This is a genomic window from Paraburkholderia sp. RAU2J (assembly GCF_003634845.1).
Taxonomy (GTDB): Bacteria; Pseudomonadota; Gammaproteobacteria; order Burkholderiales; family Burkholderiaceae; genus Paraburkholderia; species Paraburkholderia fynbosensis.
In genome coordinates this window covers 283,090-338,461 of sequence record NZ_RBXG01000004.1, presented here as the reverse complement: position 1 = coordinate 338,461, position 55,372 = coordinate 283,090, and the positions used below count along the sequence as shown (strand labels likewise).

Here is a 55,372-nt window from a genome sequence, read left to right as displayed (position 1 = left end):
TGCTCACTGCAGTGCGCTGGTTTGCTGTTCGGGACCGAAACACGAACCATCGACTTCGTCTGACTGCTGTTCACTGAAGCAACACTTTCCCTTTCCCGTCAGGGCGACCTCCCTGACGGGACGGTTGCCCCTCATTTCGTTGAGGCAATCAAATGTTCAAGATCATCGTCAGTCTCGTTCTCGCTTCCATGCTGTCGGCTTGTGCAGGCGTCGATTTCGGTTCGCCGAACACGTACCAGCGCTATGACGTACAGCGCGCGGGCACGGTCGAAGAGGGCACGGTTATCCGCACTCGTGCGATCACGATTGAAGCCAGTTCGGATGACTCCGGTCTCACTTCGCTGATCAGCGCGGGCGTGGGCGCATTCCTCGGTAGCCGCACGATCGGTAACGGCTCTGGCCGTTATATCGCTGGTGCATTGACGGGCGCTGCGTCGGGCTTCGTCACACAGAAAGTCTCGCAGGCTCTGTCGCGCCGCTCGGGTCTCGAAATCATCGTGCGCAAGAGTTCGGGCGGCAACGTGGTTATCGCCCAACCCGATGACCAGCAGTTCGCACCCGGTGAACACGTTCTTCTTGTCTCCACCAATTCGGGTCTGCGCGTCACGCACTGACTTCGTCTTCCAATGCCGGCTTTGCCGGCCCACTCCTTCATCGCGAGGTGTCCCGAAAGGGCACCTCGCTTTTTTTATTTTCAGAGGCTTCAATGGTCAAGGTTCCAAAGGTGTTCTATGCCGATCGTCGCAGTGCGGGCGCGGCATCGGACGCAACCATCACTCATCTGGCGACGCAGATCCTGCGTCGTGTCGCCCGCGATCTGCGGCTTCGCTCCGGTGAGCACGAGATCGTCGCCGAGCCGTCGCGTCGCGGCCGTGGCTGCCGCATTACCCTACGCACCCCGGCCGTCATGCTGGAGGTCGCTGATACACCCGCGCGGCAGAAGGTCGCCGTGTCGTTCCGCACCCGCCGCGGCCGCTCCGACATGTCGGGCGGCGCTGACAACGCGGTAGCACTTGAGCAGCTGTCCTCCCGCGAGGGATATGACGCGTTGCTCACGGACTTGCGGCTTGCCGCAGGTCTGGACGGTGAACGCCGGTAGGTGATGTCGATGGAAATTGTCGAAATCACTGTCGAATACCCATCGGGCATGATTGTCACCGATAAGGCGACCTTTTCGCGCGAGCTTGGCCAAGTAATCCCATCTGAGCGCCTCGCTTGTCTCTTACGCGAATTTAGCTCAACCGAGGCACCGCCTGTAGTAATTGCTCTGATCGACGGTCTGGATGTGCCTCTCGATCATCGCGTGGACGGTAGCTTTTCGGTCAGCGACACGGTCGTCTCGAACGTTGACCGAAAACGGTCACTCATCCGGCTTGGAAAGGCGTGGAGCAAGGATCAGAGGCAGCAGTTCGGTCGCTTCTGTCACGCCCTCACGGTCGCTTCACTGGCAGGCTTCGTTGGGTATTGGCACTCGACCAGCAGCTGGACGGGCGCCGCCATCCTGAACGAGGCCGCGCTCGGGGCGATCATTGTGCTAACCTTCATTGAGGGCATGGATTCCATGAACGGAGAATGACTATGGGCTTCGGTGTAGTTGCGCTAATCCTGACGGTTGCAATTTGTGCGTATGGCAAGCACATGAGCAACCTCGGCCGCAAGGCGGAACGCGAACGTCGGCATCTGCGCGTATCCCGCTAATCAATGAGGCGGGCCGGGGTTTGACCGGTCCGTATTTTCTTAAAGGCTGCACCTTCGGGTGTGGCCTTTTGCTTTTTATGGCCCCTCTATGTCCGAAACCCTTGATTTGCCGGTCGCCTTGGCGGCCGCCCCGTTTGATACGGTCGGCGCGACCGTTGGCAGCGTTGTTGAACAAATTTCGCGTGCGTTGCGCCGCACGGAGATCGAACCTGAGTGGGTGACCCACGCTAACTTCATCGACCAGGATTGTTCGGACCGGTTTGGCGTCGGGCCGTCGGCCCCGTGGCCTGTCGAGGAGTCAATGCGCCGCGTGAGTCTGGCGGTCGGGCGCGGCAATTCCGAAGGCTGGATTATCCGCGTCGACGTGGTAGAGCTCGTCACAGATAGTGAGTCGCAATTGTGGAAGAGCGTCCCGCTCATCCGCATCAAGTCGCTGTCTCGCTCGCAGGCGTGGTCCATAGCGGCAGTGGTGTCGCGCCTGCTCGATATCGACTGAAGAGCGTTTATTTCCTGAACCCTGATAGGCCGACATCCCCATCGGGGACGTTGGCCCTTTTCATTTTGCGGAGCCAACATCAATGTACACACTGTCCATTCCCAACGAGACATTTACCGTCGCGACGCTTGCGGGCGTCATCGCGTTGTTCGCCAACGAGCGCGTGAAGGCAACGGAGACATCGTCGATTTCACTGCTCAGTGACGGTCTCCCGGCAAGCGTGACGCGCTACAACGGTACGCTGGCGATTCGATGTGCGGGTTCGGCCGCCGAGATCGTCGCCCGGCTGTTTGACGAGGTTCGGGCCTTCTGGCTGGCGCAATACGCTGCCAACGCGAAACCGTGGCAGATCCGTCCCGCGCACTGGGACGAACTGTTCGGCCTCTTCGAACTGGCGCGTGCGCCGCAGAGCTTCCTGTCGACCGATCAGATTGACGCGGAGAAAGTCGCCGCGCGAGATGCGCGGCAGTTTTTCAACCTGTCGTCGTTGTTCCACGACTCCGCAACGGCACGCTTTGGCTTCGGCTCAGGCGGTCCGGCAGTGGCCGGAGGTCAGGTGAACGGTCGTCACGAGGTTCATGTCGCTTACGCTCTGCTTCGCAATGAGGACGTCCCGGCAGTGGTCATGGATGACTATCGCGCGATGGAGCGCCCATTCCGCTATGACCTCGAGTGGGCGGAGTCACTGCTCAACGTGCCCGAAGTTCGCGGCCGGCTCTCCGCGAGCAGAATGCAGCGCGTGAGCTCGGTCATGCGTCACGCGAAGCAATCGATTACGGCAGAAAACATCGATGCCATCGTAGCTGCGACTGCCGGCATGCCCGAAACGGCGGGCTATATCGATGTGGAGGACGCCCTGTTCGATGCGCAGATCGTGAGCGCGGAGCGGTTGCCGGCAATGTTCGATAAGCCTGTTGCTATCGGGCAGCCGCTTAACGACTTTGCGGCGCGACTGCGCCAGTTGCTGGCGGACTCGCGGCGCGACAAGGCGTTGGACCGCGCCGACATGGAACGTGCACAAGGCCGAATGAGCGCACGTCGGCACAAGCTGGAGTGCGAAATGGCAGTGCTGTCCCATGGGCGCGAGACGTATGAGTGGCCCAATCGCGTGGCTGCCGCAATTCAGCAGCGCGACGTTGCCATGCTTCTGAATCTGCTGGATACCCCTGACGATCAGAACGGCGCGAGCAAGCAGGTCGTGGAGGAATTGCACGGCGTGAAGCTGCGCGGTATGAAGGCGAAAGCCCGGCGTCGCGCTGTATTCGCATTGTGTGGCTTCGACGAGCCGGCGCAGGCGCAATGGGAAAACGCCGATGCCGGTCGCAAGCTCGAGGAGCGCCGGGAGGATAAAGCCAGGCGCGCAAGGGAAGCGGCGCTTACGGCCCGCTACAAGCGCAACGACGGTGTGGTGATCGATGGCGTCGAACACGTCGACGACGCGATCGCGTCGGGCTTCAGCGAGATCCGCAACTGGCGCGCCGGTGCGATTCTTCAGTACGCACTTGTGAACCCGGCGCTTAACGAGGGACGGCGCCTGCGGGCGAAGGATGGCACGCTCGCCTATGCGCGGACGGTCCTCGAACGCCGTGCTGCGTAAGGGGAGAGCGTATGCGATTTGACCGTCAGGCTCGGCCGGAAGGTTTCTCCTGGACGTCCCGCCGACAGGCGCTCTTCCTCAGTCGCGAGCAGCGTCAGAAGGAAAAGCTCGCGCAGGCGTATCCGCTGTTCAGCGAGCAGCTTGAGCTGCCGCCCTCACGCACGCTCGAAGAAGAGCAGGCACGCCGCGAGAGGCTGTTCCTGCAGGCTGAGCAGCGTATGCGGGATCTGTATGCGCAGCAGTGGCGCCGCACGCGTCGGGAATACTTTGCGTGCACACCCGAGCAGCGCACGCGGATCATGGAGGAATGGGTGCGTTGGCCAGGCCCTGCGAGACCGGGCGCGTTCTCCTATGTCATCGAGAGGCACAACGGAGTGGGAGAAGAGAAGTCGCGTGCCTTTCGTGAACGCGAGCGAGCGATGATGGCGCGTATTGATGCAATGCTTGCCGCACAGTCCTCGTTGTCCCTCTTGTGAGGCAGCATTTTTGTTTCATAAACCGGCGCTATGCGCCTAATGCCGTTCAGTTAAGCGACTGAACGGCATTTTATTTTTGGTGTGGGAAGTGGTTGTAAACGTTGCGCTGAGCTGTTAACTTGTCGGCGCGATGCTTGCCAACCACCTCACATACGTGATCGAAGCACAGGAACCGGCCGATCTGCGACGGTTGGCCGAGCATCTGCCCTACGAATGGATCAAACGTGCGGTCGAGGCAACCGGCACGGCGAGCATCCGGCGCCGTCGCCTGCCGGCTGAACAGGTGGTGTGGTTAGTAATCGCGCTGGCGATGTACCGGCACTGGTCAATCAGCGAAGTACTCGACAGTCTCGATCTGGCTTTGCCCAACGAGGCCGCGCCGTTTGTCAGCAAGAGCGCAGTGGCGCAGGCGCGCCAGCGCGTGGGCGAGGCGCCGATGGCCTGGCTGTTCGAGCAGACAGCGCGGGCGTGGACGACTCAGGACGCGGCTCATCATGCGTTCAAGGGATTAAGAGGCTGTTGCGAAATTAGTTAAACACCGGTTTGAGACGCGTCCAGCAAATCAAGGCACAAGCGAGAGACAGGAAGGCCTCGTGAACATGAGCATGGCGTTCGTAGCGAATCTTCAGGCGTCGAAACGAGTGAAGCCATGCAATCGAACGCTCGACTGGCCAACGCGTTTTGCCCAGACCACTGCCGTGAGGCGAACCGATTTTTGCGAGCACCGGCGTGATGCCGCGTTCCCGCAAGCGCTGCCGATGAGGCTCGGAACTGTAGCCTCGGTCGCCCTGAACGATTTGTGGTTTATGCAGGGGACGCCCCCGCTTGCCCCGAATGTGCGGAATGGCCTCGACCAACGAATCAAGCTGGGTAATGTCGTGGCGGTTTGCGCCGGTCAGGATGACCGCGAGCGGGATGCCTTGCGCGTCGACGATGAGGTGGTGTTTGCTCCCGAGCTTGCGCCGGTCCGTGGGATTCGGGCCGGTTTTTTTCCCGCCAGCACGGCACGAATCGATGAGCTGTCCACGAGCGCTCGGGACAAATCGATTTCGCCACGACGACGCAATTCGGCCAGCAGCGTTTCGTGGATGCGTTGCCAGACGCCTGCTTCCTGCCATGCGACGAGCCGTCGCCAGCAGGCAGTGCCTGAGCCGCACCCCATCTCCTGCGGCAGCAGATTCCACGCGATGCCTGAGCGTAGTACGAACACGATGCCCGTCAGCACAGCGCGGTCGGGTGTCGGCTTGCGCCCCGCATATTGTCGATTGCGAGGTGCTCGCGCAGGCAGAAGTGGTTCGATAAGTGACCACAGTTCGTCGTCTATGAGTTCTTTAGGCATCGCTTCCTGTCAGGCAAAACAAGACAGAAAGTTAACACCAAGTCAGAAAAGTTAACAGACCAGAAAATTAATTTCGCAACAGCCTCTAAGTCTTTGGGCGATGGATGGCACCACGCTGCGCGTACCCGACAGTCCGGCAAACCGTGAACACTTTGGCGCGCAAGGTTATGCCAGTGGCAAGGTGGCCAGTTATCCGCAGGTGCGCGCCGTGACGCTCACGGCGATTCCAACGCATCTGGTGGCCGATATCAATTTCGGTCGCTACGACACCAACGAAATGGTGTACGCCAAAAGCCTGCTGCCGCAGATCCCGCAAGACTCGCTGACGGTGTTCGACAAGGGTTTTCTGGCCGCAGAAATCCTGTGTGGTCTGACGATGAACGCGCCCAATCGTCACTTCCTGATTCCGGCCAAAGCAAATACCTGCTGGGAAGTGATCTCCGGTACCGCTGACGATGCGACGGTGCGCATGCGCGTCTCGCCGGAGGCGCGCAAAAAGTGTCCGGCTTTGCCCGAATACTGGAATGCGCGGGCGATCCGAACCATCGACGCGCGTGGACGCGAACGCGTGCTGTTGACTTCGCTCGGGGATCGCCGACGCTTCAAACCTGCCGATATCGTTGCCTGCTACGAGCGTCGCTGGCAGATCGAAACCAGCTACGGCGAGCTCAAGCAATCGATGCTGGGTTCGGAGTTGACCCTGCGCAGCCGCACCGTCGAAGGGGTGTATCAGGAGATATGGGGTGCGTTGATCGCCTACAACCTGATTCGCCGTGAGATCGCCAGCGCCGCATGGGAGGCGAAACTCGCACCGACCGACATCAGCTTCGTGCGCGCCCTCCATACGATCCAGCACGAACTCATGTGGGCCGCCCTCACGCCGGCCTATGCAAAGTTGCCCGCATGCCTTCGGCGCCTGCGCGAACGGCTCAAGTCTCTTCCGAATGAAAAACGACCCGGGCGCGCATGCGACCGGGTCGTCAAATCCCGCCCTTCACGTTACTCCGTCCGGTATCTTAGAAAAGACCTTAACTGAACGGCATTAGCGCTATGCGCCGGTTTTTTTTCGCCCCGGCGTTTGCTGAACAGTTCTAAGCAGGGGCTTTTTGCGCATGATTTGGTGCGACCAAGCCGGAGCACCAGCATAGACTAGCGATATCAACCGCGTCCCTGACGCATCGAACCGCCGGATTCCGGCAACAAGTCTGCCCTGGGGGACGTCCTCCTTTCACGGGCGACACCGGGGTGCCACGCAATGAGGACCCCATGATTCAACAGGCCACTTCTCAAGCTGTTCACGTCTCGATCGCGCAGATCGAAGACGCGATCAACGTCTGGCGCAATCGCAATCCGTCGATGTTTGAAACGGACGTGCTGGTGCTTTGCGCCGAAGCACGCTGTCTTGCCGATCTTTACGGCGAGATGATATTCACGCGCGAAGCATCGATTTCGCGCGATACGCTGACGCAGGCACAACTGGCGGCACTGGTCGGCGCGCTGGCGTAACCCACTACCGCTTTTTCAGCGTCAATCGACGCAACGAACGGCCGCGCGAGCGGCGTACTCAACTTGCCCCATCGGGACCACGTCCCCTGGGGCGTTGGTTCGTGGGGCTTTTCCTTTTCAGGTACCCCATGAAAGTTACTCCGTCGCAACTGGTTCAACTTCTTTGCGCCTTTGTCCCGAAGCGTCTGCCGGTGCTGATTACTGGCCGGCCGGGCATCGGCAAGAGCGATATCGTCGATCAGGCTGCCAAGGCAACGGCTCACAACCTGCTCATCAGCCATCCGGTTGTCGAAGATCCGACGGACTCCAAGGGCCTGCCGTTTCCGTCGCCCGACGGGAGCGTCGCTCGGTTCCTGCCGTTCGGCGATCTGGAGCGGGCGTTGAACGCGACCTCTCCGCTGCTGTGGTTTCTCGACGACTTCGGACAGGCGTCGCCGGCGGTGCAGGCCGCGAAGATGCAATTGCTGCTTGCGCGGCGCATCGGTGAGCATGTGCTACCGGATTGCGTCACGTTTGTTGCGGCCACCAACAGGCGCAACGACAACGCGGGCGTAACGGGCATCCTCGATCCGGTCATCTCGCGTTTCGCGACGGTGGTTGAGCTCGAGCCGACGATCGTTGACTGGACGGACTGGGCGGTGGCCAACAACGTGCCGCCGGCACTGGTTGCGTTTCTTCGCTTCCGGCCTGACCTGCTGTCCGTGCAGAAGACATCGCGCGACATCGAGAACTCACCGAGTCCCCGTTCGTGGGGATTCGTCGCCCAGACGATGGGTGTGGTGCCGAAAGAGCTTGAACTGATCTCGTACGCAGGGGCGGTGGGCGAAGCGGCGGCCGGTGAACTGATGAGCTTTCTCGGTATCTACCGCGAACTGCCATCGCCCGACGCAATCCTGCTCTCGCCCGATACCGCGTCGATTCCCGAAACGCCCGCGGCGCTTTACGCCGTCAGCACGGCGCTAGCAGCGCACTCGACTGAAGGCAACTTCGATCGCGTGCTGACCTATAACGACCGGCTGATCGACGCAGGCCATCGAGAGTTTGCGGCAGTGCTCGCGCGCGATGCGGTGCGCCGCACCCCAGAGCTGCAAAACACCCATGCGTTCATCCGCGCGCAGGGTGGTCCGCTCGGCCAGATCATTCGCGGCCAGTAAGCGAACGGATCAGGCGCTGAGGTCTTTACCTGCTGTTCCTCGGTCTCTCTGCTGTTCCCTGTTGCCACGGCCCGCCTCGCGCGGCCCGTGGCTTTTTTATTTCCGCTGCATCCAATCCCTATCTTTTCTGGAGTTATCCATGAACATCACTGAACTGAAATCGAAGGTCATGCTGTCCGCTGTCACCGTCTCCTGCTGGCAGGCACGGCGCTTCGATCTGAAGGCGACCGAAGCGGTGGAGACGGCGCACCAGACCAAAGGCATCGGCCGCTTTAACAAGCGTCTGCTGCCCGAACACGCGCCGAGTTATCACGAGGTGACGTCTATCGGCAACCGCATCCGCGCGTACTACTACAACCACACGTTGCAGTACGACCAGCTGGGCGTGCGTCTGCTGCCGACCATGATCTACATGGACGTCGCGGACCAGTTGCGCAAGATGAAAGATGAGTTTGATCTGGCGGTCTCAGTCTTCCTGACGGACTATCTTGACCTGAAGGAAAAGGCGCGAGACGAGCAGAAAGACCTGTACAACGAGGCCGACTATCCGACGCTTGCCCAGATGCACGGCAAGTTCGGCGTCAGGCTGTCGGTCCTGCCGTTTCCCGACGCTAGCCAGTTTGGCGTCGAGTTGCCGCCTGACGTTCTGACAGATCTGCGCTCTGAAATCGACCAGCAAGTACTCGCCTCGATCTCGACTGCGAATAACGACCTGGTCGGGCGGCTGTACGAGGCAGTCTCGAAACTGGCGGACCGCCTCTATGGTGCGACCGACGTCCGTCTTGGCGTCACGAATCAGGTGCGCGAACTGTGCGATCTGTTGCCGAAGCTGAATTTCTCCAACGATCCGAAGTTGAATCACATTCTCGAACAGGCGAAAAAGCATCTTGCCGTGCACTCGGGGGCGGATCTGAAAGAGTCACGCGTGCTGCGTTCACAGGTTGCCGCCAAGGCCTCGGAAATCGAGGGGCTGATGGCGGCGTTCAAGGGCGGTGCACCGGATCAGATGGCTGAGCAGGCAACACCGTTCGCATCCTTCGAGCCGGTCAAGCCGCTCGCAATGCCGGAGCCGACGCCGCTTCTGCGACTCGTCGCGTGAGGTGGTCATGGACCCGCGAATCTCGAAGCAACGCACCGCACTGGTCCTCGATCAGCCGTTTTTCGGAGCGCTCGCGCTCCGGCTGAAGGTAGTCGAAGATCCGTCGTGCAAGACGTTCTGGACGAACGGTGAGGCGCTGGGCTACAACCCGGCCTACCTCGCCAGCCTGAACGATCTGGAGACTCGGGGCGTGCTCGCGCATGAAGTCCTGCACGTGGCCAACGGCCATTGCTGGCGCATGGGCGACCGCGATCCCGATCTCTGGAACGATGCCTGCGACCACGCGATCAATCCGATCGTGCTGGACGCCGGCATGCTGCTGCCGAAAGGCGTTCTGGTCGACGCCCGGTTCAAGGGCAAGTCGGCCGAGGAGATCTATGGCATCCTCGCGCAGGAAAAGCGGCAACGGGAGAAGCAGAGGCAGGCTGAAGGGAAGCAGGGCGGGGGCAACGGCAGCAACACGAGCAATAGCCCGCCACAGTCCTCATCCGGTGCGAACGGCGCGAACACACCGTCCACACCTCCCGCAGCCGGCCCGTCGCCCGACGTCGCACCCTCCTGTGGTGAGGTCCGTCAGTACACCGCGGACGACAAGGCACAGCAGGAAGCTGACTGGAAAGTAGCCGTGCTGCAGGCGGCGAAGGCCGCAAAGATGCGCGGCGCACTGCCTGGATCGCTGGCTGGCATGGTGGTCGATGCTGTTGAGCCTGCTGTGGACTGGCGTCCGCTCCTGCATCGCTTTGCGCAGGAATCGTCGCCGACTGACTACAGCTTCGCGATGCCGCACCGGCGGTATCTGCATATGGGCCTGTATCTCCCGTCGTTGAATGAACCGGCGGTGGGGGATGCAGTGTTCGTGCGTGACTCCAGCGGTTCGCTGTGGGACGAAACGCAAGCCCAGTTTGCGGCGGAAATCATCGCTGTGAACGAAGGCGTGCGGCCGCGGCGGCTGATCGTGATGGATTGCGATACGCGCGTGACACAGATGCAGATCTTCGAGCGCGGTGACGCGGTCGACTTCGATCTGCAGCCTGTTCGCGGCGGTGGCGGCACTTCGTTTGTCGAGCCGTTCAGGCGGCTGGCAACGGAGGGTATTCACCCGGCGTTTCTCGTATATCTCACCGACATGGATGGCCGCTTTCCCGATGAGGTGCCGTCGTATCCCGTGCTGTGGGCATCGACAACGCCGCTTAAGCGGGCCAGGAAGGCGCCGTTCGGTGACATGGTTGAAGTGATCTGCTAGTGGGCTCTGTAGTCGCCCATCCCCTTGACCCACCCGGCTACTGCAGCCGGGTTTTTTTTGACGATCGATTTCACAAATTTCACGGCCGGATTCCATCGGCTCAGACACCGACGCTACGCACATTTTCTAATCGAATCAGCGATTTGAAGTATGGCTTGGCTGATATTGCGGTTTGAAATCTGTAGAAAGCAACCTGATCCGGCTCAGGTTCCTATTGCAAAAATCGCAAGGAAGGCGCCGTTTTCGATCGGGCCGGGCGCGATATTTGCAGAATGAGGGTCAATTTGCCGACCCATGTACTTGCAGTCTTAACAAAGTCTCGTTGCGAAGGCGATGCATTGCCGCAAGGATTTTTGTTGATGTTTTACAGAAAAGCTCGCATTTCACAATCGGTCGAATAGGTCGAGCTGCCGAGGGTCTCTCCTGGTGCCATCAACGCGCACATTCGCCGACTCACGCGCAGGAGGCTGTTCGACCCGAAAGAACTCTGGATCGACGCCCGCGTTCTGAGCCGCGCGCAGCCAATGCGGGTGGTCGCCAAGTCCGTTCCATTCATTGCCCCTCGCATCGCGATAGAGCGGCGGGTGGTCGAGGTCATGCTGAATAGAGTCAGCGAGCGCTTGAATAGTGATGCCAAATTCTTCCATCCGGCGGCGGATCCAGATGATCAACCGGTCGCGGGCTTCGCCGTCAACAATTCTTCCCTTCATGAACCAGCAGTTTTCTCGTAGATGTGGTGTTGTGAGATATAGCGGCAGGGTGGCTCCGAACTTCGTCGCCGTTGCCGACGCCCCGGGGCGTTAGGTTCGACGGTTATGCGCGCTTGCGCGCTGCCTCGCCGAACGATTCTCCCGCGCGAAAGCGGTCAAGCCGGTCACTCGCATCAGCGACGGCAGCGAGTGGAGCGCGGCGCAACTGGTAGTCGTAGGTCGAGACAATGGCCGCAAACTGCTCGAACCCGTCTTCGTGCAGCGACCACACGCCATGGTCCCGGCCGCGATCAAACGCGTCCGTGATCACGTTCTCCGCATCGCGCATCTGCTCGAATGTCGCTTCGCCGTATCCAGCCTCGGCAAGCAGACCCGTCAGTATCATTGCCTGACAGAGCGTTTGGGCGGCGTTCACGTTGCCCATCGTGAGGCGCATTGCGTCAAGCGCGATATGGACCTGCAGGGCAAGCCGATCGGCTTCGTGCCGGGGCATGGGCAACAGCAGGGTCTTCTTTTGCCGTGCGCGCGCCGCATTGGCGCCGCGGGCGAACGGAATCGGTCTGGTCATCGGGGTGTATGCATCGTGTAAAGCGTCGCGGCAGAATCCCACACCACAGCAGGTAGGGTGCCGGTTCCCGGAAAGCTAACGTTTTTTCTGTAGCTTTCCGCGTTATCAGCCTGATCCGGATCACGCGACCCGATAGGGCGTAGCAAGGTTGCTTTACATATTCAGACAGTCCCGCCTATCAGGTACCGGCGAAAGCTCCTCGATTTGATCGTTCTTTCGGTCTGCTACAGGACGGCCCAGACTTAAAAATAGCAGCATGTCTGAAGCTACCGAAAATCCCCTGCTCAAGGTGCGCCCGCTCGAAGAGAGTGCGGTGCAGATGTTCTTTGCGTCCGTCGCTCCGCTGCGTGAATTCTTCGAAGCCAACGACGTTGCCGAAATCATGGTGAACAATTTCGACAACATCTGGGTCGAGCGGCGCGGGGAAATGCATCGCCTTGATCTGACGCTGAACCAGGCGACGCTGAACGGCGCAATTCTTTCGCTTGCCGCATCTGTCGAAAAATCAGCGAAGGCGGGCACCGCACAGGGCATCATCAATGCTGGTCACAAGGGGCTGCGTATCGCGGCCGTGATGCGTCCCACCGCGATTGACGGGCACGCAATGTCGATCCGCAAGCACAGCGACAAGCAACTGAGTCTGCCCGATTACGTCGCCATGGGCGCCTTCGCCCGCGTGAACGCACGACACGAGCACAACGACGAGAAGCTGTTTTACCCAGGCATCGAAAACGAAGGTCTGATGGCCGCGGTCAGCGAACTGATTGTCCGGCGCAAAAACGTGCTGGTCGCAGGCGGCACATCAACGGGTAAGACGACATTCCTGAACGCGCTCGCCGCGCAGGTGCCACAGGATCAGCGCGTCATCACGATCGAAGACACGATGGAGCTGAAGCTGCGCGTGCCCAATCTCGTGCGCTTCCTGTCGAACCCGGACAAGGGTGTCACAACACAGGCGCTCGTCGCGTTGTGTCTGCGCTTCCGGCCCGACCGGATCATCGTAGGTGAAGTGCGTAGCGGCGAGGCGTTCGACTTCATCCAGGCACTGAGTACCGGCCACGACGGGGGTCTGGGCTCGATTCACTCCAACGACGCGCGTGGCGGTCTGAGCCGTCTTGAAAGCCTCGCGATGCTGGGCATTCCTCCCGGCAGCCGATGGGACCTTGCCGACATGCGCAAGGCCATCGCCGACTGCTTCCACTACGTCATCCATCTGCGCCGCACCGGCGAGTTGCGGCACGTTTCCGAGATCGTCGAGATCAAGGGGTTCAAGGATGGGGACTATGTCCTCAACCGCGTTTTTTAATTTACAGGAGCTGTTCCATGAAGAAGTCCCTCAAGTCGGTGAAGTCGCGTCTGCGAGCCCTGTCGGTCGCAGCGTATCAACGCTTTCTGAGCCGTCGCGAGATCCGCTCGACCATCGTCGCCGCCAGCCTTGCGTTTTTCACGCCGTTCGCGTCGGCTGTGAGCCTGAGCGATCTGGGCGCGGCAAGCGACGTCATCTGTCTGATCCAGGCATACATCAGCGGACCATGGTTGTACGGCATCGGCATCGTGCTGATCATCGTTGGCGCGGTCGCAATCGCCAGTTCGGAAAGCACGATCGGCAAGCTGATCTCGTCGGTGCTGGTCGGCCTCGGTCTAGCTGCGTGCGCGGTGAACATCGTGAAGAACCACCTCGGCATCTCGTACACCTGTGCGTAACCAGACCAAAGTCAGCCGGGGCTTGTCGCTTCCGCGCCAGATGGGGGGTGCGGATCGCGGGCTGGCCATCGCAAACGGAACGCTTACGTTGCTGCTCTGCTATTCGAGCATGACGCTGGCGTTTCTCGCCGTGGGTATCGTCATCCACTGGGTGTTGCGCTGGAAAAGCAGCCGCGACCCGTGGTGGCGCGACGTCATGCTCGTATACAACCACTATCCCGACCTGCACGAGCCGCTGCCGTCCGCGAAGTTTTCCGCGCGATTCAAGCGGCCTTACGGTTTCGATCAGGATCTTCCATGCTGAAAAGAATTGTGCGCCGGCCGGTGCAGGAAATTGCACCGTGGGCAACCATGGTCACGCCCGAACTCGTCCTCGACAAGGACGGGTCGCTGCTGACCTGCTTTACGTTTGAAGGGGTCGATGCCGACTCGCCCAACGCCGACGACATCTCGTCGATGCGCACGAATCTGGACAACGCGTGCAAGAATTTTGATCATCGGATCACGGCGTGGTGGCGGCTTTCCCATCGACGCGTGCGCGGTGCGATTGACGGTGAGTTCACTGCGGACATCGACGCGTACGTGGACAAGATCAACCGCAATCACGTAAGCAGCGGAAAGTTCTTCCGCAATACCCACTCGCTCTCGCTCGCCTACACGCCGGAAACAGGCATCAACAAGGTGTTCGACAAGGTCGCCTACCATATGACGGTGGGCGGCAAGTCGATGATGTCGGCGCTTGTCGAGACGGCGAAAGACACGTTCTTCGCCCGTAGTGCGTTTGTCTTCGATCTGGAGCGCATGACGTCCGACATCAAGCGTTTCGAGTCGATTCTCGATGCGTTCAAGGGTGGCATCACGCGTCTGAAGGCAAAGCGGCTGGAATTGCAGATCGCACTCGCGTACCTGCATCAGACGGCCAATCCGTCCGTGCCGCCACGTCGCGTACGCTACCCGGTCACGATGCTCGATACGCACCTGACGGAAAGCACAGTCGTCTACGGTGCCGAACACCTGATGTTCGAGTCGGCGCACGGCGTGCGATACGCCAAGATCGTGGCCGTCAAGGAATGGATGGGTTTCCAGGAAGCGGCGCTCGACGTGCTGTCGGAAGTTGACGCAGAACTCGATATCTGCGTGATGTTCCGCTTTCTGGACACCAGCAAGGCAAAGCAGTACATCGACAAGATTCGCAGCTTCTACAAGATCGCAGCGTTCAATCCGTGGGCGATTATCAAAGGGTTTTTCGCCAAGGAAGAGCAGAAGAACGAGAAGGGCCGCATGATGCTTGCGGACGAAGCGGAAGAAGCGCTCGCGAAAATCACGGCAGAGGGACAGCAGTACGGATTCGCCAACGTGTCGGTCATCGTCTACGGCAATACCGCAGAAGAGTGCGACGACGCGACGAGCGAAGTGGTCGGCAAGATCGGCAATGCCGGTTTCGGGGTAGTTCTCGAGCGCGACAATCTTGCGGCCGCGTGGAACACCACGCTCCCAGGTCGCTGGGACAAGCAGAAGCGGCTGCAGTTCGTTGAAACGCCTGCGGTGTCGGATATCGCGCCCGTGCGCAGCGTAGCCGAGGGCAGTACCGTAAACGACTGGTTGACGCAACAGTCCGGCCAGAAGACCGGGCCGCTGACCATGCTCCCGACGCGCCACAAGACGCTGCAGCGTGTGAACCTGCATCGGCCCGGCGGCGCTTCGCACCTGCTGGTGCTCGGGCCGATCGGCATGGGCAAGTCGATCATGCTCAACTTCCTCATGTCACAGACGGGCCGCCACTGCGCCCGGCGCGTGCGCTTCGACAAGGACCGCTCGACACGCATCCCGACCGTGCTGGCCGGTGGTCGCTTCATCGATGCGACGGGACGTTTCGAGGCGGCGACGTCAGTCAATCCGCTTTCCCTCCTGAGCGACAAAAAGCATTTCCCCTATGTCGCCGAATGGGTGCAGATGGCGATCGAAGATGATTCGTTTCGTTGCAGCAAGGCAAACGAGCGGGAGATTTTCGAGGCCGTCGTCACGCTCGGCGAAGGCTACGGTCCGGAGTTCTGGACGCTCTCGTTCCTGAACACGATTCTTCCGGCCGAGCTACGGGAGCGTCTCGCGGTCTGGACAAAGGGCGAGAAAAACGGTCGGTTCTTCGATCACGTCGACGACGCCTTCACGCTGTCCGACGACATCTCCATCGAGATGGGCGACCTGTTCAACAACTTCCCGGTGGCCGCCGCCCTCTTTATGGATTACGCCTTCTACCGGATCGCGCAGTGGCTTGACGGCAAGCGCTACACGGTGATCGAAGTCGAGGAGGCGGGGTTCTTTTTCCAGAATGAACGCTTCTACAGGCGGCTGGAGATCTGGGCAGTGACCATCCGGAAGCTGAACGCTACCTTGATGATGGCGACGCAATCGCTCGCGCAGGTCGCGCGAATTGCGGACTTCGAAGTGCTGAAGGAAAACATCCCGAACATCATCTATCTGCCAAACCCGGATGCGAAAAACAACCTGCATCTGTACCGCGACAAGTTCGGCCTCACGCTCGACCAGATCGACATGATTGCGCAAGCTGCGCCAAACCGCGACTACCTGTGGGTAACGCCGTCCCAGACACGCATGCTTCAGGCGAACTTCCCGAAGGAAACGCTCGCGGTGCTGCGCTCGGACGGTCGCGCGCAGGCGGTGCTCGACAAGCACTTCACCTCGGGCTCTGCTAACTGGCGGGAAGGGTATCTCGCCGAAATGATGACACTCGACTGATCTCCAACGGGAATATCCAACATGAAAAAGATTCTGGCACGCCTTGCCCTGACCGCCGGCGTGACGTTCTTCGCGTCGCAAGCCGCACACGCGCAATTGACGGTCATTGACCCGACAAACCTGATCCAGAACACGATCACGGCGCTCAAAGCCGTGAAGACCGAGGTCTACCAGGACAGCAACATCGCCTACCAGTACCAGATGATGGCCAACCAGTTGCTTCAGGCTACCAACCTGGATCCGACCGCCATGAAGGCACAGTACGACCAGATTACCGGGGATATCACCAAGTACAAGCAACTCGCCGACAACGCGGCGAGCCTCTATGGGGATCTGCAGAACGGCAACCAGTGGCTGTCGCATGTACAGACCATGATCACGCGCTCTGGCAAATCGAACGCGCAGTGGTTCGCGGATATGGGAACGCTCTACAACCAGCGAGACAGCCAGGCCACACAGTTGATGCAGACCGGGAACAACGTGCTTCAACATGTGCAGGCGCTTGCGCAACGGCGTCAGGATCTGCAGTCACAGATGTCACTCACCCCGACCGCGCAGGCCACGGCAGAACTCACGACGCATTACCTTGACATCGTGTCGAGCCAGATGAGCGACCTGCTGCAGATGACCGCGGGTAAGGCGCAGAAGGACGCACAGCAGCAGTCGGTTGACAACGCGGAAGACAAAAGCCGGTCAGCGAACGCAAAAGCATTCCTGGACCAGCAGGCGGCCGAACGTGCGGCTTATGGCAATTGATGGATCCCCGAGTCAATCATGATGCTTCATAAGCTGAAGAGTCTGCTCGCCGTTTCCCTGTTGGCACTGACCTCGATCATCGCGTCGCCGGCGTTCGCTGACACTTCTGCGCCAGCGGGTGCGAGTGGAACGGCCGCTAATCCCTACGTGAGCGCGGGCGAGACGGCAGCGGGCAATGCCCGGGCGATCGACAAGATCACGGCGCTGTTTTCGTCGGTCATGGATACGGCTGTCGCCGCCTCCCAGAGTATTCAGAAAGAATCCGACAAATTCGCCAGTGGGCTTGCGGTTATCACCGTCGTCCTCGCGGCCGTGCGGTTTGCCGCGACGAAAGACCCTGTAATGGCATGGGTCGCGCTGTTCGAAGAACTCGGGATTCTCGGCATTTTCGCGTCGATCTACGTTGGGTTCGCGAGCTGGGCACCGAACTTCTACAAGTGGTTCGTCTCCATGGCCAACGATATCGGGGGCGCTAACATGACCAGCGCGCTCAGCATCATGGGTAACGCTGCAGGACAGGTTTTCGATTCCGCTGTACAGGCGTGGTCCGGGATAGGCTTCCACCTGACCATGATCCCCGACATCGTTATCGCGACGATTCCACTGTTTCTGGCGTGGGCGCTGCTGTCCGTGACGTCCATCATCTTTGTGTTCTTCATCAATATCGGGCAGTTGCAGTTCGCCGCCGGTGTTGTGATGGGCCAGATCGCTTTCGCCCTGGGCTTCTCTTCGTTCACGCGCGGTTACTTCAAGACGTGGCTGGACTACATGGTAAGCGCGGGCATGTATATCGTGGTCGCTGCGATCCTGATGCGTCTAGTTACTCATAGCATGGTGGACGCGGTTCACGATGCTGCCGCACTGGGTCTGACTACGTCTGGCGCTGCCGCCCAGGTGTTTGACCTCGCATTCTTCGTCTTTCTTGTTTCCTTCGAGATTCCCAAGATCGCAGGCATGTTTGGCGGCGGTGCAAACGCGAGCGGCGCGGTCATTGGGAAGATCGCGAAGACAGCGACGGCGGGAGTGGTATGACGCTGCACGCATCCACGACGAGCGATGCGCTGATGACACAGCATCAGCGACGCGTCGATCTTATTGCGCAATGCGCCAACGAAGTGAGCAAAGGCGAGTTCTCGCGGAAATGGATGACCGTGCTGGACTCGTGCGCGGCGTGGTTTTCCTCGTTGCCGCTCAGCCCCGACCTCTATCGTGAGCCAGGCGGTGCCTTCCGTTGCACCGTGGAAACTGCTTTCTATTCCATGCGTCTGGCGGGTGGCCAGAAGTTCGGTACCAATCTGCCATCCGAGCAACGCCGGCGCATCGAGCCGCAATACAACTACGCAGTCTTCCTCGCTGCTGTCTGTTCCCGGCTCGACGAGCCGTTCCGATATTTCGTGATCGAACGTGACAAGGATCAGCAGGCCTGGAATCCGTCAGTTCATGGCGCGGTGGGGCCGTGGCTGGGCGGTTCTGCATATCGCGTTTCACGCCGGGCGCAACCGCTTGCGGTCGAGCGGATGCGCACGGGCATGCTGGCGCAGGTTCTCGTTGGTTCTGGCCTCCTTTCCGAGCTCGATGGCGAGGTGCAATCGGACCTGTTTGGAGCGATCAACCCGAACATGCAGCCTCTGGGAGCGGAATCGCTCCTCCATAAGGTTGTGCGCCAAGGGGTGAGCACCGCTGACGAATTTGACCGCAAGGCGCAACGCGCCGTGTTCGCGCCAGTTCAGTTCGACGTGCCATCGGCCGTTCATGTGGCTGCCGAGCTGGCGCCTGTGGTTGCCGTTGCGCCCGTCCCGGATCAGCCCGCCCCATCGCCAGCGCCAGCGCCATCGGCTGCTACCGTCGAGCAGTCGGCACAGGCCGGTGCTTCATCAACCGCGGCGGCGCCGCAGTCGGTCAGTGACCCGGCCCATGCGCCAGTGAGCCCGGTAAGCGTTCCGGCCGCTCCGGTCGGAACCACGGCCCAACCGCTCCCTGAGCCTTCGGCAGGCAGCGTGAAGGCGTCGCCGCAACCATTGCACGAGGCGCTGGGGATCTCGCCGGCTACGGCAACGGCGCAGTCACCGCCGTCGCAGCCTGCCGTCGATCCGTCCGCGATGAAATCCCCTTCCCAGCCGACTGCCGATCGTCGCGATTCAGCACCGCCCGCGGCATTTGATGAGGTGCTCAAGGGAGTACCAAATCTTGTGCGCGAACTGTTTCAGGCATTGCGCGAGGACGTCGCAGCGGGGAAAGCATCGGTCCAATGGAGTGACCAGGGCCTCGTCTTGCCCAAGCGACTCGTCGGGGGCTACGGCGTTAGCAGCAGCACGCTCGTTGAGCACATGCGCAAGCGCAGCCTGATGGTTGCCGACGAAGCGGGCCAAATCACGCTTACGCCGCGCGCTGGCCAACTTATTCTGGATCGCCCGGCATGATTAGTCCCTATATCAATCATTTCCGTCCTATATACGAGCTTCGCGCGGCGGTCTTCTGGCTCGCTGCGATTGTCATGCTGCCGCTCTCAGGCATGCCCTACGCCTGGATTTTTGCACTCGTCGGACTCGCATTCCTTCTGGCGCGGTCGTTCCAGATCTGGCGCGCGCTGAAATTTCGCATGGCCATTTCCACGAAGTGGCTGACGACCTTGCCAATTCCCAAGCTCTTGCAGATCCAGAAGCGCATGCGTGAGGAGGCGAATTCGATGTACCTCGGCATCGGGTTCGAATGGACGCAGAAGCACTGCCAGATTGCCCACGACATCCTGCGCATGCCAACGACGGATATCCCGGGCTTGCCGAAATGGCTCAACAAGACCAAGACGGGCCGCAAGATTGAGGACGCGATCGAGGGCTTGTTCGCGCCCAAGGACAGCATCCGTGATCGCATGCCACAGGGCGCGTCATGGATTCACGGCCTGGAGCCGAAGAAAGGCCTGGTGCCTTTCCATTACAAGTCGATGGGAGGGCACACGGCGGTAGGCGGTACGACGGGCTCGGGCAAGACGCGCACCTATGAAGTCATCTCGACGCAGGTCATTCACCTGGGCGACGTGCTGATCAACGTCGATCCGAAAAACGACAAGGACTGGAAGCTGCGTGCGGAAAAGGAAGCTGCTCGCACCGGCCGGAAATTCCTGTATTTCAATCAGGCGAAGCCGTCGGAGTCTGTGCGACTCGAGCCGCTCGACAGTTGGTCGCAGCCATCCGAAATCCCCGCGCGGATCGCCCAGTTGATGGAAGAGGGGCCGTTCCGGGATTTTGCCTACCTGTTCATCAGCCGCTCGGTGAACGGCGAACTGTACATCGGTGACAAGCCGAATTTGCGCTCGATCCTGAAGTACGCGCAGGGTGGTATCGCCCCATTGCTCGAAAAGGCGCTGCGGCGATTTTTCGTGGAAAAGGGGCTGACGGACTGGGAACAGCAAGTTGCCACAGAGGCAACCCGTCAAAGTCAGCGCAACAATGCAGCGACGCTGGTCGACGGCATGATAGGGCTGTACAGCGCACGATTCGCTTCGCAGGAGCAAGGTCACGAAGCGATCGACGGCCTGATTGCGACCCACACGCATGACCGGGAGCACTACATGCGGATTATCGCGTCCGCGCTGCCGTTGCTTCAGATGCTGGCGACGGGCGAGACGGGTCTCATGCTCGCGCCGAAGGTCGATGACTTCGATGATGAGCGCGAAGTGTGGACCATCGAGAAGGTGATCCGCCAGAAAGCGATTCTGCATATTGGTCTTGATTCGCTATCTAACAGCATTGTGGCCAAGGCTATAGCGTCAATGCTGCTGGCCGACGTGTCGGCCGTGTGCGGATCGATCTATAACTTCTACGAGACGCCGCCCGACGTGGTGCTGATCATCGACGAGGTGGCAGAAGCAATCAACGAGCAGGTAATTCAGATCCTTAACAAGGGGCGTGGTGCTGGCTTCAAGGCATTTGTTGCGTTCCAGACGCGCGCCGACCTTGAAGCGAAGCTCGGAAACGCCGCAAAAATGCTGCAGGTTTTGGGCAATCTGAATAATCAGATCATCCTTAGACTCGAAGATACCGATACGGCGCAATGGTTCTCGGACAAGGTCGGAGAGACTGCGATTCGCAACATCACTATCACTGGTAGTACGAGTACGGGAACCGAAGCGCATATTGGAGAATTTACCGGTGGTGTTTCGCGTTCGCTTCAACTGGAGAAAGCTCCGCTGATTCCAACCCGCCTGATTCACAGTCTGCCCAACCTGCAATATTTCATGCGCATTTCGGGCGCCGCCGTGTACCAGGGCCGCATTCCAATCCTTCAAGGCTGAAAACCTACGCATGTCTGCCGTATTCAAAAAAATTATTCGCGAACACAAGCTGTCATCCCGCCTGATTCCCGTCTTCACGCTGGCGCCGGAGCTTGAGCTTGCCTGCGCGCGCGTGGCCGACTTCATCGGGGAAAAGTTCATGGGCGAGGGCGAGCCGCTCGTCAAGGAGATGCTTGACACCGCAATCGCGGAGTTCAAGCGCACGCGGAAGACGGGCAATCCGCACATTGCATTCATGCAGGGTCTGTTCAGCCACGCGCATCGGCTCTATGCGCGGCGCTACATTGCCCGCGATGGAGAGCGGTACCACGTGTGGCCAACCATGCTCGAACCCGTCACCGCGTTCGAGGCGCGACACACGGGCCTCACGACCGAAATGGTCGAAGAGCGCTGCCCCGAAGTCGTCACGAAGCGCTCCGTGGCTTTCCAACTGGCCGCGCGTGCACTAACGGGCGAAAACTTCCGTCTCTACTTCGAGGACTACGATGTCGCTCACACCTTTCCTGATAGCGAAGCTGTCGAGGGTTGATCTGGATCTGGCGCAACGTGCGCTATCAACGGCGCGCGCGCAGGACGTGATGGATGAATCGCGTCCCGCCGAGTTCACGCGCGGCGCCGGTGCGAGGGCATACGGCATGGCGCTATTCATTTCGCGTCGCCCCGCTCACTTTTACCTGGGCATGTTTGGTCTGATCCTCTTCCCGTTGTACATGATGTCGCGGCTGTTGCCCGTGCTGATCGAATGGGGAGCGCACGCCTATGGCCGGTAGTCGCTTCGCTTCCCACGTCAAATGGTGGTTTTTTCTCGTGCCGCTGCTGGCGCTCTTCGTCATGCCCGCGTTTCCGGACAGGTCGCTATTCTCGGTGCCGCCCGAAGAAGTGGACTCGGTACAGGCCGTCGTTGGGGCCAAACGTGCTGAAGAGGTGGTCACGCTGACCAATACGCGGTTTCGTCGCTGGTTCGTGGACTCTGGCATTATCCGCGCAACACTCGATGCGTCAGGTTCGGGCGAAATCGGTGAGGCGGGCGTCTCGGAGTTCGCACACGGCTGGGTGCACAACTTCTGGCTTGAGGTCTATCGCATCATCTATCGCGCGAGTGTGATGAAGCTCTGGCTAATCGGAACCTTGGTCTTCTGTGTTGCGGCGTTCGTTGACGGCTCCGTGAGGCGCAAGATCAAGGCGTCCGCTGCGGGCTTCGCCAGCCCACTCTCGTTCCACCTTGCCGGACACGGCATCCTGCTCGTGTTCGGGGTCGCATTCGCGGTTCTGGCTGCCCCCATCCCTGTTCTCGCCCAATACTGGATAGCAGTCGCGGCGATTCTAGGTGCCCTGCTCTGGAAGGCATCGTCCTCATTCCAGTAACAAATCTCCCGGAAAGCTGCGGCAAACCACGTAGCTTTCCGGGTTGGGACCGTGAGCCGGATCACGTCTCTCTCCCGAATTCTTCCGCATCCGGTATCCGCTTCTTCCGCTCCCCAGGATGCGCCGCGTACGACTCGGTCGGCGCAGCGCGCGCTTTCGTCCGCCCATATCAGATCCGATCCACGTTTGCCGCAAAAGCAGATTGAAATCGACCATGTTTCGGATACATCTCACTTCGCGGCGTCGTAACAATAAGGTCGTACCGCGCGCGTTGGCGCGCGCTTTCCACAGGGACCCACTATGACCACCATCACGGAAGAGACGAACCTCGAGGCTGCCAGCAATCCTGCGACAGCCCACTCCAATACGGCCATCGACGCTACCACGGCTACTCCCGTGACAGGGCAGGCGACGACGGACGGCGCCGACGGTGGCGAGATCGAGCTCGAATTGCAGCAGATGGAAGATGCCGCGAACACCCTCCAGAAGGAAGGGATGATCAGCGAGGCAGAAGCCACTGAAAAGCGTGAACAGGTCGCACGTACACGCAAGATGTTCCGTGAACTGTCGCCGGCGGAACGCGCAGCGATCGTGCAGCGCCGCCGCGAGATCGGTCGCGAACTGATGAACCGCCAGCTGTCGGGGGCAGCCGTCGTCCAGGCCGCTGTTCGCCTGAATCACACGCGTCTGAAGCCGCTGTTCGAACAGTGGTGGCCTTACCTGAACCGGATGAGCATCAACATGCAGCGCTTCGGCCGCTCGACCTTCGGCGCGGAGGATCAGGGACTCGTAACGGCATTCTTCGAAAAGCAGGTCGGCGACCTGGAAGCCTATGTTGAAGAGCAGCTGAGCGTCGCGCAGGGTTTTCGCGAAAAGACAGAGGTGCGCCTGCGCGAGCAGGGGGACATCGTGTTTGCGCCAAGCGTCACCAAGCCGTCGCTGGAAATTGATGTCGAGGCCTACTCGCGCTTCTCGATGCGGCTTCTATCGCTCCTGATGAAGTTCGATAAGGTGATGGACCATTTCGATTTTCTCGTCTGGAACGGCGTGCGCGACCAGTCCGACGTCGACGAGGAAACGACGCGATTCCTCCGCAAGTTCCACCCGATCGGCGTGCGGGGCTATATGACCCATCTGCGCCTGATGACCACGGTGCGCGGCCGCTAACGGGACCTATCACCATGCTCGAGGGGCTCAATCCGCAGCAGCGTGAGGTCGCAGAACAACGCCGGCACTGCGTTGCGATCGCATGCCCCGGCGCGGGCAAGACGAAGACCATCGCGGCAAAGGCGGCGCTGCTTCTGTCAAACCCCGATGCGCTCGTCGGCGCCGTGACGTTCAGCAAAGACGCGGCCGTCGAGTTGCGCGACCGCATTCTTGCGCTTGCCGGAGACGGTGCAAAAAAGCGCCTGATTGCGGGGACGTTTCACTCGCTCGCGTTCAAACAGCTTGGGAAACGGGATATCGCGTCCGACGGCGATCGCATGGGGCTCGTCGCACGGGTGATCGCCGAACTTGGATTGAACTGGAAGCCCGAAGAGGTGGTGCCCGTCATTGAGCGCATCAAGACCAATTTCGGCCGTGTCGAGGCGGGTACTGCTGACGCCCAGATATATGCGGCCTATCAGGAAGCGCTCGAGCGCAACGGCAAGATCGACTTTCAGGACATGCTTCGTCTTGCAGTCGCCGGCATGGAACAGGGCGACATGGCTCCGTACCGGTTCACCGATCTGCTTGTTGATGAGTTCCAGGATACGGACCCGTTGCAGTATCGATGGGTCGAACTGCATGCGAAAGCGGGTGCGCAGGTCACCGTCGTTGGCGATGACGACCAGAGCATCTATGGGTTCCGCGCCGCGCTCGGCTTCAGGGGAATGGAGAGCTTTGCTGACACGTTCAACGCGCAACGCGTGGTGCTGGGCATGAACTACCGGTGCTACGACGAAATTCTCTCGGCGGCTGACAGGGTGATTCGTAACAACGCCGATCGCGTTCCAAAAATCCTGCGTGCGGACAGGGGCTCTGGTGGCACTGTCGCGACGAAACGGTCCGACGACGAGTATGCGGACGCGGTAGCCGCCGTTGAGACATTGCACCCGCTCCTGACGGTAGGCAAGTCCTGCGCGATCCTCGCCCGCACCAACCGGATTCTTGACCCGATCGAAGCCGTATGTCGCTCGCACGGCGTCCCGTACTTCCGCGCCTCCGGCAGTTCCGTCCTGAACGGGCCGCAAGGCGCGCTGATGTGCAATCTGCTACAGGTCGCGGAGGAGCGCAAACAGAACGGCCTGGATGCGGTCCTCGGCTACATGGGGATGAGTACACCGCTGCTGGGCGCGTTGCATCGCGACATGGGCCCAGTACTCATACAGCGCCTGAAGAAGGATCTCGTCGCGATCGGTCTACCCGAAGATACCGCAACGGTGTACCGGAGTTTCATGAAGCGACTGTCGGAGTGGCAGGAGATGTGCGAGCGGCGCTTTTACTCGCTCGTGCTTGACGGCGTGCTTGAGTTGATGATGACGTATGCGAAGGGCGATCAGGCGATCCGCGCAATTCAGGGAACCTATGATGTTCTGTCGCGATTGAGCGGGACCTTTGCAGAGCGCATCGAATATCTGAAACGGGACAACAACAAGCCAACGGACGGTGCGCTGGTGCTCACGACCATGCACAGTTCCAAGGGGCTCGAATGGGACCACGTGTGGATCTCGCGGGCTGAGGAAGGGGTCATTCCTGACGAGAAGAGTACCGAGTCCGAAGAGCGTCGTCTGTTCTACGTCGCCATGACCCGCGCGCGGGACACACTCACTATCGCTACCATCAAAAAGAACCCTGTTTCGCGGTTCCTCATCGAATCGGCCATTGCGTAGTTCGGGACGTCGACGACCGTCCGCGCTGTGATCGCTCGGCCCGACGACATCCCCGGCTCCGGATGCAACAGACGGCGAATTCCTCTTTTGCGATATGCGAATCGCCGCTTGGCACAGCGGCGATTTCGCGTTCCTCGCTCAGTATTCGAACGCTGGCGACGAGAAGTGCTCAGGCCGTGCGCGCGGTGCGGTCGCTGTTCCCCGCTGAGGCAGGACCCGCACGCACCACACCAACTTCCCCCCGCGCAACGGTGCCGGCGATGCGGCGAAGTCGCTCGTCGACCGCTAGCCGGAAGACATTCTTAATGGGAAAGTTGCTAGGGCGTGTTCACACTATTTGAGCCCATCGACAATGAGGGCGAAATTGATGAAGGCGAGGAACATCACGTCCAGCTTGTCGAATCGGGAGAAGATGCGGCGAAAGCCTTTGAGGCGGCGAAACAGGCGTTCCACTTCGTTTCTGCGCTTGTACATTTCGCGATCATATTCCCACGGTTCAAGCCGGTTGCTTTTGGGTGGAACAACCGGAATGAATCCCAGGTCGAGCGCCAGTTGTCGTGTTTCGTCGCCTTCATACGCCTTGTCCATCAGCAGATGCAGTGGCCGATTGGGCGAGCCGAGTCTTTGCAACAGGGCGCGCCCCTCTGGCGCATCGCCTGCGTGGCCGGGAGACAGGGAGAACGTTATGGCTGTTCGAGCATCCGCGGCAACCATATGAATCTTGGTGGTCCATCCACCTCGGGACTTTCCGATTGCTTGAGGTCCGTTTTTTTTAATGCACCGGTGCCATCAGGATGAACCTTTATCATCGTGCTATCCAGCGAGACCGCTTCGATCCTGATGCGAATGACCTGCTCACGCTGCAATTCAGTGAACACACGATCCAGCACGCCATTCCTGGACCAGCGGTTCATTCGTGTGTAGATCGTGTGCCACCGACCAAAACGTTTGGGCAGTCCACGCCATTTGCAACCGTGCTCGGCCACATAAAGAATCGCATTCAGCACCTGCAGGTTTGTCAGGCTTACATTGCCGCGCTGTCGCGGCAGGCAATGCTCGATCCGCTGATATTGGGTTTCGGTGATTTCCATCACCGAAGTATACGATCAAATGCGATTAGTGTGAACACGCCATAGTGAAAAAGAGCATAGCGCCGATCGCCACCATGAAGAATGTGGCCGACAGGGTAATAACCGTCGATCCCAGCTGGGCGAACAATGGCGCCGTCGACGCGATCGTGGGTGCTGCCGCGATGATCCGGTACAACGGCGTGAGGTTTTGGATGACGCTTTCCGGTGCAACGGCGGTGGCAATAACCAGCCACCAGAATAGCAGTACCGGAATCGCAACCGTACTTGCCGCCATACACACGACGAGGAATCGCGAAACTGCAACGAACTGGCCAACATAGTTACGCGGATCGAGCATCGACTGGATACGCATTTCGATGTAGTCCGGCTCTGAGACTGACCCCGCCACCACGCCATTGATGATGATATGGCAGTCCGTTGACCGGGTGGACCGCGCAAAGTCCGATCGCAGTCGACTCAGTTTCTGGCGCCGTGCATACTCAAGCGCAAACGCGATGAGCGCGGCGATGCCTGCGGCCTGAATTGGCGTATCGCCGCAGGTGGCCAAGGTCAGCACCGCGAATGCCAACGCGAAGACGGCTGAAACGAGGGCTGCTGAGCCCCAAAACTGACTACGGATTCGGAGATTGTTCACCATGCACCTCGCGATTGAGAATCGGTGTGGTAGGGGTTGAGTGTTTTCATCAACTGTTTTTCCGGATTAATTGTGAGATGTAGCGTCAGGTGGTGCCGGCGGCCGCACGTGAGAGCTGCTGGACGTTGCTTGGGCTTTCGATGGTCAGGTCGCTTTTGCGTTTGATCTGGCCTTCGAGCGAGGCGCGCGGGCCCAGGCGGATCGTCCCGTAGTAGTAGACGTTGCCTTTTACGCGACCGTTGATTTCCAGGACACCGCGAGCATGTACATCGCCTTCGACGGTGCCATCGACGCGAACATGCTCGCCTTCTACCTGACCTTTCACCATGCCGCCCTGTCCGATGTGCAGGAGACCGGCATTCGAAACGACGTTGCCGTCAACGATTCCGAAGCAGCTGATGCCGTGATCGAGAATGACGTTGCCGTGAATGGAAAGGCCCGGCGACAGGAGGGTGACGTTAAGCGGTTGGGGCTTCATCGGTTAGAGCCTCGTCAAAAAAGTTGCACGTCGCCCGACTTGCCGGGCTGTGCTTTGGGTTGTGCGGGAGGGTTGGGTTCAGGCGACCCTTCGTTGCTGGCCGACGCCGCCGCGTGACGCGTGACGTGGTGCAAGGGGTGCAATGCTGGACGTGTTTCGACCTTTGCTGCGTCCTGTGCTGGTGCAGTCACAGCAGCCTTGGGCTGAGCCGGCGCGGGTTGCGCACCGCGAGCGATCGGGGCTGCCATAGATAAGGGCTGAGACGGCTGAGACGGCGGCGTTGGGGGCGCAGCGGGGGGCGGCGTAATCGGCGTCGACTGGCGCTGTACGCGGATCGGAGACGCAGCGGCGACACTCTGTTCAGCAGGTCGCGCTACCGACCCCGCGCGCTCCAATGCCGGCGCGGATGTCGCCGCGGAGAGCGCATGTGTGTCGACGTCCGAGAGGGCGGAACGAACCATCGGCCGGCTCGGGTCAAGATCGCTTGACGTGAGCGGGTGCGCCGGGGTGAAGTTGATCGGCATGTCGGCGTTAGCCTCACTTGCTGAAACGGAAGCCTGTTTTGCCGCACCGGGTGCGGCGACGACCGCTGAAGTCGCTACCGTCTCGTGCATTGCATGCCAGATTCGCGCGCCGCTCATCCCGCCCGTTGCCGCCACCGCTGCAATGGCGAGCGCGATGAGTGTCGGTTTTCCAACGTTGCGGACGCCCGCAACAAGTTCGACGGCGCGATTGCGAGGCTTCGCTCCACGTTCGGGCGCTGGCAGGGCCGGCATGGCCGCCGTATGACTCGCGATATCAATGATGACCGGCTGCGCGGTGTACTGCGCGTGCAGTGCCTGAATTTCCCTGAGGTCCATAGTCTCTCCTTTGACAGTTCGAGCTTACCCACCACGCGGCGTTGTCAAGTCGAGTGGGTGCGGAACTGCGTGGTCACTGAGAAAGGCGGAGCATTATTGCTCGCGTCGCTCGCCGTCGAAGTCGTACTGATCGTTGTCCGGCATGCAGATCTGTACGATCTGCTTCAGTCGGCGTTCAGCGTTATTAAGGATGCCCGCACGATCTTCGCCGGTTATCTTGCCGGTCAGGACGCGTTCGGTCGCGCGCGCATAGACGCGGTCGTATTGCGTCAGACACCGGACGAGCAATCCCGCCAGCGGCCGGGTAATCGTCAGTTCGATCAAGTCGTGCGGCAACTCAATGGGGCGAACCTGATGACGCAGCAACCATTTTTCGGTCTTGCACAGCCACTCGGACGTTTCACGCAACGCCGATTCGAGCGCGCGCACCTTGCCGCCACGCGCGACCGCAATCTTCGCTGCACAGAAGTTGTAGTCAGAGCGGATGTAGTTCCGTGCAAACTGCGAGGAATAGCTCAGAACGGTTTTCGCGTCCGAATCTGGATTGATCCGCGCGAGTCGCGAATCGCTCGTGAGGCGGTCAATGGGCTTCAGTCCACTACCGGACGCAGCGGTAGCGGACTCATCGGGTTGCGGGGCGACGCGCGGCGCTGGACGCGGGTCCGGCTCCGGTGTCTGTTCAAGAACGGCGGCCATGGGATTTTTTCGGGTGGTCTCTCTCACGGCCATTTTGCGCGCGCACGTCAGACGAATTGCGGCCAAAAGCTGCACTGTTTTCGTGATCTTTCCAGTGTGCGCATCGCGAGTTTTGCGCAATACTGACTCTACTTTCTGCGTCCCTGACGCATCGACCTGACCCCGGCCAGCCCGGAGTCCATCTTCTGTACAAGCCGTGCCTTGAGCATGCTCCGACCAGTTGGCTACTGGTGTGGAATCCTCTTCTGATGAGCGCCTCGCCCGCGCTCCCCATTCATTCAGTCATAAAACTCGTCTCTGGCCGCATTCATTTGCGCCGAGGCATCGTTCGGACCCGGACATCGGGTGTTCTCTCTCCAGAGCCCGTCTGGGTAGAACGATCGAAGTCGACTGAACCGTGATCCTGCGGCGGAATGCTTTTTTCCGAAAATGGGCTGTTGCGCAGCGTGACCATGCTGCGCGAGGGCGACTTACGCCCTCGTATATGAGCCCTCGGCTCCCTGAGCGCCACGACCCCGGAAGGGTTGTGGCGCTCAGGTCATTTTTTATCGAATCCCAAAGACGCGTTCCTCACACGAGGAGCGCGTTTTTTTTCGTCCGTTGTTTTCTGTCCCATAGGAGGTCTTACTTGCTTCCAGACCGTCTTGATGAGCGCATTGCCGAAGCGATCAACCACACAATTGCCGAGGAGCGCGCAACTGTAGATACCGCATCGGCAGCATGGCGGGCGCGTTGCGAGGTCGCCCAGGTCGCGAAGTACAGCGATCCGGATCGCCGCGTTTTTCTTTCCCACATAGCCGAGCGCCGCGGAGACGCGGCAGCACACGAACTGGAGCAGTCAGCCAGCGAGTTGCGCACCACGGCCATCTTTTTTCTAGCGAGAAAACTCTCATGAATGCCGTAGTCAATCTCGTCAATGGCCCTGCTCGCAGCGTCGTTGAGGAACGGGCTTTGCGCCCGCCCGTTATCGGACACATCCGCCCTGGTATCAAGGCGCTCACGGCCAAAGCCCGCAGTAACAGCCAGGCCGTCGGCATCTATAACGATATGGTCGCGAGCGGCCATCCGTTCGATGCGATAGCCAAAGTGATCGAATCGAAGTGCAATCTTAAAAATGCGCTCGTGCCGAAGAACACTGCGTATTTCACGTGCCGACGCTCGGACTTCAATAATCCGGACGTGGCCGACGAAATCCTGCGGCTCTATGGCGAGGACCGCGGTGACGGCGTGAAGCTCTACCGGTTTCCGGTACTGTTCGCGTTCAATGACTGGATGCAGAACCTGCCGAACCAGATGACCGTATACGGCACAAATGGTCGGAAGTTCTTCTCACAGTACGAGCGCGATGGAATCCGCTATTGCATGACATATGCAAAGATCGAGCGCGATGCGCGTGCGCAACGTGCGGTCCGGCACTTCGGCGGACGCACCGTCATCCGTCGTCAGGATGAGGCGATTCCGGACGGCATTTGCGATCCGGAACAGTGCCCGCAGTATCAGGCGCGACACTGCAATCTGTCTGCGAGTTTCGTTTTCGCGGTGCCAGACATCAAGGGACTCGGACTGATCGAACTGCCGACGAACTCGATCTACGTGCTGCAGAAGGCCTACTCGGCGATGCAGACCGTGCAGCTTGCGCGGGGCAAACTGACAGGCACGCGCTTCTGGATCACCAAACGTGAGTTTGAAATCACGCGTATCAACGAGAACGGCGAGGCAGTGCGGGTCAGCCAGATGCTCACCGTACTCGATGCAGACATCGATATCGGTGCGTTGCTCAACGCTGCCGATGACGCGCCCTCAGCGCTGGAAGCAGCGAGCCGGGCGGTTGCGCTGATCGAAGCAGGCGGCAATGTCGTGCGGCTCGGCGGCGAAGTCGATGCAGCGATCGGTAACGCGGTCGCTGAAGGTGCTGTGATGGACGCGTCTGTCAACCCGGGAACGGGTGCAGGTGTCGACATGACGGAAGCTGGTGGAACCGAACCTGCGACGGCAAACGAAGCCATGGCGGCGAGCGTCACCACCGCTTCGACGGCAGGTACAGGCACTATCGCTGCCACCGGTCCGCTGTTGCAACACGTGCTTGCCGCACAGCCGGCGACCGCCGGATCGACGGAAACGCTTGCAGACAAGCGCGACCGGATGTCCGACCTGCTGCAGCGGCTTGGCCTGAGCGCGGAGGATCGCAAACAGGACTTCCGCATCTACGCCCATACGAAGTACGGGCGCGGCTGGAGTGATCGCGAGCAGGACGTCGACCAGATGAACGAGCGACTCGTGCAGGCACTGACCGACCGCGAGGCGTTCGATCGCGAGATCGTCGCAGCCCGACAGCCGACGTTTCTCGACTGATATCTGACGCTACTTCAATCCTTTGCCAGCCCTTCGGGGCTGGTTTCCTTCCTGTTTCGATTGCGAGAACATTTCAGCAAGCCCGCGTTTGCTCAAATGCTTTCGACCGCGCTACTGCGCATCGAAGAGAGCCCGCCCCGGCGGCCCATTTTCTGTCTGGTTTCAAGGAGTCGTCCTGTGCGCAAGATCGGCAATTTCACCGCGTTTTTTGGCGCGGACGATGTTTTCAGTAACTGGCATCCGTGCCAGTTCACCTATCGCGATGTTGACTTCACGAGCGTTGAGCAGTTCATGATGTTCGCTAAAGCGAAGCTGTTCAACGACGAGGAATCGGCTGGAAAGATTCTGGCGACTCACGATCCGATGACGCAGAAGATGATTGGCCGCAAGGTGGCCGGATTCGATCTGCAAGTCTGGAAAGCGAAGCGCGAGTCAATTGTCTTCGTGGGGTGCCGCGAGAAGTTCGCGCAGAACCCGGGGCTCAGGTCGATTCTGCTCGCGACGGCACCCACCGAGCTCGTCGAAGCCAGCCCCTACGATCTGATCTGGGGCATTGGCCTGGGCGAGCGCGATCCACGGCTGACTGACCGGTCGCAATGGCGCGGACAGAACCTGCTCGTCATCACGCTGATGCGGGTTCGCGATGCGCTCGCAATGAACTGATCATCCTTTCTTCACACCCTCCCGGGTGTTCATCCATGAGGCTGCCTTCGGGCGGCCTTTGTGCTTTTTACGGAGGCGAATTTGAAACTCGCTCATTTTTCTGACCTGCATTACGCGCCGGACAATCTGGCCGAATCGGAACGCTGCTTCAGCTTTGCGGTTGGCGACGCGATCGCGAGCGGCGCACAGGTGGGTGTTATTTCCGGCGATTCGACCGATCATCGGCTCGACGCTCATGCACCGTCCCTGCACGCGCTTGCTACCCAGGTGCACCGGCTCGCTAACGCGATGCCAGTGCTGATGCTGCAAGGCACGTTCTCTCACGAACCTCCGGGCACGCTCGACAACTTTGCATTGATGGGCGGCGCGCATCAGGTGCACATTGCCGATCGCGTTTCGCAGGTCGCGCTCATCGACGGTCGTTTCTGGGCCTCGGCGGGCCCGGTATTCTCGGACGACGAGCTGGGCCAGTTCATCGGTGTGAAGCCTGAAGTCGTGTTCACGTGCCTTCCGACGGTCAACAAGGGCCAACTGGCCGCGAGCGTTGGCGCGCTTGCAGCCGGTACGGAACTGGGCGATGTGCTTGCCGCATATCTGGCGGCGGCAGGCCGGGTGAACACGCAGCTTCGGGCAGCGGGTATCGCGACGGTCGGTGTCTCGCACGGCACCGTCAATGGCTGCACGACGGAGCACGGCGTGGTGATGGCGGGCTTTGATCATGAATTCTCGCTCACGGCGCTCTTCGAGGCCGAATGCGACGGGTTCATGCTCGGCCATATCCACAAGGCGCAGCAGTGGGCGCGTGAGGGAAGACTGGTCGCGTATCCCGGCTCGATCGGCCGGTTTCATTACGGCGAAGAGGGCGACAAGGGTTATCTCTCGTGGAATGTGCAACCTGGTGTAGCGACTGCAACGCTCATTGCGACGCCGTCGCGTCAGATGGTCTGTGTGGATTTCGATGGGCCGCCCGACATGGCGCGTCTCGCCGAAATCGCTGCCGACGCGACGGACAAGTTCGTGCGTGTGCGATGGCAGGTTGATGAGGAGCATCGGCAGGGCGTGGATCGTGAAGCGATCAAGGCGCTGTTTTCCGGCGCTGCGGGCCTGAAGGTCGAATCGCGGGTGCTGCCTGTCGTGCGCAGCCGTGCACAGGGCATCAGTCTGGAGACGACGGTCGAAGGAAAGCTCGCCCGTTGGGCTGAACTGGCAGCCGTCGATGCCGATCCTCTGCAGGAGCGTTTGCAGTTGCTCGTCTCGGGTGAGGTGGAGGCGATTGCAGCCGGCGTTCTGGCGCGCATCGACTCACAGCCGGATGAGCGGTCTAATTCGCAGACGCGGGCGACGGTGCTGCCGCACCCGGCCGCTGCGGTCACTCCGGTCTCTCCGGTCTCGACCATCGCTGCAGATGCGCCGGCAGCTTCGGCGACACCATTGACGCCTGCTGGCACTCAGACTTCAACGCTGGACTGGCTCAATGATGATCTCTTCGCGGCATAGCCGCCATGTAGCGGGAGCGGCCTGCAAGGCGCTCCCGCGCGGAATACGAGTCGTGTTCCGGTAACACGTTGCTCGCGTGCTACCGGAACAGGATTTACCCGCGTCGCTGACGCATCGATCGCAGTTCGCTGCATCCATTTTTTTTCTTTCAACCCTGGCGGGGAATCATCCCCCCAGGGGATGCACTCCGCCGATTTTTCTTCGGAGTGTCCTCATGTTTGGTCTTTATCCCGCCGGCGCCAGATGGGTCCGGCACTTTTCGGCAGCACGTGCGCCTCGCGACATCCAGAAGGTCCTCACGGTCCACGCCGGATTCAGCGCAGGCATTTTCCATCAGCCCTTCGGTGAGAGCCGCGGCGCGGTAATTGCGCAGAAGGGTCGTTTGCTGATACTCGCGGAACGCGTTGATTCGGTCAGTGCCGATTTGGCGCTGGTGCCGGACGTGCAGATGCAGAACCTGCTGTGGTCGTTCAACAGCGGTTATGCAAATCAGTGGGGCTCCCGCGAGCTCCGCGTGCTGACCGGTTGTGAGAATTGGGATGCATTGCTGCGGCAGGCGAGCGCCGATTACGCACACGCCTGCAACCTCGTTGAGGAATCTGTCTCAGGCACTCTTGAGGCGAAGGCGGCCGAGAAGGTGGCCGCTGAAAAGCTCGCCGCTGAAAAGGCCGCTGAGAAGGCAGCTGCGGTAGAAGTGGCGGACGCACGTCGCGTGGCAGATCCCGTTGTCGGCACGATGTACGCCAACGACGATGATGTGCCGTGGCTGCCGTCGGACTACCTCTTCGATGCACCGCATCCGGAGGTAGCCTCATGCGCCCACTGAAGCTCACCCTGACGGGTTTCATTGGCGTGCGCGACGGCATGAAGCGCGAGAGCGTCTCACTTGATCTCGCGTCGCTGCCGGCGGGCCTCATCGCGTTGACGGGTCCGAACGGTGCGGGGAAATCCACGATTATGGATAACCTGCATCCTTACCGGATCATGCCTTCGCGGGCGACAAAGCTTTCTGTCGACGGATTCTCTTACTGGGACCACCTGTATGGATCGCAAGCGCTCAAGGAGTTCGAATGGGAGCACGGCGGTGTCCACTACCGCTCGTCGTTTGCATTCCGCAAACCGGGAAAAACCGGCAAGGCTGAGTATTTCCTTGCATGGTGCGACCCGAGCGGCACCTGGCAACCGATGCAGACCGGAGACGGCACTGTGTCAGACGGGAAAGCTGAAACCTACGATGCGTGCGTCGAGTCGGTGTGCGGCTCGCTGGAGTCTTTTTTCACCAGCGTATTTTCCGCACAGAACCGCCGACCACTCGCGTCCTATGGCGCAAGTGAAATCAAAGGGCTGCTCGCGGAGCTTCTGCATATCGACCATTTGCGCGCGCTGTCGGCGAAAGCCGGCGACGTCGTGAAGGTTCTCGGCCGCGCGCTAGATGCTACGCACCAGCAGCTTGTTGCACTCGGGGCGAAGCGCGACCGTGTTGTGCAGATTGATCAGGCCATCGCTTCGGATGTCCAGTCAGTCGCTGCGGCTCGGGAGAGCCGGGAGGCACTCAATGCCCGGTCGGTCACGCTGAGCGATCAGCGCGCAGTTCTGGTTGCAAAACAGACTGCGAACGTGGATGCGCAAGCCCGGTTGAGGGAACTGGCCGGACGACGCAGTCAGATCGCGTCGTCACTGCAGGCGCTGGTGGACGACGGTGCGGGTGACGATCGCCGCTTTACGCAGCGACTGTCGGCCTTACGCGAGTCGATTACCGGTCACAACGCGGTGATTGCGCAGCGTGACGCCATCCTGGGTGCTGCCGCTGCGCGCGATGGTGCCCAGGCACGTCTGGCGAGCCTCGAAGCGCGTGTCGAGCCAATGCAACAGGTCATCGCCGCACTGGAAGCCAAGCAGCTGGAACTGACCGCGGCCACTTCACGCATCAACGGCCTCACGTCCGAAGGTGAGTCGAAGGCGTCGTTGCTCAAGTCTCTGGAGCAGCAGGCTAGCGTGATCGCTGCCGTTCCCTGTGCGGGTCACGCGATGCACAACACGTGCCCTCTGCTTGCCCAGGCGCGTGAGGCCGATGCGAAGGTTCCCGAGCAGCGCATTTCGCTCAACAACCTACGTGTGGCGTTTCGCACTAGCCGCGATGCGGTGGACCGTCTGACGCCCGAAGTGCAGCAGCTTGCAACGCGACGCGCCGAACTGAAGACGCTGTCCGACGAGATCGCAGCCACCCGGCGTGATCTGCAAACGGCGGTTGATCTTGCGGCGCGCAAGCCATTGCTTGATGCAGCAACCGAAGGCGTTCGCAAGGCCAGTGAAGAACTGGACACTGTGGAAGCCGAGGCGAAGTCTGTTCGCGAGCGACGACAGGTGCAGCAGGAAAGCCTGTCGGTGCAGGCGCGCGAGCTCGACGCAGAAGTTGCGCGGCTCGGTGTCGAAGACGTGACGGCCGTCATTGCAGATCTGGACCGGCAACTGACGCAGTGTCGCGACGACATCACCGCAGCCGATGCACGGATCGAATCGCTGATCCGTTCACAGGCAACGCGTGAAGTCGAGCGGCAGGCAATCGCAAGCGAGCTGGCGGGATTCGACGCGACGCAATCGCGTGCGAACCGCATCTCGGATGAGATCGCCAGCTGGAAGCTGCTTGCGAAAGGTCTGGGCAATGAAGGTGTGATTGCCCTGACGATCGACGATGCAGGCCCGGCGCTGACGAAGATGGTGAACGACCTGTTGCTTGCCTGTTATGGCATGCGCTTTACGGTCGAGATCCAGACTCAACGCGCACTGGCAAGCGGCGAACTGCGCGAGGGATTTGAAATCCTCGTGCACGACGCGGATATCGACAGCACCAAGGCAGTGACGGTGATGTCGGGCGGCCAGAAGGTCTGGATCAACGAGTGTCTGACGCGCGGCATTGCGCTGTATCTGGCCAGTAATGCAGGCCAGCCGTATCAGACGCTGTTCAGCGATGAGTCCGATGGTCCGCTGGATCCGCAGCGCAAGCTGCAGTTCATGCGGATGAAGCGGGAAGTATTGCGGCAGGGCGGCTATGAGCGGGAGTTTTTCATCTCGCAAACGCCGGACCTGGTTGCCGAAGCTGACGCCGTTATCGACGTAGAGGCGCTTGCCGTCTGAGCGTCAATTTATCTTTCAACCCTCTGGGGATCGCTCCCCACAGGGGCGTTCCCTCGCCATTTTTTTCAACGAGGAACGCCATGAAACAGAAGTACGACATGTATGCACGAACCGGAGCGGTCACCATCTCCGTTCGGCCTGCGATGCCGCGCACGGGCACTGTCCACACCTACGTCCTGAACGGCACGCTTTTGCGTGACGTCCTCGTCGACGGCAAGTGGGTAACGCACCACGCCAGCATCCCTCTCGAATCGCGGGCCGCGTAAGCGGCTTTCCTTTTCATACCAAGTTCAATCCATGCAAAACCTGATGATGCTGCTTCTGGCAGCAGGCAGTTCATCGCTGTGCGCCTGCACGGTTCAACCGCAGGCCCAGCCTCAGCCGTCGAGGCACATATCGACGATTGTCATCCAGCCGCCGCGAGGTGAGCCGGGCGACTTCATTCTCTGCAAGGATGGTCGCGTGCTGGTTTTTCCGGTCGCGCATCCGAAAACCTGTTCCTGATCCGCAAGGCCTCGACCTCGAAAGAGTGTCGGGGCCTTTCGCATGGAGAGCCTTCATGAAAAAGCAGATCACTACCGCGGCTGCAATTGGCGCGTTGCTTGCCGTTGCATGCCTGTTCTGGGAGCAGCAGTCGGCGGCCGCTTTGTCCGCCACGGCAGGCAAAGCGACACGCGCATCTGGCGCGCGCCCGTCGCCGTTCGATCGGCGACTGAAAGTAGCGGTGTCCACGGGCACGCGACGCGATTCGCGTCACGGCGACTGCGTGCCGACCTAACCTCTGACGCATCTTTTACTCACCCGCCGGGGCAGGCCCCCGGACGGGGACAGCCTGCCGGCAATCCTCTTGTGGAGCAGGCCAATGACTTACTCTTGCACTGATTTTTTCGACGACGTGATGCGGTGTCTCGCCGATTCTGGCGCAATCGCAACCGATGACATTCCGGATAACAACCTGGGCGCCGCCGCCGATCTGGCGATGGCGGCAATCGTTACTATGCATCGCGCGTCTCTGTCTTCGGATTTCGTCCGTGAGCTTCTGGATGAAGTGGAGACCCTTGGCAGCGTAGCCGACCAACATGGCACCGGAGCGCTCGCGTTTCTGTTCTATCTCCAGGCCGCGATTCTTAACGGCACATTTGTCGAGGCGCGGAGCGACGACGCAGGTCTGCTGGCGCTCATCAGGCGTCTTCCGTCGGGCGTCATCTGGATAAATCAAATCCAGGTCGCGGAGTTTTCCTAGCCCGGACGATTGCCCTAGGGGCTCACTCCCGCAGGGGCGTGAGCCCCTCTCTCTTTTCACTATCCCTTGCGGGGCTCGCCCGCGAGGAGCTGCTCCGCATTTTTTATTGGAGCGGCAAATGAGTATGGGATCACGTGTGCCCGGCATGCCGGTGCTGCAGAAAAACGCTAATGTAGATGACGGGCTGATCGTTCGAGTGGGCATCCCGCATAGTGGCGGTCGGCTCGCGTTTCACGCCTTCAAAGAAGGGTATCCGGCGATGGTGTCGGCGTCCGCCTTCTGGAACCGGAAGACCGGCCGCTTTCGTATCCCGCGAGCGACCGATCTTACAGAGATTGACTTCGCCCTGGATAGCGCGGGGTTCTCAGCGATGAAGCTTTTCCAGGCAAAGGGTGGCCAAAACGGGATTGCAGGCGTCTATCCCTGGACCATGGAGCAGTACGTCGAACTGGCGTCTTTCTCCGGGGCATCCTGGGTCGCACAGCCGGATATGTGCTGTGAACCGGAGCTTGCCGCAGATCAGGATGCGATCGACTATCGGGTGAATGCAACGGCGACGTTGCTGGAGTCCATGTTACGGGTGGTTTATGCGTGGCAGGACGAGCTTGCGGCAACCTGCAGTGCAGAGGCCGTTCAGAACACTGTCCGGATTCCGGTGCCCGTTGCGCAGGGCTGGGCAGTTGACGATTACCGACGAAGCATCGACCTGCTGCTGCAGGTGTGGGAGCGGTGGATGCCATGGGTTGCAGCGCCGGTTCTGATCGGCCTCGGTTCGGTCTGCCGACGGCACCTGACGGATCCCCGGCATGGGCTGTTCGCCATCCTGGAAGGGCTGGAAGCGCACCTGCCGACCGGATCCAAACTCCACTTGTTTGGCATAAAAGGGCAGGCCCTCGAGCGCGTCAAGATGTACGACTGGGTCGCGAGCGTCGACTCCATGGCGCCGGACTTTGCTGCGCGGGTCAAGGCGCGGCAGGCAGGGACGTCAAACACCATTGCTCACCGTGCGGCCGAGATGGATCGTTGGATGAGAAGTGCGTCGCGGCGGGCCGCGCCTGCGGTCGGTGATCAGTTCCGTCTCAGCTTTAACAGGTGAGCGGCGATAGTGCCTTTGATCAGCCCGTGGTTCCTCTGGAACCCGGGTTTTTTTGCGTATGACCGAAGCTGGCCCGCGTTAGCAACGCTCGGGGCCATCGAACTCAATATTGCCATTCCACTGCACTTCACCACAGTAGGATCGCCACTTAAGAGTTGCCAAGCCTGGTCTTAACTTGTTACCGTCTCCACTCTGTAGCGCAACCATAGCATGCCCCTCGGCTGTTATCTCGGGTGCGCCCACATGCCAATATCGCCACCCGTCCAACTCGAACTCTATTATTTGGTCTTCGAAATCGAAGGTAATCTCGACAAACTTTGCGCCTCTGTCCCCAAATTCGGACAGTCCGTTAGAAGGCTCAAATACGTACTGGGTTCCGCCCGAGTGCCGTATCCTAAAAATAATCTTGGACCTACCGGCGCCAGATTTCGTTAAATCCCCGGGCCTTGTTCTAGGTGCTCGCCGACTCTCTCTACCAGATTCTGTGATTCCGAACAGATTTTCGACTAAATGTATTTCAGGCCCGGATACAAGATTTAAGGATTCAAAAATCGGCATCTCATGATCTTGAATCATGTGATCCCGATGGAAATGCTGATACCACGTATCTAAATACCGTGTAATTGTCTGCGTTGTGACGTCGGCATACAAACTGATGGACTTGTACTCACATTTCACTCCCTCCCCAAACTCGTGCCGCCCGGCCTGCACGCGAGCCTTGAAATCAGCGCCCGACTCATCGCGGCATCGACACAAAGTCATTTCCTCTTGAACAATAGTTTGCTCCGCAGGGTGTCCCATTGCCTCCATCTGGGCGGCAATTCGGGCGTCCACTTTGTGTACTCGTTCCGAGTACAAGCGCGCACCGATTACGACCTCAACATGTTCGAATGAGCGGACCACAGAATCCTGCTCCGGGCGTAGTAGCTCAACTCTAGCAATCATATCCGCGACGATCAAATCATCGACTGTCAGGGGCGTATGAATGTAATCTTCCGGGTCGTCCTCATCGTGTGCATCGCAAGTCATGTGGTTCCTCCATAAGGCGAAAATTATGCTCCCACTTACGAATCATTGTCGATGGCGCGTACATGAGTTGACGGCAAAAACGACAATAGACAGTATTATCGTGGTGGTTTTGCTTCACGCCAAAACCGCCCGTTAACCCCAGTGGGGCGGGTGGCCGGTGAGGCGAGGTGACCGGTCACTCGATCTCCACGGTCGAACCACGCCTTCGGGATCGTCTGCGGCCAGCCCGTGCCAGTGGTTGCGACGCTTACTGCGCCGGTTCAAACTGTTGCGGCGGCGTGAAAGACCTTGAGCAGGTCGGTGCGCAGTTCAGACACATCCATTTCATGCCGAGCTCGCGTGAGGCCGACGTACAGCAAGCGCTTTTCTTCATCGGTCATCGTGGTGCGTCCGTCATCTTCTGTCTTGAACCGAAATTCGCCGCACACCTTCACCCGGTCCCATTCAAGACCTTTCGCCCGGTGAATTGTTGAAACCACATAGTCTGCCTCTGCTTCCGGCGAGGCGCGAGACAGGAGGTTGCGCAGATACGCAGTGCCTTCACGATCGATAAGCTGAACGACCGGCAGGAGATCGCGGCCTGCGTGGGTCGCCGCGTATTGCTGGACGTCGCGCCATGCCTCAAACAGCGCGAGCGACGCCGGGCTGAAGGTGCGTTGGCCCCGCATCAAGCGGTCTGCGCCGTCGGCGAAAGCGAGGATCTCCTCAATGTTGGCCCGCACGGCGACTTTGTGTCCGCTCTGCAGGCCGTTTGCCAGAGTCTCGATGACGGTCACGTTCTTGCGGCAGAGGATCGCGTCGAAGCTCCGTGTTGGGTCATGCTCCTCGAAGAAGATCGATGAGACGTTGGCCTGGCCGCGAAGCGGTACGGGCTCCCCCAGGAGGTTCAGAATGCGTGAGGCAAGCGCGGCAAAGTGCGGTCCGAAGCGGAACGACTCGGTGAGCGCGCACTCCCGTGCCTTGATGTATTCCATCGCGTTGACCGCGCCGCGCCACTCGTAGATCTGCTGATAGGGGTCGCCCACATAGATGACCTGTGCGTGCTCCTGGCGACGCAGGACCGACAGCATCAGACCGTCGCTGTCCTGCGCCTCATCGAACAGGATGAAATCCGCGCCGATCTGCGGCCGCGACCGCTCCCATGTCTTCAGATACGTGTCCGGCGTGATGGCAGTCTTTCCCTGCGGGTCGATGCTCTCGTTCCAGTGGCGCACCACGAAGGGCAACAGCATCGCGCGCAACTCGTCGGCCGACTGCTCCGTGATCATTTCGTCGACTGGAATGTGCCACGCCTCGGGCTCGTCCTGAGCGGACCGGCAAAACCGCGCAGCGCCGTCGGCAACGAGCCGACCAACCTGGAAGGCGGATAGCTCGACATTCTTGCCGATAATCGTCGGAACGCGGATGGGCCCGAGCCCGTACCGGGCGGCAAGGAGGTGAGGCGGCTCCTTGGGAAGATTCAGCCGCGCGGTCAGTGCCTTGTCGCTGGCCCGGAAGGCGACCGAATGGACTGTCTGGCACATGACGTTGCGCGGAAACTTCCGCTTTGCTTCGGCCGCAATGTCCTTGTTGAAAGCGAGGTACTGGCCACGCTTCGTGCTGAACCGTTCCGCAATCATCCCGAGCGTCGAGGTCTTGCCGGCGCCGGCGTACGCTTTCACTTTTACCGTCGCGCCGGAGGCGACCGTCTCGAGTGTGTCGAGCTGCTCGTTCGTCGGCTTGATTATTTTCATGCGCTCTCGAGTGGTGGTGGGCAACGAAGGGCTGTGATGTGCGTTGCAGGTCATCGGATACAGAAACTCTCAAACATTCTGGCAGGTCGCCGCGTGCACGCGCTGGCGAAAGACGGCGTAACTGCACCGCCTTTCGAGCTTGCGCGCCGGGCTACCTCGTCACACGCCTAGCACAGCGCGTTAGCAATGTCGCGCGGGACGGCAACGGGCTCGGCGTGGCTGGTCTGTACGCGGGTGCGCCCGGCGACAACCGACTCGGACCGGATCGCGACACGTTCCCGGAACAGGCCGCGGCCAGTGGTGACATGTGTCGCCTCGTAGGGATTGCCGCGCTTGATGTAGTCCCCCACGTCGAAATCGATTGGAAATAGCGACCACTCACCGCCGCTCTCGACGACGAGCCGGATGGCGTTCAGCGGCACGCCGCGCAGGTGAATGTCAAGAATGCGATTAAGGATCTGGTCACGGACGATGGACGACTCCATCGGACCTTGGTAATCGGCCCTCGTCTCAAGCAGATGGACGACGGCCAGACGTTCCGTTGCTGCGGTAAACGCGATGCGGAACTGAAGCGCGCATGGCCGGCCCGTTTCATCGGGATAGGCCATGTCCATGGAAGATGTTCTGTATGGCATGTAGCACTCCGAACAAAGGTTTTGCCGGAACGGATGAACCGGTAAAACCAGCCTACGGAGTGGGGCGCGAAGTCAAGTCGTCGGCGCGGTGATGGTGGCGCGAAGTCGCGTGACGGTGCGCTGACTGGCGAGACCGAGTAACGCGCTCGTCTGCTCGTTGGTCTTGCCCCACAGCAGTTGCCGACGCGCGAAGGTATTGCGCAACACACGCGGGCTCATGTCCGGCGCGGCGAACCCGATTGCGTCCAGCGCTTCCCGCACGATCGCACCGAGCAGGACATCGTTGATGGGCTTGTCGTCGGTCCGCGGCGCCGAAAACAGGAGCGCCGCCTCTGACGCACGATGCGCCTGCTGCCACGCGCCTAACGGTGGCGTTGAGAACGGGGGCAGGGCGACTGTACGTTCGAGGCGTGCGCCCCGTTTGGGAACCCGTACCTGCGGTCGTATGCCGGCGATAACGATATCGCGGCAGCGCGCGCCGCGAAGTTCGGCCGCAGTGAGTCCTGCGCCGAGCAGCAGCGCGACCACCGCCCGGTTGCGGCACAGGCGAGCATCGTCGCCGGCGTCGGGCTGGGCGTAGGCCTGCAGCGCAGCGTCGGCGGCCGGATCAAGAAAGAGTGGCTCTGGCTCATCCTCTGGCCAAGCGGCCGAGAGCGCGAAGGGTGCCGCCGGATTGCTCTCCCGCAGGCCGACGTCGACAAGATGACGACACAGCCGGTCGATCAGCTTGACGTAACGCAGGCGCGTGGTCGTACCCGGCGCACAGCGGTTTTCGACGTCGCCAAAGAATGACTCGAGGTGCTCGGGCCCGAACGTCGCGAGTGCCACGCCGCAGGTGACCAGATGGCGCAGGAACCGGTCGAACATCGCCTTATGCTGCACGATCGAGCGTTGGGAGAAGCGGCGGCGATCTGCACCGGCCGCTTCCGTTGTCTGCCATTGCAGGTAGGCGGTGTGCGGCTCGGCTGTCCAAAGATGCGACTCGTTCATCACGTGCGGTACCTTATATACTGGATTGGCGTCACCCCGACGCCTTGCGAATCTGCGATTCGCCAACCCCGTCTATAGGGAGAGGGGGCCATCCCCTTGCTCTGTGCGTCGGCGATCGCGTGCAGGCAGGCGAGAGGGCCGCCCTCGACGATCTGCGCCGCGCACGCGAGCATCAGGTTGACGGGAAGCCCGAAGTCCTCGACCAGATAGCCGCGCTCGCAAACTTTGCCGAGCGCTGTCGCGATGCACGGCACGCGCTCACGCAGTGCGCTCAGATCGTCGCGATAAGCCCATATTGGCTTTCCCAGCGCGGCGGCAAACCCGATCTCGAACGCGGTGCCACTATCCGGCTCGCCAACGCCGCGAAAGTCACCCACATTGGCCATGACGATATCGGCGCGGCGAATCGCGGCCACGTTGGCGCGATAGATCCACGTGGCCTTGTCGTGAGGCGACAGGTTCGCCGGCGCGACCGCGTCGAGCAGGTAAAGCCCCGCAAATCCCAGACTGGCGCAAAGTCGCTGCAGGGAGCGACCGTATTCCAGCGCGTCGGCGCGAAACACGTCGAAACCCGCGAGATAAATCCGCGCCTTCCCGGCGCCATCATCTGGCACAGTCATCCAGTGATGCGAAAGCGTTCAACATCCTGATCCTTGAGCCATCGCGGCGCGCGCCCGCGCCCGCTCCACGTTTCACCAGTCTCGGGGTTGCGGAACTTCGCGGCCACCGCGCGCCCCGCGTCCTTGCGCCGCTTGCCAAACACCTGTTCAGGCGTGAAGCCGAACTCCGCGACAGTCTCACGGACTTTTTCGAGCGCGGAAGCCACCTCCTGCTGCCGCGCCTCCGCGATCAGCCTTTCAAGCTGCTCTTTTTCCGCAAGCAGTTCTTTATATCGTGCCATCGTCTTGAATTCTCGTTGTGGATGATGGACGATTCTACCAGGCGCGAATCGCTGTCAAGTGCCCGTCCCTGACTTGCAGGCGGAGATGTGATGTTCGTTCCGGTCCTCGCCAGCGGTAGCTCAACTTCCCGCATTCGCAATACCGACTATCGATGAAAAGAATCTCTGTCCGCCGCTCGAGCGTTCACGGTCGCGGCGTCTTTGTGCTGCAGCCGCTGTGCGCCGGCGAACTCATCCTCGAGTATACCGGCACGGTGATGAGCTGGAAGCGCGCGATAAGTCGCCATCGCCGGTTCGGGGAGGAGGGCCATACTTTCCTCCGTGGACTTACCGACGGAAGGGTGATTGACGGTTCGCTCGGCGGCAACAGCGCGCGTTGGCTCAACCATGCCTGCGTCGCCAACTGCGAGGCCATCGAGGAGGATGGAAGGGTCTACATTCAGGCGGTATCGGATGTCCAGCCAGGCGAGGAGCTGTTCATCGCATACGGTCTTATGACAGAGGGCCGCGCCTCGGCAGCGGTGCGCGCGCAGTATGCGTGCCACTGCGGTCACCGGCGATGTCGCGGCACGATGCTCGCCGGTAGTTCACTGCGCTTTTCCGGTTCATTCAAGGTTGAGCAGGCCTTTTAACGTGAGAGCAAAGTCCTTCCGGTTCGGTTTGATGCGTTCGCCGTTGGACTGGACTCGGCCACGAAGCGTCATTCACCCGCTGCGTCGCCCGGACGTTCAGACGTCGGCCCCGCCCAGTAAACGGCCGTTCGATTGGCGAAGACGGATGTTGCTTCATCGGCCTCTTCCGACGTTCGACCGTTGAACTTGCTACCCCGGCTAACCGCTTGAGACTAGACATCCGTAGATGGCTGCGGCGAACGCCTGTTACCGACTTTGACGAATGAGTGCTTTCACACCAAATGTAACTCTACCGCGCCACCGTCGTTGCCCGTTCTTTGTGCTGGCTCCCCGCTGGCTTAACGCGGCAGTAAGAATCTAGGCCAGCTCATATCAGTGCCACAAGCGCGCCGGCGCTAATGACCATTATCGACGACCGCTGAGTGCGGTAATCAGCTTATCGGATGCGTTCTGCGACTCGCGCGAGTTCGTCGTACTCCCAAAATTCCACATCTTCCGGAACCAGATGAGCATGGTTTTTCAGGTAATGAGTAGCAAGACTAAGCGAACGCTTGCCGCACATGTCGCGCAGCACAAACATGACCTTGCGATAATCGGAAGGAGCAAGGCTAAAGTAGTACATCGCTTCGTTCCATACCGTCAGCTTTGCACTGGGGATGTTCGCGGTAGCAGTCCAGCGGTGTGACTTGCATTCGATGACGACCTTCTGGTCATCGCATCCCAGATCGAACTCATGCGGCTTCTTAACCGCCCCGATGCCGATATGCACCTTATGGCGTGGTCGCAGAATGATGCCTTGCTCGGCAAAGAACGCCTGCGCGCGTAATTCAAATTCCCGCCCTACATGAGCGTTTGATATCGCGCCGATACGCTGATGCGCGCGCTGATACGCCTGCTGGTCGTCCATTGGTTTCCCTCTCAAGGTTTGGCTGCATTCTATCGCCGTCGCTCACGCCAGTTGTCAGAAAAGTAGTTGCTCCGCCCGCGACGTGCGGTTCAGGAGAAAAGGTGGGGAACAACTGGTCCAATTATTGCCCCGATAAGTGCCCCTACGGCCGCGAAGTCGGCGACCTTCTAGCGCTGCATTCTCTTGAAGCGATGCATCTGAGTTGGCGAATGGCCGCCGAACGTCCGAGCGCCACGGGGTGGCCCGCGTCGCCGAACGGCCGCAACGGAATTCAAAAGCGGCCGTCGTCGCAGCAGCCGACGTAAGACTGGTTTGGGTCGATGACGGCCCGGCGCTATCCGATGTCGGGGAGCGCGGCATGCCGTCCGCATCGGACTGTGATCGGCCAACTCCGGACTTTCATCGTCGAGACAGCAGAGACATTCGAACGGCTAGCCGCCGTTGAGACCAGCCGTTCGGCAACGCCGGCCCTGAAGCGCCCCGGAACCGGTAACTGAGACTACAGGATGACTTCGAAAGGTTGCGATGGCAATCGAGTGTGATGAACGACAGGTCGGACCGGGATTCGCTAAACCTGAAAGGTAGTTCGAGCGTAAACTCGTGCGACAAATGAGGAGCGAGTCGGCGGATTTCATCGGGGCCCGCGGCGTATAAGGCTGCAAACAGGCCGCATATAAAGCTGCAACCTATCTTGTCAAATCAGAGCACAAGAAGACCTGGCGCATCGGGGGCGTTCATATAAACAGCGGGGGCGCTTCCGCCGCCTAGCACGCGACTCCACTTACTTCCCGGCGCCACCTGCAAGTATCTTCCCGATCAAAGCCCAGTCCACGGTATATTTTAGAAACGTGTAATCAACGCCGCGTGCTGCCTTCAATTCCGCTGCTCTGGCTGTAGTAACGTCCCACTTCATTTCGGTCCCCCATAGTTCGACGAATGTGGCGCGCAATTGAATGTCTGGAGCACCACCGCGTACCATCTGCGCGGATTGAGGGACACCTTCAAGCAACGTATCCAAAATTTCTTGGCGCTGGACCCAGTCTTTGGTTCCATACTCCATCACAAATCCGCCGTACTGCGGTATGGCTCGAAACGGAGTATTGGGTGGCACAAGTTGAGCCATTGCGGCCGGCCCGGCCTGGAATGATGCGGTTGTTTGATCCACACCTCTCTGCAGTACTCTATCTAACCAGGTCTTGACATAGACTTCCTCTCCGGGAGCGGGACTCATCTCGAAACTCGATGCGCGAGTAGAATTGATTTCTGACCCAAGCTCTCCAGCCGCTAATTCGCTCCTTAGAGAGGCGACCATCTCCTCCGCCTTGGTCCCTTGATCCCATTCGCTACCGAAAAGAAGCGGATCTCTTGGGGCTAGCCCGCTCATCTCCCCACTTGCGGCGCGACCGATATTGAAGCCGAATTCTCCAACCGTCATGTCCGCTTCCACGTTCCTGATAAACGCGATTCGCGGTAGCTCCGCAGGCTGCAGCGCTGCTTGCTCGGCCGGTGCTACGATTGAACTCACCTCGCTGAGAGCCGTAGCTCCGGACAGCTCCACTCGCATGGCTGCTGTCGCTTCCGCAGCCAAGTTAGGAGCAGCAAAGCGCTCAATTTCACCGAACGCAGAAGCAGAACTGAGGCCGCCAGAGAGCAGCCCTCCCAATCCCTCCGCAATGCCTGCGTATTGGGAGCCCTTGGGGCCTAAAGCCGATATGGCAATCTGTTCCTCTAAGGATTGGGCATCCTGACCAGCCATGGTCCTAACGCCAGTGATTAGTTGGTCCAGCCCCTGAACTCCAACTGGAATTCCGACCACGGCGCCGAGTAATCCGCCACCGACCGCGAGTTCAACGCCAGCTTGAAATTCCTGTACTCCCCCTAATGCTCGGAGGGCGCCTCCTGCGAACCGCCACAAGGCCTTTCCCGTCGCTTCCAAGCCCAATTCAAAGGCCTTTCCCGTCGATTCCAGGGCCAATTCATTGGCGTAACTGACGACGCCGATTGCAGTGGATGCTGCCCCCAAGCCGGAGCCCATGCCGCTGCTCGCATCACCTAGGACCGACGAAATCGTATCGCTAATGAACTCGTCAAGCCCTCGCCCTGGTAGAGGCGTCTCCGGAACCTGATTGAAAATATCGAGGATCGAATTTTGAACTGATTGAGGTACGCCAGTGAGATCTATAGCGGGCTGATTGTAGAAATCCCGAATCGCGTATCGGGTGGATTCTGTCACTGCGTCGCGCATCGAATAGACATCCTTGATGCGGTCGTAGATCGAAGCATCACGCTCTGACAGAGGTTCCCCAGTATACGGGTCGATGGCTGGTGCGCCCGTATATGGATCGATGTTCGATGCACCATTGAAGGCATTCGAACTGCACTGAAAAGGGGCGCCAGCAGCTCCAGGCGGGGCGCCCTGACCGTCGCCTGGTCCCCGAGCGCCAACTGGTCCCGCAGCTCCCCCTTGCGAGGGCTGCTGCGCGGGACCGGGATCCTGCCCCAGTAATACGACCAGTTCGATGGGCGTGTCAGAAGAACCGCTGTCCGGAGGAGTATCGTCCTCACCCGGCAAGGTTCCAAAATCCCACACTATGTAATGCTTACCTTCATACGACGGCGACCATGGCCTCGACGCGCGGCCTCCGGCGTCGGTGTACAGCTGACCTACGTCGTCGCCATCAACAGAAATCCAAACATGCGACTTAACAGGCGGGGTAGGACTCAAAGTAGCCCAAATTGTTACTAGGTCACCGACATGCGGGATTTCCGGCGACCACGTAATTTCGCAATCTGTTGCCATCGACTCTGCCCTCGGGTCACACCGCGGTTACAGTCACGGTCGTGGTGTCGAAGTCAAAATTGTAGTTAATTGGGAACTGAGCCTGTCCTCCCTCGCGATTGTTGCAGAGAATTAGCACGTCCCAGAGGTTGTCCTCAGAATCGTGGCCGCGCACCGCCCTGACTTTGCCAGAGACGGATCTCGGCTCCGATGTGTCAGCTAGCTGAGTAGATACCGAGATGCTTTGATCAATCTGAAGAAGACCTGGATACTTCAATGTTCCAACTAGGTAAATCTCAGCATCATTCTCGATGCGAATCACGGGCTGTGCCGCGCGCACCGAATCGCCTATGTTTCGGAAAACGCCCGTCACTACACCGTCGATCGGTGACACTAACAATGTGTCCATGTACGCGGCCTGAAGTCTCTTTATGTCGAGGTCAATCGCCGCAAGATCATTCGCAAGGTAACGAACGGTCAAGCCATCCGGACCGAGCTCCGTGGCCTTTCGTTCCACCAGACTGCCGCACGCGTAGTTGGTAGTCGACACGGCAGAAAGTTGCTCATCGCGGAGACTGATCTGTGCACGCTCTAATTGCGCATCGTTCTCCAGGCTCGGGGTCCTATAGTCATACCCTCTTGTGGATGAGCTATTGTTCTCGGTAGGGAAGGAACCATCTGTAAGCCAGCTTTGTATCGTGGTCTTTGAATCTTGAATCTGTGTTTGCACCTTATTAGAGCTTACTGAACCGCCAGTGACGCTTTGTTTTATGACGCCTTTGTTCCAAACAGGAGCGCCACTTCCGTCTTTAGGGAAGTCGGCGACGTACTCCGCGTCCAATCGATCGTGTTGGTCTTGCGATATCGCTGCAAGCCTTTTCAGGCGGTTAAGCTTCGAGTTTGGGTCGGTTCGATCATATACCAGCTTGGTTGCCTCATAGACGGATACCTCATATTTCTGGACCCAAATGTTTTCTCGCTGCCCCACCGCCTTATCTAGGGCTGCCTTGACCTGCTCAGCGCGTAGTTCGAATAGAATGCTCTCGCTCATTGCGTCCCGTATTGCCTTGGAGTCATACTTCAATCGACCCCAACCTAACGGCTGCAGCGAGTCGGAGAGAGGCTCAAATACGGCGGGCTTTCCAGGGCCAGAAAACTTCCATATACCCGGCGGATGGACAGTGCTGAGCTGCGAATAAAGGTTGCCTAGATCAAAGGCTTTGACTTTTTTTCCGAGTAGGTGGATGTCGTTCTGGGTGGCTCCGGAAGATCCGGGATCCTCTTGCCAGAAGCCGGCAAGAATGCCGTCAACAGGAAAGCACAGGTCCACAGACTGAAGCGGGCGTACACGCAGATTGATGGCTTTCGCAGGAATTGTTGTCATTTCGTAGCTCCGCCGGTTCCCGGCGCCAAGAGGAACGGTAATAGCAAGCCGCGCGAAACGTTACACCGACGGGCCGATTTGCGGCACCAATATCGAACACGAAACATTGGAATCAGCCTTGCAGGTCGCAAAAACGCCCCGTAGTCCGACCAGCGGAATTGTGTAGTACTCGCCCGCTAGAAGCGTACCGACTAGATTACTTTTGCCGTCTGCGGTCTCGGTGTGTACTTCGATAGGATCACCGGCAACATCGTTGCGCACCGCTAGTAACAGTGGCCAGCTAAGATTCAACGCAATTCCACGGGATCCCCAAAGAAATATGGGTGGATCGGGTGTGCCGCGCACTTTCACGTCATAGTCGTACATAGATACCTCCGAGATCGGCGAAGCTCGGTAATTCTCCATGCAGTCCAGCCTAACCGGAAAATCGGGGTGGTGGGCGATCCGCAAGTGTCGGGATCAGCCGCCCGGGTTTCCTGTGAGGTAGCAATCAGATTCTGGGTCCGTCCGGGCGCAGGTCGATAAAGCGGTTGAGCTTCAGCGGGTGGTCGTCCCCGCGAAAGAACACGTCGGCCACAACTATCGAAGTTCCGTTGGCTAGGTCCTTCATCTTGAACCTAGATGCGCGATCCTCGCTCACGTGTTCGCGGTTTTCCGGAGGCCACGCTTTTTCTAGATGATATTCCACGCGTTCCACACGCCCCATGACAACGTCCGGCGCCATAACAACCACTTCAAACTGGTAATAAAGTCGGCCGTCTTGCCCGTGCTTTCGTGTTCCCTTTTCTGAAAAGAAGCTCGTGTGCAATAAAGCAATGTTCTCCAAGGTCACACTCTGCTCTTCGGTGGGAGCGGGGATTCTTTGTGCTGCCGCGGGGATGTTTGTCTTCTCAAGCGTGACCCAGTTCCCCACCGAGATTCCGGACCCTTGCTTGATTCGCTCCGCTACTTCGTGGAAAAGTCTCTCCACGTGGGGCTGGTAAAGCACGATCACGACCAGCAGGAAGATGGGCCAGATAAGACCGGTGACGACCTGCCCGATCACCCCAGTCATTCGTGAAGGCGGAACCAGCAAAAGGAGGAATACGAGTACGATTCCGCAGGCCACAATTCTTGAGGCCTTGCGCTGCCGATCCTGTGCCTGCGACTTGTCCTTGGCCTCATGCGTTTCCCTACTATCCATGCTTATTCCTTCCGAGTCCCGAGCGCTAAAGCGTGCCGCAGCCATGGCCACGGTCACCGGCTCGGAGAAAAAGGCCGATGCTGTAAATCAGACCGGACACTCCGGAGGAAGGGCGCCGTGTTTTCTATCACGAAATCATTCCGCAATTGGCAGTCATCTCATGGACTCCTTTTTGCATTCACCACGCGCGTCAGTTTATGACCGGTTGGTTTCACAGTGGCCGACGTGAAAGATGAACCTGCCAACGTCACTTTACAGTAGGATATTTTCGCCTAGATTGTTATCGCCGTTTCTGTCGTAAATGTAGCCACCTTGCGCCAAAAGAGGACTTTCAAGCGACGCTAATTTTTTCACCGTAGGAATGTTTGGAAACGAGTTCGCCTTAGTTTATTTCTCGCTGATTAGAGGCTCCACGCCCCTCCGCGAATCGTTGATTATGAAAGGCTAACGGCTGTTGTGTCTGGCGGATTCAACCGGTCGATGCAATAGTTCGATGGAATCGTTCAGCCGGTGTTTCGTAATCCAGGGTCTTTCGTGGTCGCTCGTTCAGCCTTCGTGCTACTGCGTTGAGTTTGGCCTGTGAGTAGACCGACAGGTCGATGCCTTTCGGAAAGTACTGTCTTAACAGGCCGTTGGTATTTTCATTCGAGCCGCGTTGCCAGGGGTGTTTGGGATCGCAGAAATACACCGCAATGTCGGTGGCGATAGTGAACCGTTTGTGGTCCGCCATCTCTGTTCCCCGATCCCACGTAAGCGATTTATAGAGTTCCTGAGGCAGCTTTCCAGCGTGTTTGATGAGCGCATTGACTACTGTTTCGCTGTCCTTGCTGGCGATCTTCACCAGCATCACATAGCGCGTCTGACGCTCTACAAGCGTTGCAATCTGGCTGCCGCCACTGCCACACAGGAGATCGCCTTCCCAGTGTCCCGGCACCGCGCGATCTTCCACGGTGGCGGGGCGTTCACTGATTGATACCGCGTCACGGATCCTGCCGTGATCGTCCGTTTTCTGCGTGTGATGGCGCGAGCGGCGCATGGCCCGGGTGCGCCGTAGATGCTCCAGCAGCTCTTTCTTCAGTGCACCCCGTGCCTGGATGAAAAGACTGCAATAGATGGTTTCGTGTGACACGTGGTAGTCCTCGCTGCCTGGCCAGGCGCGTTTGAGCCATCCAGCAATCTGCTGGGGCGACCACTGCAACTGGAGCTTGTCGGCCACGATATGGGCCAGCATCCGGTGCTCGACCAGTTTGCAGACTTTCGGGCGCAGCGACCGATCCCATGCCAGCTGGTCGGCGTGGCTGGCCCGATAGCCGGCCTGCCCACTGTTGCGCTTGATCTCGCGACAGATCGTGGACGGTGATCGCGACAGTCGCCGGGCAATTGACTGAATCGAATCGCCTGCGACAAGGCTTCGCGAAATCTCCTCGCGTTCGGCAAGCGTCAGCGCCAGCCTGGATCGCTGGCGGGGTGCCGGCTGGATTCCTCCAGTTTGCGCCAGAATTCCCTGTACTGACGAGTGATTGCGGTCAAATAGCTGGGCGATGTGCTGCAACGACTCGCCTTTACGCCAGCGTTCCCACATCAATGCCTTCTGGCTTTCGCTGTAATAGATCCGGCGCCTCTGTTTCATTTGCAACACTCCCGCCGCTCATGCGACGTTCATTGTGTTGCATCGACCGGTTGAATCCGCCCTCGAAACCGGCCATCTGATTGTTGTAGAGGAATGCTCCGCCATCAGCCTTTGCGGACGTTGGGGTAGCTCGGTAAATACCGCTGCAAATTGCCGTATGCCGGCAATTCAATCAAATCTAAGGTTGAGCACGTTCTTTTTTTCACTGCCCCGAGAATTTTCCGCGACTTGGACCAATAGGTGAAAGCCCTTCTAGACGATTTCGAACGTCGCTGGAACGCAAAGCTGAAGCCGCGATCCGACCGAGAACGCCCGCCCCTTATGTGTATCTATCTGTTTGATGACCCCGAATTCGATGAATCGTTTCCCGAAATGGTATCGCCTCGAGTCGTAACAAAGCGTAGGAAAAGCACGTGATGCGTTTCTCGCATCACGTCTTTCATTCACCGACTTAGAGTGAGCTCGCGTGCGAGTACGGCACCATCCGCGAGCGAATTAACTTTAATTTATCGCTAGAGAGCTGACTTTCTCTTTGGACTAAGTTCGGCTCTATTCAGCAAGCCTGCCTCTACAAAGTGATACCTGATGGCAAAGGCCTGATGGCCAGATGCAAGCCACTTGCGAACGAGTTCTTCGCTCACGCCAATATCGAGAAGCAATATCATATGGTAGAGCACTGACAGTGCTTCGCTTAATCGACTAACCTCAAGATTAAAGTCGGCCGCTGATGCTCTAGTCCGGCTGCCACCAAAGTGAGCGATGTCATTGCGTAGCTCCGCACAGCGTTTTGTGAAGTCATCGAGCCGCGCGCCTTCGAACTTCATCGGAACGATTTTGATGAGTTTCATTAGACGCTCCTTCAAGCTAGGTTCGCCTTGGAACTGAAGCGCGCGTTGCAACCACGGACGCTGCTTGGAATCCACCTGTGCAAGTATCGAGTCTATCTTCGCTTGCAGCTTGCTGTCTCTTGGCTGACTGCCAAACTTCGAGCGGTGAAGCGACTCCATCCCGTACATCAGATTCGAGAATTTATTCTCGACATACTGGGTCATTTTTCGCTTCGTTGAAGGGAACGCAAAGTAGCCGGCCCCATGGGTCCTCACGCCTTCCTTCCATTTCGTGACGATGTCGCCGAACGACTCGTTGATGGACGAAAATCGGACAGGACAATCTCTAAACGTCGGAGGGGTATCGCTTGCCGACAGGCGGTGAAAGAACAATGTGAACGTGTTGCGTGTACGGGAAACCGTCACCGATGGCCATGGCAGCGGATAATCCGTGCCGGTCAGAAGGATGAGCAGGTTCTGCAAAACGCCCCACTCCGATAGCACGCCATCAGCCACCTCAGGCTTCTTGAATCGCATCTGGAAGCTGAAGAACTCGTGGAGCGTGACTTTAAAATGATGTGGTAAACCGCTTCTAGAATCGACCAGATGGTGCTTCAGAATTAACCGGCCGGATGGGGTCCGATAGGGCACATCGGGTAGGCGTCTGTTTGACAACTTCACTGTACGACTTGAGCGCGTAACCATAATTGAGCCAGTGCCTAGCCACGCCTCAAAGTCTTGAAGGTCTACCTCGAATTTTGAGAATTTAAGTGCTTCCAACTTGCGTGGAGGTGCCTCCTTGCCAACGATGATGAAGGTCGCGAAATATTTCTCATAGGAGAACCTGTCCGAATTAAACGTTCCTCCGTTTCGAACGGCATCGAGAATGAGCACATGCTTCCCAGATTCTTTAAGAATTCCTTGGATGGCGCGCGGTTCTCGTCCTTTGTCTGCAGTTGCGAAATAGCTCGTTCGTTCTCTTGAGTCAGCCATTTTTCCGTCAAGCTCAAGGCTAATGGCTCCAGTGCCAGCAATCGTTAGCTTGCCAGTCACGTGATCGGCTGGCGCAAAATGGTTGGCTGGGATTTCGATGTCATGCCACCAGAAATGCCCCTGCTCATTGATGATGAAGTCGTTCAATTTTCCCTCGGTTGGTCTGCGACGTGTGTTGTTGTTTCCTGACTCGGTTGTTCAGCCCGCGATTTGTCTTTGGTCATGCAAGGCGCACACCATATTCTGGAAGTTCTTCGCATAGCGACGAACTAGCGACCGCGTTCGCTAGTATCCCAGCTAGTTGACCTGCTGAGAGTAGGCGCAAGCGTCCGTTGCACCCCGGAAGCGGTCATGGCTGGGTGATGAGTTCGA

At 59.4% G+C, this 55,372-nt stretch carries 58 protein-coding genes and 2 pseudogenes (1 of these 60 cut by a window edge); 37 read left to right on the top strand and 23 right to left on the bottom strand.

From position 1 onward, the window contains the following. Positions 1 to 74, bottom strand: the 5' end (the start) of a protein-coding gene (locus B0G69_RS40905; RefSeq protein WP_147440844.1) for a hypothetical protein. The gene continues 319 nt to the left of window position 1, outside the view; the window shows 74 of its 393 coding nt (coding positions 1-74); its start codon is at positions 72 to 74; its stop codon lies off the left edge, out of view. Positions 75 to 152: 78 nt separating this feature from the next. Between B0G69_RS40905 and B0G69_RS39370 the strand changes: the two genes are divergently transcribed. The 7 genes and pseudogenes from B0G69_RS39370 to B0G69_RS39340 form a co-directional block, all read left to right on the top strand. Next, entirely contained in the window at positions 153 to 614 is a 462-nt protein-coding gene (locus B0G69_RS39370; protein ID WP_121325409.1) for a hypothetical protein, read from the top strand. A gap of 92 nt (positions 615 to 706) precedes the next feature. Then, complete coding sequence (locus B0G69_RS39365; RefSeq protein ID WP_121325408.1) at positions 707 to 1,099, top strand: hypothetical protein; 393 nt, start codon at positions 707 to 709, stop codon at positions 1,097 to 1,099. Positions 1,100 to 1,108: 9 nt separating this feature from the next. Next, on the top strand, positions 1,109 to 1,576 hold the full coding sequence (locus B0G69_RS39360) for a hypothetical protein (protein WP_121325651.1): 468 nt from the start codon (positions 1,109 to 1,111) through the stop codon (positions 1,574 to 1,576). Between the two features lie 210 nt (positions 1,577 to 1,786). Further along, on the top strand, positions 1,787 to 2,194 hold the full coding sequence (locus B0G69_RS39355) for a hypothetical protein (protein ID WP_121325407.1): 408 nt from the start codon (positions 1,787 to 1,789) through the stop codon (positions 2,192 to 2,194). A gap of 82 nt (positions 2,195 to 2,276) precedes the next feature. After that, positions 2,277 to 3,791, top strand: coding sequence for a hypothetical protein (locus B0G69_RS39350; RefSeq protein WP_121325406.1), 1,515 nt, complete (start codon positions 2,277 to 2,279; stop codon positions 3,789 to 3,791). Positions 3,792 to 3,802: 11 nt separating this feature from the next. Beyond that, positions 3,803 to 4,267 (top strand): hypothetical protein, encoded by a 465-nt coding sequence (locus B0G69_RS39345; RefSeq protein ID WP_121325405.1) that lies wholly within the window; start codon positions 3,803 to 3,805, stop codon positions 4,265 to 4,267. A 130-nt stretch (positions 4,268 to 4,397) separates the two neighbouring features. Next, positions 4,398 to 4,778, top strand: a pseudogene (locus B0G69_RS39340) (transposase domain-containing protein); the annotation flags it as partial. Between the two features lie 16 nt (positions 4,779 to 4,794). Here the strand turns inward: B0G69_RS39340 and B0G69_RS39335 are convergent. Continuing rightward, positions 4,795 to 5,606, bottom strand: a protein-coding gene (locus B0G69_RS39335; RefSeq protein WP_121316635.1) for an IS5 family transposase whose coding sequence is annotated in 2 segments (ribosomal slippage) — positions 4,795 to 5,267 and positions 5,267 to 5,606 — 813 coding nt in all. Because the reading frame shifts where the segments join, the coding sequence is not laid out codon by codon here. 85 nt (positions 5,607 to 5,691) lie between these two features. Between B0G69_RS39335 and B0G69_RS39330 the strand changes: the two are divergent. The 5 genes and pseudogenes from B0G69_RS39330 to B0G69_RS39310 all read left to right on the top strand — a co-directional run. Continuing rightward, positions 5,692 to 6,642 (top strand): annotated as a pseudogene (locus B0G69_RS39330) (IS4 family transposase); the annotation flags it as partial. Between the two features lie 230 nt (positions 6,643 to 6,872). Continuing rightward, entirely contained in the window at positions 6,873 to 7,112 is a 240-nt protein-coding gene (locus B0G69_RS39325) for a DUF3717 domain-containing protein (protein WP_121325404.1), read from the top strand. Positions 7,113 to 7,240: 128 nt separating this feature from the next. Next, positions 7,241 to 8,266: an ATP-binding protein gene (locus tag B0G69_RS39320; RefSeq protein ID WP_121325403.1), complete on the top strand. Its 1,026-nt coding sequence runs from the start codon at positions 7,241 to 7,243 to the stop codon at positions 8,264 to 8,266. 139 nt (positions 8,267 to 8,405) lie between these two features. Beyond that, positions 8,406 to 9,365: a hypothetical protein gene (locus B0G69_RS39315; protein ID WP_121325402.1), complete on the top strand. Its 960-nt coding sequence runs from the start codon at positions 8,406 to 8,408 to the stop codon at positions 9,363 to 9,365. Between the two features lie 7 nt (positions 9,366 to 9,372). Then, on the top strand, positions 9,373 to 10,608 hold the full coding sequence (locus B0G69_RS39310; protein WP_121325649.1) for a VWA-like domain-containing protein: 1,236 nt from the start codon (positions 9,373 to 9,375) through the stop codon (positions 10,606 to 10,608). A 383-nt stretch (positions 10,609 to 10,991) separates the two neighbouring features. On the opposite strand, the gene B0G69_RS39305 is transcribed toward B0G69_RS39310, so the two are convergent. Both B0G69_RS39305 and B0G69_RS39300 read right to left on the bottom strand, forming a co-directional pair. Further along, positions 10,992 to 11,318: an H-NS family nucleoid-associated regulatory protein gene (locus B0G69_RS39305; protein WP_121325401.1), complete on the bottom strand. Its 327-nt coding sequence runs from the start codon at positions 11,316 to 11,318 to the stop codon at positions 10,992 to 10,994. A 103-nt stretch (positions 11,319 to 11,421) separates the two neighbouring features. After that, positions 11,422 to 11,886 carry a hypothetical protein gene (locus tag B0G69_RS39300; protein WP_121325400.1) on the bottom strand — a complete coding sequence of 155 codons (465 nt, stop codon included), beginning with the start codon at positions 11,884 to 11,886 and terminating at the stop codon, positions 11,422 to 11,424. Between the two features lie 256 nt (positions 11,887 to 12,142). Here B0G69_RS39300 and B0G69_RS39295 point away from each other — a divergent pair, with 256 nt between their 5' ends. From B0G69_RS39295 to B0G69_RS39235, 13 genes are all read left to right on the top strand, one after another. Beyond that, the gene (locus tag B0G69_RS39295) at positions 12,143 to 13,192 is read left to right on the top strand and encodes an ATPase, T2SS/T4P/T4SS family (protein ID WP_121325399.1); all 1,050 of its coding nucleotides are present in this window, start codon (positions 12,143 to 12,145) and stop codon (positions 13,190 to 13,192) included. Between the two features lie 17 nt (positions 13,193 to 13,209). Next, a complete protein-coding gene (locus B0G69_RS39290; RefSeq protein ID WP_121325398.1) occupies positions 13,210 to 13,590 on the top strand; it encodes a TrbC/VirB2 family protein in 381 nt (126 codons plus the stop codon). Continuing rightward, positions 13,583 to 13,894: a VirB3 family type IV secretion system protein gene (locus B0G69_RS39285; RefSeq protein WP_121325397.1), complete on the top strand. Its 312-nt coding sequence runs from the start codon at positions 13,583 to 13,585 to the stop codon at positions 13,892 to 13,894. The genes B0G69_RS39290 and B0G69_RS39285 overlap by 8 nt, the downstream gene beginning before the upstream one ends. Beyond that, positions 13,888 to 16,347, top strand: a complete 2,460-nt coding sequence (locus tag B0G69_RS39280; RefSeq protein WP_121325396.1) for a VirB4 family type IV secretion system protein — start codon at positions 13,888 to 13,890, stop codon at positions 16,345 to 16,347. Before B0G69_RS39285 ends, B0G69_RS39280 begins: the two co-directional genes overlap by 7 nt. A gap of 21 nt (positions 16,348 to 16,368) precedes the next feature. Continuing rightward, entirely contained in the window at positions 16,369 to 17,103 is a 735-nt protein-coding gene (locus tag B0G69_RS39275; RefSeq protein ID WP_121325395.1) for a type VI secretion protein, read from the top strand. A gap of 18 nt (positions 17,104 to 17,121) precedes the next feature. Next, positions 17,122 to 18,135 carry a type IV secretion system protein gene (locus B0G69_RS39270; RefSeq protein ID WP_241991746.1) on the top strand — a complete coding sequence of 338 codons (1,014 nt, stop codon included), beginning with the start codon at positions 17,122 to 17,124 and terminating at the stop codon, positions 18,133 to 18,135. After that, the gene (locus B0G69_RS39265; protein WP_121325394.1) at positions 18,132 to 19,523 is read left to right on the top strand and encodes a TraI domain-containing protein; all 1,392 of its coding nucleotides are present in this window, start codon (positions 18,132 to 18,134) and stop codon (positions 19,521 to 19,523) included. Before B0G69_RS39270 ends, B0G69_RS39265 begins: the two co-directional genes overlap by 4 nt. Next, positions 19,523 to 21,394, top strand: a complete 1,872-nt coding sequence (gene traD / locus B0G69_RS39260; protein WP_121325645.1) for a conjugative transfer system coupling protein TraD — start codon at positions 19,523 to 19,525, stop codon at positions 21,392 to 21,394. The genes B0G69_RS39265 and traD overlap by 1 nt, the downstream gene beginning before the upstream one ends. A 10-nt stretch (positions 21,395 to 21,404) precedes the next feature. Then, positions 21,405 to 21,923: a hypothetical protein gene (locus tag B0G69_RS39255; RefSeq protein WP_121325393.1), complete on the top strand. Its 519-nt coding sequence runs from the start codon at positions 21,405 to 21,407 to the stop codon at positions 21,921 to 21,923. Continuing rightward, complete coding sequence (locus B0G69_RS39250) at positions 21,880 to 22,164, top strand: hypothetical protein (RefSeq protein ID WP_121325392.1); 285 nt, start codon at positions 21,880 to 21,882, stop codon at positions 22,162 to 22,164. The genes B0G69_RS39255 and B0G69_RS39250 overlap by 44 nt, the downstream gene beginning before the upstream one ends. Further along, a complete protein-coding gene (locus B0G69_RS39245) occupies positions 22,154 to 22,759 on the top strand; it encodes a DUF4400 domain-containing protein (protein ID WP_121325391.1) in 606 nt (201 codons plus the stop codon). Before B0G69_RS39250 ends, B0G69_RS39245 begins: the two co-directional genes overlap by 11 nt. A gap of 300 nt (positions 22,760 to 23,059) precedes the next feature. After that, positions 23,060 to 23,926, top strand: a complete 867-nt coding sequence (locus B0G69_RS39240; RefSeq protein WP_121325390.1) for an ATPase — start codon at positions 23,060 to 23,062, stop codon at positions 23,924 to 23,926. A 14-nt stretch (positions 23,927 to 23,940) separates the two neighbouring features. Continuing rightward, the gene (locus tag B0G69_RS39235; RefSeq protein WP_121325389.1) at positions 23,941 to 25,632 is read left to right on the top strand and encodes an ATP-dependent helicase; all 1,692 of its coding nucleotides are present in this window, start codon (positions 23,941 to 23,943) and stop codon (positions 25,630 to 25,632) included. A gap of 333 nt (positions 25,633 to 25,965) precedes the next feature. Here the strand turns inward: B0G69_RS39235 and B0G69_RS39230 are convergent. The 5 genes from B0G69_RS39230 to B0G69_RS39210 all read right to left on the bottom strand — a co-directional run bounded on the left by B0G69_RS39230 (position 25,966) and on the right by B0G69_RS39210 (position 29,391). Further along, a protein-coding gene (locus tag B0G69_RS39230) for an IS5 family transposase (RefSeq protein ID WP_121325388.1) occupies positions 25,966 to 26,723 on the bottom strand; the annotation gives its coding sequence in 2 pieces (ribosomal slippage) (positions 25,966 to 26,408 and positions 26,408 to 26,723; 759 coding nt in all). Positions 26,724 to 26,748: 25 nt separating this feature from the next. Next, entirely contained in the window at positions 26,749 to 27,360 is a 612-nt protein-coding gene (locus B0G69_RS39225; RefSeq protein WP_121325387.1) for a hypothetical protein, read from the bottom strand. An 82-nt stretch (positions 27,361 to 27,442) separates the two neighbouring features. Beyond that, positions 27,443 to 27,835: a polymer-forming cytoskeletal protein gene (locus B0G69_RS39220; protein ID WP_121325386.1), complete on the bottom strand. Its 393-nt coding sequence runs from the start codon at positions 27,833 to 27,835 to the stop codon at positions 27,443 to 27,445. A gap of 14 nt (positions 27,836 to 27,849) precedes the next feature. Further along, positions 27,850 to 28,695 (bottom strand): hypothetical protein, encoded by an 846-nt coding sequence (locus B0G69_RS39215; RefSeq protein WP_121325385.1) that lies wholly within the window; start codon positions 28,693 to 28,695, stop codon positions 27,850 to 27,852. Between the two features lie 93 nt (positions 28,696 to 28,788). Continuing rightward, entirely contained in the window at positions 28,789 to 29,391 is a 603-nt protein-coding gene (locus tag B0G69_RS39210) for a DUF1845 domain-containing protein (protein WP_121325384.1), read from the bottom strand. A 628-nt stretch (positions 29,392 to 30,019) separates the two neighbouring features. Between B0G69_RS39210 and B0G69_RS43060 the strand changes: the two genes are divergently transcribed. The 3 genes from B0G69_RS43060 to B0G69_RS39195 all read left to right on the top strand — a co-directional run bounded on the left by B0G69_RS43060 (position 30,020) and on the right by B0G69_RS39195 (position 32,406). Beyond that, on the top strand, positions 30,020 to 30,286 hold the full coding sequence (locus tag B0G69_RS43060; protein WP_121325383.1) for a hypothetical protein: 267 nt from the start codon (positions 30,020 to 30,022) through the stop codon (positions 30,284 to 30,286). After that, entirely contained in the window at positions 30,283 to 31,743 is a 1,461-nt protein-coding gene (locus B0G69_RS39200) for a hypothetical protein (RefSeq protein WP_121325382.1), read from the top strand. The genes B0G69_RS43060 and B0G69_RS39200 overlap by 4 nt, the downstream gene beginning before the upstream one ends. A 177-nt stretch (positions 31,744 to 31,920) precedes the next feature. After that, positions 31,921 to 32,406 carry an NADAR family protein gene (locus tag B0G69_RS39195; RefSeq protein WP_121325381.1) on the top strand — a complete coding sequence of 162 codons (486 nt, stop codon included), beginning with the start codon at positions 31,921 to 31,923 and terminating at the stop codon, positions 32,404 to 32,406. On the opposite strand, the gene B0G69_RS42630 is transcribed toward B0G69_RS39195, so the two are convergent. Continuing rightward, positions 32,407 to 32,643: a hypothetical protein gene (locus B0G69_RS42630; protein ID WP_241991770.1), complete on the bottom strand. Its 237-nt coding sequence runs from the start codon at positions 32,641 to 32,643 to the stop codon at positions 32,407 to 32,409. It lies immediately after the preceding gene. Positions 32,644 to 32,760: 117 nt separating this feature from the next. Here B0G69_RS42630 and B0G69_RS39190 point away from each other — a divergent pair, with 117 nt between their 5' ends. The 8 genes from B0G69_RS39190 to B0G69_RS39155 all read left to right on the top strand — a co-directional run bounded on the left by B0G69_RS39190 (position 32,761) and on the right by B0G69_RS39155 (position 39,377). Beyond that, positions 32,761 to 33,903, top strand: coding sequence for a metallophosphatase family protein (locus B0G69_RS39190; RefSeq protein ID WP_347232547.1), 1,143 nt, complete (start codon positions 32,761 to 32,763; stop codon positions 33,901 to 33,903). A gap of 214 nt (positions 33,904 to 34,117) precedes the next feature. After that, the gene (locus B0G69_RS39185; protein ID WP_121325379.1) at positions 34,118 to 34,729 is read left to right on the top strand and encodes a hypothetical protein; all 612 of its coding nucleotides are present in this window, start codon (positions 34,118 to 34,120) and stop codon (positions 34,727 to 34,729) included. After that, on the top strand, positions 34,717 to 37,038 hold the full coding sequence (locus B0G69_RS39180) for an SMC family ATPase (protein ID WP_121325378.1): 2,322 nt from the start codon (positions 34,717 to 34,719) through the stop codon (positions 37,036 to 37,038). The genes B0G69_RS39185 and B0G69_RS39180 overlap by 13 nt, the downstream gene beginning before the upstream one ends. 80 nt (positions 37,039 to 37,118) lie before the next feature. Next, on the top strand, positions 37,119 to 37,304 hold the full coding sequence (locus B0G69_RS39175) for a hypothetical protein (RefSeq protein ID WP_121325377.1): 186 nt from the start codon (positions 37,119 to 37,121) through the stop codon (positions 37,302 to 37,304). 31 nt (positions 37,305 to 37,335) lie between these two features. After that, entirely contained in the window at positions 37,336 to 37,542 is a 207-nt protein-coding gene (locus tag B0G69_RS39170; RefSeq protein WP_121325376.1) for a hypothetical protein, read from the top strand. A gap of 55 nt (positions 37,543 to 37,597) precedes the next feature. After that, the gene (locus tag B0G69_RS39165; protein ID WP_121325375.1) at positions 37,598 to 37,816 is read left to right on the top strand and encodes a hypothetical protein; all 219 of its coding nucleotides are present in this window, start codon (positions 37,598 to 37,600) and stop codon (positions 37,814 to 37,816) included. Between the two features lie 84 nt (positions 37,817 to 37,900). After that, positions 37,901 to 38,281, top strand: a complete 381-nt coding sequence (locus tag B0G69_RS39160; protein WP_121325374.1) for a hypothetical protein — start codon at positions 37,901 to 37,903, stop codon at positions 38,279 to 38,281. A gap of 118 nt (positions 38,282 to 38,399) precedes the next feature. Then, positions 38,400 to 39,377, top strand: a complete 978-nt coding sequence (locus tag B0G69_RS39155; RefSeq protein WP_241991745.1) for a hypothetical protein — start codon at positions 38,400 to 38,402, stop codon at positions 39,375 to 39,377. A gap of 78 nt (positions 39,378 to 39,455) precedes the next feature. On the opposite strand, the gene B0G69_RS39150 is transcribed toward B0G69_RS39155, so the two are convergent. The 6 genes from B0G69_RS39150 to B0G69_RS39125 form a co-directional block, all read right to left on the bottom strand. Beyond that, positions 39,456 to 40,406: a hypothetical protein gene (locus B0G69_RS39150; RefSeq protein ID WP_121325372.1), complete on the bottom strand. Its 951-nt coding sequence runs from the start codon at positions 40,404 to 40,406 to the stop codon at positions 39,456 to 39,458. Between the two features lie 260 nt (positions 40,407 to 40,666). Continuing rightward, entirely contained in the window at positions 40,667 to 42,139 is a 1,473-nt protein-coding gene (locus B0G69_RS39145) for a 3'-5' exonuclease (RefSeq protein ID WP_121325371.1), read from the bottom strand. A 167-nt stretch (positions 42,140 to 42,306) separates the two neighbouring features. Beyond that, entirely contained in the window at positions 42,307 to 42,753 is a 447-nt protein-coding gene (locus B0G69_RS39140) for a hypothetical protein (RefSeq protein WP_241991744.1), read from the bottom strand. A 93-nt stretch (positions 42,754 to 42,846) separates the two neighbouring features. Next, the gene (locus B0G69_RS39135; RefSeq protein ID WP_121325369.1) at positions 42,847 to 43,764 is read right to left on the bottom strand and encodes a site-specific integrase; all 918 of its coding nucleotides are present in this window, start codon (positions 43,762 to 43,764) and stop codon (positions 42,847 to 42,849) included. Further along, positions 43,764 to 44,384, bottom strand: a complete 621-nt coding sequence (locus B0G69_RS39130; RefSeq protein WP_121325368.1) for a nucleoside 2-deoxyribosyltransferase — start codon at positions 44,382 to 44,384, stop codon at positions 43,764 to 43,766. The genes B0G69_RS39135 and B0G69_RS39130 overlap by 1 nt, the downstream gene beginning before the upstream one ends. Next, a complete protein-coding gene (locus B0G69_RS39125; protein WP_121325367.1) occupies positions 44,381 to 44,665 on the bottom strand; it encodes an H-NS histone family protein in 285 nt (94 codons plus the stop codon). Before B0G69_RS39125 ends, B0G69_RS39130 begins: the two co-directional genes overlap by 4 nt. Positions 44,666 to 44,817: 152 nt before the next feature. On the opposite strand from B0G69_RS39125, the gene B0G69_RS39120 reads away from it, so the two are divergent. Beyond that, entirely contained in the window at positions 44,818 to 45,297 is a 480-nt protein-coding gene (locus B0G69_RS39120; RefSeq protein WP_121325366.1) for an SET domain-containing protein-lysine N-methyltransferase, read from the top strand. Positions 45,298 to 45,733: 436 nt separating this feature from the next. Here the strand turns inward: B0G69_RS39120 and B0G69_RS39115 are convergent, their stop codons facing one another. From B0G69_RS39115 to B0G69_RS39090, 7 genes are all read right to left on the bottom strand, one after another. After that, positions 45,734 to 46,204: a hypothetical protein gene (locus tag B0G69_RS39115; protein ID WP_121325365.1), complete on the bottom strand. Its 471-nt coding sequence runs from the start codon at positions 46,202 to 46,204 to the stop codon at positions 45,734 to 45,736. A 781-nt stretch (positions 46,205 to 46,985) separates the two neighbouring features. Continuing rightward, positions 46,986 to 48,449, bottom strand: coding sequence for a hypothetical protein (locus tag B0G69_RS39110; protein ID WP_121325364.1), 1,464 nt, complete (start codon positions 48,447 to 48,449; stop codon positions 46,986 to 46,988). A gap of 571 nt (positions 48,450 to 49,020) precedes the next feature. Beyond that, the gene (locus B0G69_RS39105) at positions 49,021 to 50,367 is read right to left on the bottom strand and encodes an HlyD family efflux transporter periplasmic adaptor subunit (protein ID WP_121325363.1); all 1,347 of its coding nucleotides are present in this window, start codon (positions 50,365 to 50,367) and stop codon (positions 49,021 to 49,023) included. A 60-nt stretch (positions 50,368 to 50,427) separates the two neighbouring features. Further along, positions 50,428 to 50,733, bottom strand: a complete 306-nt coding sequence (locus B0G69_RS40900) for a hypothetical protein (protein ID WP_147440843.1) — start codon at positions 50,731 to 50,733, stop codon at positions 50,428 to 50,430. Positions 50,734 to 50,857: 124 nt separating this feature from the next. Then, positions 50,858 to 51,550, bottom strand: a complete 693-nt coding sequence (locus tag B0G69_RS39100) for a pYEATS domain-containing protein (protein WP_121325362.1) — start codon at positions 51,548 to 51,550, stop codon at positions 50,858 to 50,860. A gap of 469 nt (positions 51,551 to 52,019) precedes the next feature. Beyond that, positions 52,020 to 53,180, bottom strand: coding sequence for an IS30 family transposase (locus tag B0G69_RS39095; RefSeq protein WP_121325361.1), 1,161 nt, complete (start codon positions 53,178 to 53,180; stop codon positions 52,020 to 52,022). Positions 53,181 to 53,692: 512 nt separating this feature from the next. Continuing rightward, on the bottom strand, positions 53,693 to 55,147 hold the full coding sequence (locus B0G69_RS39090) for a HEPN domain-containing protein (protein WP_121325360.1): 1,455 nt from the start codon (positions 55,145 to 55,147) through the stop codon (positions 53,693 to 53,695). Positions 55,148 to 55,372 lie beyond the last annotated feature (225 nt).

Excerpts from the sequence above, each read along its gene's own strand:
- B0G69_RS39310 (WP_121325649.1), top strand. The coding sequence starts at position 9,373 with ATGGACCCGCGAATCTCGAAGCAACGCACCGCACTGGTCCTCGATCAG.
- B0G69_RS39145 (WP_121325371.1), bottom strand. The coding sequence starts at position 42,139 with ATGAAAATAATCAAGCCGACGAACGAGCAGCTCGACACACTCGAGACG.
- B0G69_RS39155 (WP_241991745.1), top strand. The coding sequence starts at position 38,400 with ATGAGTATGGGATCACGTGTGCCCGGCATGCCGGTGCTGCAGAAAAAC.
- B0G69_RS39315 (WP_121325402.1), top strand. The coding sequence starts at position 8,406 with ATGAACATCACTGAACTGAAATCGAAGGTCATGCTGTCCGCTGTCACC.
- B0G69_RS39370 (WP_121325409.1), top strand. The coding sequence starts at position 153 with ATGTTCAAGATCATCGTCAGTCTCGTTCTCGCTTCCATGCTGTCGGCT.
- B0G69_RS39150 (WP_121325372.1), bottom strand. The coding sequence starts at position 40,406 with ATGACTTGCGATGCACACGATGAGGACGACCCGGAAGATTACATTCAT.
- B0G69_RS39115 (WP_121325365.1), bottom strand. The coding sequence starts at position 46,204 with ATGGACGACCAGCAGGCGTATCAGCGCGCGCATCAGCGTATCGGCGCG.
- B0G69_RS39325 (WP_121325404.1), top strand. The coding sequence starts at position 6,873 with ATGATTCAACAGGCCACTTCTCAAGCTGTTCACGTCTCGATCGCGCAG.
- B0G69_RS39300 (WP_121325400.1), bottom strand. The coding sequence starts at position 11,886 with ATGACCAGACCGATTCCGTTCGCCCGCGGCGCCAATGCGGCGCGCGCA.
- B0G69_RS39255 (WP_121325393.1), top strand. The coding sequence starts at position 21,405 with ATGTCTGCCGTATTCAAAAAAATTATTCGCGAACACAAGCTGTCATCC.
- B0G69_RS39180 (WP_121325378.1), top strand. The coding sequence starts at position 34,717 with ATGCGCCCACTGAAGCTCACCCTGACGGGTTTCATTGGCGTGCGCGAC.
- B0G69_RS39345 (WP_121325405.1), top strand. The coding sequence starts at position 3,803 with ATGCGATTTGACCGTCAGGCTCGGCCGGAAGGTTTCTCCTGGACGTCC.
- B0G69_RS39110 (WP_121325364.1), bottom strand. The coding sequence starts at position 48,449 with ATGCGCGACGCAGTGACAGAATCCACCCGATACGCGATTCGGGATTTC.
- B0G69_RS39275 (WP_121325395.1), top strand. The coding sequence starts at position 16,369 with ATGAAAAAGATTCTGGCACGCCTTGCCCTGACCGCCGGCGTGACGTTC.
- B0G69_RS39165 (WP_121325375.1), top strand. The coding sequence starts at position 37,598 with ATGAAAAAGCAGATCACTACCGCGGCTGCAATTGGCGCGTTGCTTGCC.
- B0G69_RS39240 (WP_121325390.1), top strand. The coding sequence starts at position 23,060 with ATGACCACCATCACGGAAGAGACGAACCTCGAGGCTGCCAGCAATCCT.
- B0G69_RS39365 (WP_121325408.1), top strand. The coding sequence starts at position 707 with ATGGTCAAGGTTCCAAAGGTGTTCTATGCCGATCGTCGCAGTGCGGGC.
- B0G69_RS39185 (WP_121325379.1), top strand. The coding sequence starts at position 34,118 with ATGTTTGGTCTTTATCCCGCCGGCGCCAGATGGGTCCGGCACTTTTCG.
- B0G69_RS39095 (WP_121325361.1), bottom strand. The coding sequence starts at position 53,180 with ATGAAACAGAGGCGCCGGATCTATTACAGCGAAAGCCAGAAGGCATTG.
- B0G69_RS39200 (WP_121325382.1), top strand. The coding sequence starts at position 30,283 with ATGAATGCCGTAGTCAATCTCGTCAATGGCCCTGCTCGCAGCGTCGTT.
- B0G69_RS39360 (WP_121325651.1), top strand. The coding sequence starts at position 1,109 with ATGGAAATTGTCGAAATCACTGTCGAATACCCATCGGGCATGATTGTC.
- B0G69_RS39355 (WP_121325407.1), top strand. The coding sequence starts at position 1,787 with ATGTCCGAAACCCTTGATTTGCCGGTCGCCTTGGCGGCCGCCCCGTTT.
- B0G69_RS39100 (WP_121325362.1), bottom strand. The coding sequence starts at position 51,550 with ATGGATAGTAGGGAAACGCATGAGGCCAAGGACAAGTCGCAGGCACAG.
- B0G69_RS39125 (WP_121325367.1), bottom strand. The coding sequence starts at position 44,665 with ATGGCACGATATAAAGAACTGCTTGCGGAAAAAGAGCAGCTTGAAAGG.
- B0G69_RS39225 (WP_121325387.1), bottom strand. The coding sequence starts at position 27,360 with ATGGTGAACAATCTCCGAATCCGTAGTCAGTTTTGGGGCTCAGCAGCC.
- B0G69_RS39235 (WP_121325389.1), top strand. The coding sequence starts at position 23,941 with ATGCTCGAGGGGCTCAATCCGCAGCAGCGTGAGGTCGCAGAACAACGC.
- B0G69_RS39305 (WP_121325401.1), bottom strand. The coding sequence starts at position 11,318 with ATGAAGGGAAGAATTGTTGACGGCGAAGCCCGCGACCGGTTGATCATC.
- B0G69_RS39160 (WP_121325374.1), top strand. The coding sequence starts at position 37,901 with ATGACTTACTCTTGCACTGATTTTTTCGACGACGTGATGCGGTGTCTC.
- B0G69_RS39290 (WP_121325398.1), top strand. The coding sequence starts at position 13,210 with ATGAAGAAGTCCCTCAAGTCGGTGAAGTCGCGTCTGCGAGCCCTGTCG.
- B0G69_RS39135 (WP_121325369.1), bottom strand. The coding sequence starts at position 43,764 with ATGAACGAGTCGCATCTTTGGACAGCCGAGCCGCACACCGCCTACCTG.
- B0G69_RS39245 (WP_121325391.1), top strand. The coding sequence starts at position 22,154 with ATGGCCGGTAGTCGCTTCGCTTCCCACGTCAAATGGTGGTTTTTTCTC.
- B0G69_RS39265 (WP_121325394.1), top strand. The coding sequence starts at position 18,132 with ATGACGCTGCACGCATCCACGACGAGCGATGCGCTGATGACACAGCAT.
- B0G69_RS39130 (WP_121325368.1), bottom strand. The coding sequence starts at position 44,384 with ATGACTGTGCCAGATGATGGCGCCGGGAAGGCGCGGATTTATCTCGCG.
- B0G69_RS39170 (WP_121325376.1), top strand. The coding sequence starts at position 37,336 with ATGCAAAACCTGATGATGCTGCTTCTGGCAGCAGGCAGTTCATCGCTG.
- B0G69_RS39120 (WP_121325366.1), top strand. The coding sequence starts at position 44,818 with ATGAAAAGAATCTCTGTCCGCCGCTCGAGCGTTCACGGTCGCGGCGTC.
- B0G69_RS40900 (WP_147440843.1), bottom strand. The coding sequence starts at position 50,733 with ATGTACGACTATGACGTGAAAGTGCGCGGCACACCCGATCCACCCATA.
- B0G69_RS39280 (WP_121325396.1), top strand. The coding sequence starts at position 13,888 with ATGCTGAAAAGAATTGTGCGCCGGCCGGTGCAGGAAATTGCACCGTGG.
- B0G69_RS39320 (WP_121325403.1), top strand. The coding sequence starts at position 7,241 with ATGAAAGTTACTCCGTCGCAACTGGTTCAACTTCTTTGCGCCTTTGTC.
- B0G69_RS42630 (WP_241991770.1), bottom strand. The coding sequence starts at position 32,643 with ATGAGCGTCGAGCCGATGATCGGTCGAATCGCCGGAAATAACACCCAC.
- B0G69_RS39295 (WP_121325399.1), top strand. The coding sequence starts at position 12,143 with ATGTCTGAAGCTACCGAAAATCCCCTGCTCAAGGTGCGCCCGCTCGAA.
- B0G69_RS39350 (WP_121325406.1), top strand. The coding sequence starts at position 2,277 with ATGTACACACTGTCCATTCCCAACGAGACATTTACCGTCGCGACGCTT.
- B0G69_RS39210 (WP_121325384.1), bottom strand. The coding sequence starts at position 29,391 with ATGGCCGCCGTTCTTGAACAGACACCGGAGCCGGACCCGCGTCCAGCG.
- B0G69_RS39250 (WP_121325392.1), top strand. The coding sequence starts at position 21,880 with ATGTCGCTCACACCTTTCCTGATAGCGAAGCTGTCGAGGGTTGATCTG.
- B0G69_RS39215 (WP_121325385.1), bottom strand. The coding sequence starts at position 28,695 with ATGGACCTCAGGGAAATTCAGGCACTGCACGCGCAGTACACCGCGCAG.
- B0G69_RS39220 (WP_121325386.1), bottom strand. The coding sequence starts at position 27,835 with ATGAAGCCCCAACCGCTTAACGTCACCCTCCTGTCGCCGGGCCTTTCC.
- B0G69_RS39175 (WP_121325377.1), top strand. The coding sequence starts at position 37,119 with ATGAAACAGAAGTACGACATGTATGCACGAACCGGAGCGGTCACCATC.
- B0G69_RS39270 (WP_241991746.1), top strand. The coding sequence starts at position 17,122 with ATGATGCTTCATAAGCTGAAGAGTCTGCTCGCCGTTTCCCTGTTGGCA.
- B0G69_RS39140 (WP_241991744.1), bottom strand. The coding sequence starts at position 42,753 with ATGGACATGGCCTATCCCGATGAAACGGGCCGGCCATGCGCGCTTCAG.
- B0G69_RS39105 (WP_121325363.1), bottom strand. The coding sequence starts at position 50,367 with ATGACAACAATTCCTGCGAAAGCCATCAATCTGCGTGTACGCCCGCTT.